Below are 57,671 nucleotides of genomic sequence, written 5' to 3'. Positions count from 1 at the left end.
GTGTGGATAGTTTGTTGTTGGTGTTCTTTATTTGCTTGGCTTTAGGCGCATTTGTCGGCTTTATGGCAGGATTATTAGGTATCGGTGGCGGCTTGATTGTGGTGCCTGCACTGCTTTATATTTTGCCATCGGTCGGTATTAGCTCTACTCAGCTCCCCCATATTGCAATTGCCACTTCGCTAGCAGCCATTATTCTCACCTCTATTTCGTCGGCACGTGCCCACCATAAGCGTGGTAATGTGCCTTGGAATTTATTCAAATCAATGTTACCGGGCCTGATTATAGGCGCGCTGGCTTCAGGTTTTATTGCTGAGCGTATTCCCGCTGATAAGTTACAACAAGGTTTTGCCATCTTTGTGATTTTAATGACAATTCAAATGGCTTACCCCGTTAAGGCCAAATCAAATCGTCAATTACCTAATTCAGTAGTGCTTTTTGTTGTATCGGCTTTTGTTGCGGTTTTGGCAGGTTTGACCGGGATAGGTGGCGGTATACTGATAGTGCCATTTTTGACTTTTTATGGTTTACAGATGCGTCAAGCCGTGGGGTTTTCTGCTGCGATGGGCTTCTTAATCTCTCTTTCTGGCAGTTTCGGCTACATTATTGCAGGTATGAATGCCCCTGAGTTGCCCTATGGTACCCTAGGCTATATCTATTTACCTGCATTGTTTGGTTTAGTGATCACTTCTGTCTTGATGGCGCCTGTGGGTGTAAAAGCGGCGAGCACTTGGCCAACACCTGTACTTAAAAAGATATTTGCATTGTTACTTCTATGTGTCGGCCTTAAGTTAATTCTGACCTAGTTTTTATGTTTATCTCAGTTTGAGGCTGCTAATGGATGTGTTATGGCGTTGAGTTTCCCCAATATCGATCCCGTGATCGTTTCATTTGGACCGTTTAATCTTTTTGGACAAACCTTTGAACCGGCACTGCGTTGGTATGGTTTTACCTATTTAGTCGGATTTGTTGCGGCCATGTGGTTGTTGAACCGCCAAGCCGACCGTTCAAAGGGGATATGGACGCGGGAGCAAGTTTCAGATTTACTCTTTTATGGTTTTCTTGGGGTGATTTTAGGTGGCCGTATCGGTTACGTGCTTTTTTATCATTTCGATTATTTCCTCGCCAGTCCCCTCTATTTATTTAAAATCTCTGAAGGTGGCATGTCCTTCCACGGCGGTTTGATGGGCGTGATTACGGCGATGCTCTATATCGCGTGGAAACAAAAACGTACTTTTTTTGCTGTCGCCGATATAGTGGCACCTGTTGTGCCTATTGGTTTAGGCGCTGGTCGTATTGGTAACTTTATCAACGGCGAGCTTTGGGGACGAACCACTGATCTGCCTTGGGCTATGGTGTTTCCTACCGGTGGACCTGACCCACGTCATCCATCCCAGTTGTATCAGTTCGCCCTTGAAGGCGTAGCATTATTCCTATTACTTTACTGGTTTAGCAAACGTACCGATAAAGTCGGTGCAGTCTCTGGTATGTTCTTAGTCGGTTACGGTATGTTCCGTATTATGGTTGAAACTGTGAGGCAACCCGACACACAGTTGGGACTTTACTGGGGATTTATGACTATGGGGCAGATACTCTCTGTGCCTATGGTGTTAATCGGTTTGTACTTGATTTTTCGTAAGCAAGGTAAGCAGCAATGAAACAGTATTTAGACTTAATGAAGCACATATTAGCCGAAGGCGTGGATAAATCGGATCGCACAGGTACTGGGACTCGCTCGGTATTTGGCTATCAAATGCGCTTCGATTTGAGTAAAGGTTTTCCTTTGGTGAGCACCAAAAAATGCCATATGCGCTCTATCATCCATGAATTGCTGTGGTTTCTGAAGGGTGAAACTAACGTTGCCTATTTACGCGAAAACAAGGTCAGCATTTGGGATGAATGGGCCGATGATAATGGCGATTTGGGCCCAGTTTATGGTGCCCAGTGGCGCAGCTGGCCAACCCAGAGTGGTGATGCTATCGATCAGATTTCGCAAGTTATCGCCCAGATAAAATCTCAGCCAGATTCTCGCCGTCTTATCGTTTCTGCGTGGAACGTGGGCGAACTGGATAAAATGGCTTTGGCACCGTGCCACGCGTTTTTTCAGTTCTATGTAGCCGATGGCAAATTATCTTGTCAACTGTATCAGCGTAGTTGTGATGTGTTTCTTGGTTTGCCGTTTAATATTGCCAGTTATGCTTTGTTGACTATGATGGTCGCCCAGCAATGTGACTTGGCCTTAGGTGATTTTGTGTGGACGGGTGGCGATACCCATTTATATTCTAATCATATGGAACAGACGGCACTGCAGTTAAGTCGTGATCCAAAACCGTTGCCGACCATGACTATTGTACGCAGACCTGAGTCGATTTTTGACTATCAATTTGATGATTTTGAATTAACAAACTACGCTCCACACCCTCATATCAAAGCCCCTGTTGCTGTGTGATGTATGTTTTTTAGCCTAACACTTCGGGATAACCGAGGTGTTAGGGAGAAACTTACGATTATATTTGTTATTACAATTCGTCTACACTCAATTCATTATAATTTTTAGGAGTGCAAGATGGAAAAAGCAATTAGAAATTTTCTAAGCCAAGAGTCGGCTGGCGGTATCCTGTTATTGGTTGCTGTTGCCTTAGCCATGCTGATGGCCAATTCCCCCTTATCTGGACTTTATCAAGGCTTTTTAGGCACTGACGTTCAAGTCAAAATTGGCGAGCTCAATATACACAAGCCACTCATCCTGTGGATAAACGATGGCTTGATGGCCATATTCTTTTTGCTGATTGGTTTAGAAGTGAAACGTGAGTTACTTGAAGGCGCCTTATCGAGCGTCGCTCAAGCTTCCCTGCCTACCTTTGCAGCCATTGGCGGCATGTTAGTCCCTGCTGGTGTGTACTTACTGTTTAACTACGGTGATCCTGTCACACAAGCGGGCTGGGCGATTCCTGCCGCGACCGATATTGCCTTTGCCTTAGGTATTATGGCACTGCTCGGAAGCCGCGTTCCTGTTTCACTGAAAGTCTTCTTACTTGCTTTAGCTATCATCGATGATTTAGGCGTCATAGTGATTATCGCGCTGTTTTACAGTACTGACTTATCAACCATCAGTTTAGTGATTGCCAGTTTAGCGATTGCGGGCTTGGTTGGGTTAAACCGCAAAGGGGTTACCTCACTTTTACCCTATGGCATCTTAGGGTTAATCCTTTGGGTTGCCGTACTTAAGTCTGGAGTGCATGCGACTCTGGCTGGCGTCATCATTGCTTTTTGTATTCCATTGCGGGCAAAGGATGGCAGTTCACCCTCAGAAGGCTTAGAGCATAGTTTGCATCCTTGGAGTACTTTCCTCATTTTGCCAGTGTTTGCTTTTGCCAATGCGGGCGTTTATGTCGGCAATATGAATTTGGAGACGTTAATTTCTCCTGTTCCTGTTGGTATTGCATTGGGCCTGATGTTAGGTAAGCCAATCGGTGTAATGTTATTTAGCTTTATTGCGGTGAAACTAAAATTAGCTCAATTGCCCGATGGCGTAGGTTGGAAGCAAATTGCCCCCGTCGCGGCCATGTGCGGTATTGGTTTTACTATGTCTATGTTTATTGCGTCGTTAGCCTTTGAACATGCAGACCCTATGTACGGTGACTTAGCACGCCTAGGGACCTTAATCGGTTCGATTATGGCAGCGTTAGTCGGGTATTTCTGGTTATCAAAAGTGTTACCTAATAAAGGAGTATAACTATGATAAAGTTGAAATTAATGGGAATAGCAACGCTCTTATGTTTATCGACAACCGCGACGGCATCGCAAATTTCGGCCTGTAATCAGGATGCAAACTCGCAGACTTGCCAAAGCTATCTTGAAGGAATAGTGGATGGCGCTTTGATGTTTAAATCTGATTCCTTAGGGGCGAGATTAGAAACTAATGGTTATGAATCGAGGGCACTTAAGTATCGCGGTGGTAAACGTTTCCAAGAAGCGAATCGAACCTATTGCGCCGAACGTATTCCTGAACGTAACGTTTTAGTTTCAGGAGTCACTGAAGCGGTAAGTCTGGGGAATGCTGCCGATTTGGAGCAGTTACAAGGCATAGTTACTAACTTACTCGACTGCCAGCGTTTAAAGTAACTTGACTGGGAATCATCAGGTTTTTAATCATCTGATTTTAAACTATCGAGTTTAAAATAACACAGTACCCCCTCAGCGCCTTGGCGTTTGAGGGAGCATTAACAGCGGGTTAGCATGCTGCACTTGAATTATAACCACTTGTATTATTTTTGGATGATTAAGAAAAAGGGCTCAGTCGCGAAGGCGGCCGAAGCCCTATGTTTAACGCCGCAAACGATAACAGGGCAAATTCGTGCCTTAGAAGATAGGTTAAACGGCAGTCTGTTCAAGCGAGTCGGGCGGACATTGGAGGCGACAGAGTTAGGTGAATTGGTGTTTCGCTACGCCGATAAGATGTTTAGCCTTAGCTATGAAATGCTCGATTTACTTAATTATCAAAAAGCGGATGCCATGTTATTCGAGGTGGGTATTGCCGATGCCTTATCTAAAGCTTTAGTCAGCCGAGTTTTATTATCCGTAGTGCCTAATGACAATTCTATGCACTTAGCCTGCTATGAGGCGACTCACGAGAGCCTAATGGCGCGTTTACGTGAGCATAAACTGGATATGATCCTTTCGGATTGTGCAGGTGAGTCACTGAAATACCCTGAAATTTTATCTAAAAAATTAGGCGAGTGTGGCGTGAGTTTTTTCTCCGCTGAGACTTATAGCGCTGATTTTCCTGCCTGTTTAGAACAAGGCCAGCTATTAATCCCCGGCCGTAGAACTTCACTCGGACAACAGCTATATCGCTGGTTTGACGAGCAAAATCTTAAAGTCAGTATCTTGGGCGAGTTCGATGATGCGGCCATGATGAAGGCCTTTGGTTACCTTAAACGAGGTATTTTTGTCACACCGTCGATTTATCGCCAAGAAGTGATTTCCCATGGTATGAATTTGCTCGGTGAAACCACCGATGTGAAAGAGGAATACCATGTGATGTTTGCGGAACGTATGATCCAACATCCTGCGGTAAAGCGATTATTGGATACAGATTTTAGCGATCTCTTTGAGGGGCTCGATACGCAAGTACAACAATGCTAATTTTGTGAGTCAATATGAAGGGTTAATCGACACTTTAGTCAGTGAACTGATAGACTAATGCCAAATCTGTGTTGGGAGAAATACCTTGGAATTAATGAACATCGCAAGGGTTCGCTGGGCATGTCGTCGTGGGATGCTGGAATTAGACGTCTTGCTTCAACCTTTTGTTGAAAACTTCTATCAAGAAATGTCCGATGAAGATAAAACCGTGTTTATCCGTTTGTTGGAATGTGAAGATCCAGAATTGTTTGCTTGGTTTATGGGCCATGAAGTGTGCCCTGACACTGAACTGGCTCGTATGATAGTAAAAGTCCGTGGAAGACCGGCACCATAGTTTCAGCGTAAAAGCCTCTTTCGACCAACGACTCTCGTTGGTCGTTTTTATTGGTGTCTGTTCTAGCTCATTTCTGCTTTGGCCCCAAAGCGACATTATCGCCTTATCTCTGCTTAAATATTTGTTTATCGTACTTGTTAGTATTTTTTTGCTGTCGCAGTTGTGGCGACTGCAGCATTGGCGTTTAGATTTTGTGCTGAGTGATAAAGGCGAGGGACGTTTGTCAACGGGGGAGCACTTTCAGGTACTAAAACGCACTTGGGTCACGCCCTTTGTTTGCTTGATTTATATCGAAGTGGATACTCAGCTGCGGCTCTTGCTGGTTTGGGCTGATATGTTAAATGATACTGACTATCGACATTTATGTCGGCTGTTGCTGCGGGCTAAAATGCAACAGACTAAACCTCATTCTGAGATTTAGTCTGTTTATGATGAAGTCACCTATGCGGTTACTTTTCAGGTAGTAAAATAGTCGGGCGAGGCGCGTCTAATTTCTCTGGATGATCGATATTAAAATGCAGTCCACGGCTTTCTTTACGCTCCATGGCACAGCGAATAATTAATTCGGCCACTTGCACTAAGTTACGTAATTCGAGCAAGTTATTGCTAACCCTGAAGTTACTGTAATATTCCTGAATTTCTTGCTGTAACATCAGGCAGCGGCGCAGTGCTCGCTCCAGACGTTTATCTGAGCGTACAATTCCAACGTAGTCCCACATGAATAACCGCAGTTCGTGCCAGTTATGGGCGATGACCACTTCCTCATCCGAGTTCGACACTTTACTTTCATCCCATGCTGGAATTTGTCCCGGGATTTGAATTTTATGCAGTTGGCTTTCTATGTCCTGTGACGCCGCACGGGCAAACACTAAACATTCAAGTAGCGAGTTACTCGCCAGACGATTGGCGCCATGTAAGCCCGTATAGGCGACTTCACCAATAGCATAGAGACCATTGAGATCCGTCTGACCGTGCATATCTGTCATTACACCACCGCAGGTATAGTGAGCAGCAGGCACGACAGGGATTGCATCCTTAGTGATATCAATTCCTAGATCTAAGCAACGGCTATAGATGGTCGGAAAATGCTTCATCACAAAGTCAGCATCTTTATGGCTGATATCCAGATATACACAGTCGGCACCCAGACGTTTCATCTCGTAGTCGATGGCGCGGGCAACGATGTCACGGGGAGCGAGTTCAGCGCGTTCATCAAAGTCCGGCATAAAGCGGCTGCCATCTGGACGACGCAGATAAGCCCCTTCACCACGCAGGGCTTCGGTGAGTAAGAAGTTGCGCGCATCTGCGTGGTACAAACACGTCGGATGGAATTGGTTGAACTCCATATTCGCCACGCGGCAACCTGCACGCCATGCCATGGCAATACCATCACCGCTAGCGACATCAGGGTTTGAGGTATATTGATAAACCTTTGAACTACCACCAGTCGCTAACGCGACAAACTTAGCTTTAACGGTTTCGACGTGTTCTTCATTGCGATTCCACACATAAGCGCCTAATACACGATTACCTGGGCGATTTAATTTACGGGTGGTGATGAGGTCGATGGCGTTATAGCGTTCTAAAACTTGAATATTGGGGTGGGCGAGTGCGCGTTCTTGCAGTGTGGTTTGCACTTCTTTGCCTGTGGCATCGGCAGCGTGCAGAATACGTCTGTGGCTATGGCCGCCTTCACGGGTTAAATGGTAAGGTGCATCTTTTGCGTTCCCGTCTGTGGTTTCTTCTTTATCGAAGGCGACGCCACATTCGATAAGCCATTGCATCGCACTCTTGGCATTTTCAGCCGTGAAAGTGACAACGTCTTTGTCACATAAACCCGCCCCTGCGATTAAGGTGTCTGCAACATGGGATTCGATAGTGTCACTTTCGTCGAAGACGGAGGCGATACCGCCTTGGGCGTAGTAAGTCGACCCTTCCGAGAGTGGGCCTTTTGAAAGCAGAATTACTTTTGCTTTTTCAGCAAGATGCAAAGCTAGTGTCAGACCTGCGGCACCGCTACCTATGACTAATATGTCAGATTGGTGTTCAACTACTTGTTTCATCGGGTATCATGATGTGACTGAAGAGTGCCAACTATGGTAAACCAACTCACCGATTATGGGTACTTTCCTTTTTACCTTACTTTTTTTGTATAATTTTTAGAACTTTTTCAAAGCCCGCGAGTCTACATAAGTGAATATGATTCGAGCGACTGAGAAATCAGCATTTTAGATTTAGGAGAAGTCGGCTCGGATGAGTGGACAATTAAGTGATCAACAATTAGTTGAGCGCGTACAACAAGGTGATAAAAACGCTTTTAACCTGTTAGTGCTTAAATATCAAAGTAAAGTCATTAGCTTGATATCCCGTTATGTACGGAACCAAGCGGACGTTGCTGATGTGGCACAGGAAGCGTTTATCAAAGCTTACAGAGCTTTGCCAAACTTTCGCGGTGAAAGTGCATTTTATACTTGGTTGTACCGCATCGCAGTAAACACTGCGAAGAATTATCTCGTATCACAGGGGCGTAGAACGCCTGCGAATGATGTTGATGCAGAAGATGCCGAATATTACGAAGGCAGTGACGCGCTGAAGGAGTTTGCCTCCCCAGAACGGCTAATGTTATCGGATGAAATCAAAAAAGTGATTTTCGATACATTAGAGACCTTGCCTGAAGAATTACGAATGGCCATCTCATTGCGTGAACTCGATGGTATGAGTTACGAAGATATTGCCATAGTCATGGATTGTCCTGTCGGGACCGTAAGATCGCGTATCTTCCGAGCTCGAGAGGCAATCGATAAAAAGCTCCAGCCGTTGCTGGAAGCCTAAATTCTTATTTTAAGAAACCCTTATATTTAGACAGGTGAAAAATGGATAAATTAGGTCAAGAATGGGTATCTGCCGCAGTCGATGGAGAGACTGATGCGCAGACCATGGCAGAGTTATCTGCTGATACACATTCACATGATAAATGGCATAACTATCATATGATAGGCGATGCCATGCGTGGCGAATTGCCGCAGACTATTGTGTTAGATCTCTCTGCTAGCATTGCTGCCGCCATTGAACTTGAGCCAGCGATAGTTGCGCCTAAGCATCATGCGTCTAAAGTTACTGCACCTGTAACGCCACAAATTGCCGCCAATTCGGAGCAAAGCCGCGTCGTACCTTTATTTAAGCAATTTGGTCAATATGCCATTGCTGCGACGGTTGCTATGTTTGCGATTGTGGGTGTGCAGAATTACAATCAAACCGCCGATGATGCCGCGTCACCATCGCCCGTGTTAATTACAAGGCCGCTTATTGGTAGCGCATCACCTGTGAGCCTACAAACCGGTCCTGTACAACAGAATCAAGGCTATACCAATGATCAGGTGAATGAGCAACGTCGCCGAATTAATACTTATATCCAAGATCATATGTTGCAACAACGATTGAATACTGGTGCGGTTGTAGAGGACAATACCGAGGTCGTACCCGTTCCGGTCAATCAATAACGAGGAGTTAGCTTGCGTCTAATCCTGTTGGCTTTATTAGCCTTGGTCTTTCCTGCAACCGCGCAGGAAGACATGCCTGCCAAAGCTTGGCTCGAGAAAATGAGTCAGGCTTTACGAGAGAAAGAGTTTAAAGCATCGATTATTCAACTTCAGGCCGATCATATTCGGCCTTTGGTTTACCTGCATGGTAAGGTGAATAATCAAGAAGTTGCCTTTCTAGAATACCTTAACGGTCCACCCAAAAATGCAGTGCGTGTCGGTAATCGTGTCACCTTTATTGAGCACGATGAGCCTGCGTATAGTATCGTTTCTAATCATATTCAAGGTGTCTGGCCTGCTGCTTTCTCTGCCAATATGGCGGACTTAGAAGTGGGTTATCAGTTTGTACTCGGTGGCCGTACCCGTATCGCTGGGCGTCCGGGGCAAATGATCCGCCTGTTGCCTAATGATGAATTCCGTTATGGCTTTCAAATTTGGCTTGATATGGAAACCTATCTGCCGCTGAGATACGACATGCTGACTCAAGATAAGCAATTACTTGAGCAGATCATGGTGATTGAACTCATTGAATTCAGCGAGCCGCCAGCCATTTTGCAAGAGGCCTATAAGCAAGAGTGGCCGGCAGTTATCGATCAAGCCGAGCGCCAAGACGGTCAAAACTGGCAATTTGCTTGGTTACCCGCAGGTTTTACTGTGGTAGTGCGCGACCACCATAGATTAATTGGCAGTCACGAAGCGGTGGAATACATAGCACTGACCGATGGACTGGCAAATATTTCTGTTTATGTGGCGCGTGCGGGCACAAGTCCATTGCCTGAAGAATTAATTACCCGTAATGGCTTGTCGTTAGTCTCAGAAAAAGTCGGTAATGCCGAAGTGGTTGCTGTGGGTAAAGTGCCGACAGAAACCTTAACGCGCATTGCTAAAAGTCTGACGCTAGAATAGGACGCCGATTATGATGGAAGAAATTGCCAGAGTCGTCTCCAGTGATAGTCAAGGCTGGTTGACGGTTGAAGTGGAACTTAAGAGTACCTGCAAGAGCTGCAGTAACAGTGAGTCTTGCGGGACCTCTGCTGTCGCTCAGGCTTTTTCCTCGAAAACCCAGCAATTTTCTATTCAGAGTGACCGCCGCTGTGAGGCTGGTGAATTACTCAAATTAGGCCTTCCCGAGAGCGTGATCCTCAAAGCCGCGGCATTAATCTATTTAATGCCGCTGTTTGGCCTGTTTGTCGGCGCAGCGTTAGGACAATTTTTAGGCCAGTTGCTTGAGTTTAATCCTAACCTAGGTGCCATGGGCTTTGCGGCCGTTGGTGCCTTGATTGCGTGGTCTTTTGGTAAGCAACAGGCTAAACGTTTAGAAGTTGATGCTCAGCCTGTGATTTTGGCCTATTTAGGTAGGAGCATCAATTTAAACGAATTAGCTCAATAATTTCAATGTGTTATTTTTTATCAAATAGCAGCTAACTGCGGTTTTGGGCGTTGTTTTATCGGCCTGTCTTAAGTAGGAGTGAATGTGATTGGTATTGAAACCGCAATCAGGTACAATTTCGCTCCTTTGAACCGTATCCATTTTCAGTATTAGTCATTGCAGCATAATGAAACAAATTAGAAACTTCTCAATTATTGCCCATATCGACCATGGTAAATCGACGCTATCAGATCGTCTTATTCAGGTTTGTGGCGGTTTAACCGACCGTGAAATGGATTCTCAAGTTTTAGATTCTATGGATCTAGAACGTGAGCGTGGTATTACGATTAAGGCACAAAGTGTCACTTTGGATTATAAAGCCAAAGATGGCCTTGTCTATCAACTCAACTTTATTGATACCCCAGGTCACGTTGACTTCTCCTACGAGGTCTCGCGCTCATTAGCTGCCTGTGAAGGTGCTTTGCTGGTGGTTGATGCGGGTCAGGGCGTTGAAGCTCAGACACTGGCAAACTGTTATACCGCGCTGGATATGAATCTAGATGTGGTACCCATTTTAAACAAGATTGACTTACCACAAGCCGATCCAGAACGTGTTGCTGCCGAGATTGAAGATATCGTTGGTATCGATGCGATGGATGCTGTGCGTTGTTCGGCTAAAACTGGTGTCGGTGTCGACGAGGTTTTAGAAGTCATTGTTGCCAAAATTCCACCGCCAGAAGGCGATCCTGACGCACCATTGCAAGCCTTGATCATCGATTCTTGGTTTGATAACTACTTAGGCGTAGTGTCGTTAGTGCGAATTAAACACGGTAGCCTGAAAAAAGGTGACAAGTTTAAGGTCATGTCTACAGGGCAAAACCACACTGCTGATCGCGTCGGTATTTTCACTCCAAAACAAACTGACAAAACCGAACTTAAAACCGGTGAAGTCGGCTTTGTGATTGCGGGTCTGAAAGAAATTCACGGCGCGCCCGTGGGCGATACGTTAACTTTAGCCAAAAATGGTGCTGAAAAGCCGTTACCTGGTTTTAAGAAAGTGAAGCCACAGGTATACGCTGGCGTATTCCCAATTTCGACCGACGAATATGAAAACTTCCGTGATGCGCTGAACAAACTCAGCCTGAACGATGCGTCATTATTCTTTGAACCTGAAAGTTCTTCGGCACTCGGTTTTGGTTTCCGCATTGGCTATTTAGGCCTGCTCCACATGGAAATCGTACAAGAGCGTTTAGAGCGTGAATACAACCTAGAGTTGATCACCACTGCGCCAACCGTAGTGTACGAAGTTGTCATGACCAGCGGTGAAACGATTTACGTTGATAACCCGTCTGATCTGCCTGCGATTAACAACATTGAAGAAATGCGTGAGCCGATTGTTGAGGCCAACATTTTAGTGCCAAAAGAATACTTAGGTAACGTGATTACCCTGTGTATTGAAAAACGTGGCACGCAAGTGAACATGGTTTACCACGGTAACCAAGTGGCTGTAACTTACCATCTGCCAATGGCGGAAGTGGTCATGGACTTCTTTGACCGTTTGAAGTCCACTAGCCGTGGCTATGCATCCCTCGAATATAACTTTATTCGTTTCGATCCTGCAGACATGGTGCGTTTAGATATTCTCATCAACGGCGACCGAGTCGACGCCTTGGCTATGGTTATCCATAGATCAAACATTCGTCACCGTGGTTTAGCTTTAGTGGATAAGATGAAAGAACTTATTCCACGTCAGATGTTTGATATTGCGATTCAAGCGGCGGTGGGCAGTCAAATTATTGCCCGTTCAACCGTGAAAGCCCTGCGTAAAGACGTAACGGCTAAGTGTTATGGCGGCGACGTTTCTCGTAAGAAAAAACTCTTAAATAAACAAAAAGAGGGTAAGAAACGGATGAAGCAAGTAGGTAACGTTGAGGTGCCACAAGAAGCATTCTTAGCGGTACTTAAGCTAAACGAGTAATCGTTAGCATAAGAAGTGACAATTTAGTTGACTATTGCGCCGCTGTTTGCGGCGCTTTAGTTAGGTTATCGCATTGGTTTATCACTTTGGTTTACCAAGGTCGAATACGGTAAGTTAACTAAAGTATGATATTCGCTGAGTTAGGCACCTTTAATTATTTTTAAGGCAGGAGTTCAATAAGCAATGGCAGCGTATTTTTCCATTATTCTAGTGCTAATCACCCTGATCTCAGGACTTATTTGGTTAGTCGATGTGCTCGTTTTCGCTCCAAAGCGTCGTGAGAGTTTAGCGTTAGCAAAGGCATCACAAGCGAATTTAACTGAAGAAGCTGAGTACCAAATCATTCGTGAGTCGACCATAGTCGAAACCGCGCATTCTATCTTCCCTGTTATTGCCTTTGTGTTGATCCTACGTTCATTCATTTATGAGCCATTTCAAATCCCATCGGGTTCTATGATGCCAACCCTCTTAGTGGGCGACTTCATTCTGGTGGAAAAATTTAGTTATGGGCTTAAAGATCCCGTATGGCGCACTAAACTGGTTGAAATTGGCGAGCCAAAACGCGGTGATGTAGTGGTATTTAAGTATCCTGAAAATCCCGCCATTGACTACATTAAACGTGTTGTCGGTTTACCGGGTGATAGAATTATTTACCGTAACAAGCAGTTGATGATCCAGAAGGCCTGTGGCGTTGAGCAAACAGCTTGTCCAGAACCGCAAGTTATCGCCCGCACTGAGATCAGTCGTGGTGATTACAGCCAAGATGGTGTGCCGTTACTGCGTTATAAAGAGGAATTGGGTGATGTCGCCCACGATATTTTGATCAACCCAAGTCGTCCTGACATGCTGGGGTATTTTAAGCGTGAAGGTAATTTACCTGCGGGTGAGTTTTTAGTGCCTGAAGGCCACTACTTTGCCATGGGTGATAACCGCGATAACAGTACCGACAGTCGTTTCTGGGGCTTTGTGCCAGAAGAGAACCTTGTTGGTAAAGCGGTAGCGATTTGGATTAGTTTTGAATTTGACCGTTCAAAAGCCGACTTCCTCCCAACTTGGGTGCCTAGCGGTGTGCGTTTTGAGCGTGTAGGTGGAATTAAATAGCATGGAACCGATTAAAAATTTGCCACGTTTGTGTCGTACCTTAGGTTATGAGTTCAAGAATATTGAGCTTTTGACTCAAGCGCTGACCCACAGAAGTGCGGCAAATAAGCATAATGAGCGCTTAGAGTTTTTAGGTGATTCAATTTTATCTATCGTGATTTCTGATGCTTTGTATCATCAGTTTCCGAAGGCAACCGAAGGCGATTTAAGCCGGATGCGTGCCACCTTAGTTCGCGGTGATACCTTAACTATCATCGCCCAAGAGTTTAAGCTCGGCGATTATTTATATCTCGGTCCTGGCGAGTTGAAAAGTGGCGGATTTAGACGCGAGTCGATTCTTGCCGATGCAGTTGAAGCCATTATTGGCGCCGTTTACCTTGATTCCGATCTCGAAGTTTGCCGTGCATTACTGTTGAAATGGTATGCCGAGCGTTTGGCTGAAATCCAACCTGGGATCAGCCAGAAAGACGCTAAGACATTACTGCAAGAACATTTACAAGGGTTTAAAAAGCCGCTGCCTGATTACCAAGTAATCAACATAGAAGGCGATGCCCACGATCAGACATTTACCGTTGAATGTCGTATTGAAGACTTGAGCCAAAGCGTCATTGGTGTGGCGAGTTCACGCCGTAAAGCCGAGCAAATCGCGGCCGCTCAAGTATTGGAGTTACTAAAGAAATGACCAAAAAAACAGACTTGTCAGGTATCGATGCTGCAAAAGCGGCAACTGAGCCGAGTTTAGATGAATTACTGGCAAGGATGAATGCGGCCGCGCCAACGCCGTCGGCCCAATACGATGTCACTTATTGCGGCATGGTGGCGATCATTGGTCGCCCTAACGTCGGTAAATCAACGTTAATCAACCGTTTGCTTGGTCAGAAGGTAAGTATTACTTCTAAAAAGCCACAAACCACGCGCCACCGTATCATGGGTATTCATACCGATGGTCCGAAGCAAATTGTGTTCATCGATACACCAGGTTTACACATAGAAGAGCAGCGGGCGATTAACCGCCTGATGAACCGCGCAGCTGCCAGTTCGCTTGCCGATGTAGCTATGGTGATTTTTGTGGTCGATGGCATGACGTGGACCGCCGATGATGAGATGGTGTTGAGTAAATTACGCCGTGGCGGTGAAGAGCGTCAGACAATTCTGGCGATCAACAAAGTCGACAATATCAAAGACAAAGAATCGCTATTCCCGTATTTGGAAGAAGTCGCCAAAAAATATCCTTTCGATGAAATTTTGCCGATTTCAGCCAGTAAAGGTACCAACGTTAAGCGCATTTTAGAGCTAGCGGCGGCGTCGATTCCTGAAGGACCTTTCTTCTTCCCTGAAGACTATGTTACCGACCGTTCGCAACGTTTTATGGCGTCGGAAATTGTGCGTGAAAAACTGATGCGTTTCCTAGGTGATGAATTACCCTATGATGCGACAGTTGAGATCGAACAGTTTAAGATGATGGAAAATGGCGTTTATCAAATCAATGCCCTGATCCTTGTTGAGCGTGAAGGTCAAAAACGTATGGTGATTGGTAGCAAGGGCGAACGTATTCGTACTATCGCAACTCAAGCTCGCTTAGACATGGAGACCTTGTTTGATAATAAAGTTTTCCTCGAAGTGTGGGTGAAAGTGAAATCCGGTTGGGCCGATGATGAACGCGCCCTACGTAGCTTAGGTTACGGCGACGATTAAGCATTAATTCCAGCGAGCGCGCTTACCGATGAAACGTGGTTACGTTTTACATCATCGCCCATATCGAGAGTCCAGTGTCTTAGTTAACCTCTTAGTTGACGGCATTGGACGGGTCGATGTGGTTGCCCGAACTGGCAGCGGTAAGCGCTCTATCAAGAGTATTCTCCAGCCCTTTCAACCGCTGATCTTCGAATTTAGCGGTAAGTCTGAATTAAAAACCTTAACTCAAGTCGAAGCCGCTGCGCCTGCTGTGCCTCTTTCTGGTCAAAGCTTGTTTGCTGGTATGTATATCAATGAGTTATTGGTTCGCACTTTGTCTGTACAGCACAATGCTGAAGAGTTGTTCCTCATTTATCATCAAGCCTTAGTCGGCCTTGCCGCGAAGTTTTGCCAATCCCAACTGCGTTATATTGAGCTCGCCTTGCTGCGGGAATTAGGTTTTATGCCTTCTCTTAGCCGCGATACTCAAGGTGAACCACTCGTACCTGATGATTATTACCAACTCTTGCCTGAGTTAGGTTTTCAATTTGTGCTCAACTCCCGTGCTCGCAACGCCTACCAAGGGGCAATGTTGACGGCGCTTAACGATAACCAGCTCACCGATGCACATTTTTTGAGCGCTAAGTTGTTGATGCGATCCCTGTTAACGCCATTACTCGGGACTAAACCTTTGTTGAGTCGACAATTGTTCGTCAGCACAGCCGTACCAACGAAGATTGATGGGAATAATTCGCCCTAGCTCCTGTTTTTTAGCGTGAGCCTAAGTACAATAGGCCGCAATATCAGCGTTAAACATTAAGGAGTTCCCGATGAGCCGTATCTTATTGGGCGTGAATATCGACCATATTGCTACTCTGCGCCAAGCCCGTGGCACCAGTTATCCTGATCCTGTGCATGCTGCTGCCGTTGCTGAACATGCTGGCGCCGATGGCATCACTATCCATTTGCGTGAAGACAGACGCCACATCATAGACCGCGATGTATATTTGTTGGCAAAAACCTTGAAAACCCGCATGAATTTTGAATGTGCGGTGACCGAAGAAATGCTTAACATCGCCTGTGAAATTAAACCGACCTATGTCTGTTTAGTGCCAGAAAAACGTCAAGAAGTCACCACTGAAGGCGGCTTAGATGTGGCGGGGCAGTTAGATAAAATCACTGCTGCAGTGACTCGTTTAGCTGCTGAGGGTATTCAAGTCTCCTTATTTATCGATGCCGATAAAACTCAAATTGATGCCGCTGTTGCCTCTGGCGCACCGCTTATTGAAATTCATACGGGCTGTTATGCCGATGCTAAAACGGAAGCAGAAGAAGCCACTGAGTTAGCGCGTATTAGCGAAATGGCAAAATACGCCCATGGCAAAGGTTTAGTGGTTAACGCGGGTCATGGTTTGCATTATCACAACGTGAAACCCATCGCGGCGATTCCTGAGTTATATGAACTCAATATCGGTCATGCGATTGTCGCACGTGCCGCCATTGACGGTTTAGCGACAGCAGTGAAAGACATGAAAGTGTTAATGCTTGAAGGTCGTCGAGGCGAATAATGGCGATTGTCGGCCTAGGCACAGATATCGTCGAGATTGAGCGTATTCAGGTCCATGTGGCACGCGCAGGTGACAAGCTCGCTAGACGTGTGCTGACCGAGGCTGAGTTAGCCATTTATACTGCCCATAGTCAGCCAAGTCGTTATCTTGCCAAGCGTTTTGCGGCAAAAGAAGCCGCAGCCAAAGCTCTCGGTACGGGTATTGGCCGCGGCGTGTCGTTTCAGCATATTCACATTGGTAACAATGAGGATGGTGCGCCGACGATTCACTTTACCGAGGGGGCGCTGACGCGCTTACAGCAGCTTAAAGCGACGGTTGGGCATATCTCTATTGCCGATGAAAAATCCTATGCGATTGCGACGGTAATCATAGAGTCTCAATAAACCCGAGTTTGCGTTTGTTGGCGGTAAAAAAGGAACCTTAGGGTTCCTTTTTTCATTTCTGGATGGGTCTCCAAATAAGTGCCAAATTACTGAATGTAACAATTTATTTACTTTTACTGTTCAGTTTAATTGTTTTACGTTAGTTTATGGTTTGCGCGTCGCTCAATTTGGCGCAGGTAAAGCAGGGGCAAATGAAGAGGAACCCGACATGAAATCCGCCGCAGAGCAGTTATCGACCTACAAAAGTGTGCATTTAAATCAGCGTAATATTCAGACCCATTTTATTGGCATCCCACTGATTATTTGGTCTGCGTTCCTGTTGCTGGCCACAGTGCGTATTCCGCTGGGCAGTATGGGAGAGACAAGTTTAGCAGTGATAGTCGGTATATTCGTGTTGGCCTATTATGTCCGTTTACACTTAAGGCTTTCAATGGGGCTCATATTATTCATGGTACCTGTGCTGCTCACGACCGAGTGGGCGGCGCATATCGCCGGTGCCACTTGGCTTGCCCTAGGGGTATTTGTGGTGGGCTGGGTGTTCCAGCTAATCGGCCATCAATATGAAAAAGCCAAGCCTGCCTTTGTGGATGACTTAAATCAGCTATTAATTGGGCCATTTTTCTTAATGGCGGAAGTGTATTTTATGTTGGGCTTAGAAAAGGCGCTGAACGCCCAGATAACGCCAATGGCGCTTGAGAAGCGTCGTATACTTGAGGCGAAAAAGTCTGCATAGCTTGGCTAGATAGTGAATTAGAGTCGATAGATTAGCACTAAAGGTATAGCTCGGGGGAGCATCATCGCTTGGAGGAAATCGTCGGCCGGACCACATCTTAACTTGTGTGGTTCGGCCAATTTTTATGCTCAAAATTGAGGATTAAACTCTGGGGGGATGATAATACAGCGGGATAATTCTCACTGTATTAATCATATTCTCTGACACATCAATTATCTCTAATGGATAACCTGCTAAACGTAAACTGGTATTCGCAGAAGGAATGTCCTCCAGATACTCCAGAATCAGACCATTGAGGGTTTTAGGGCCATCTGTGGGAAAGTTCCACTTCATTTCTTTATTCAAATCGCGGATCGTAATGCCCGCATCGACTAAGTAGCTGCCATCTTGCTGCACCTTAATGTCTTCACTCGGGGTGGTCAACATCGAAGTGGTAAAGTCACCGACAATCTCTTCGAGAATATCTTCGAGTGTTACTAGACCTTGAATATCACCATATTCATCAACGACTAAGCCGATGCGCTCTTTATTTTGTTGGAAGTTAGCTAGCTGCACATTGAGTGGTGTACCTTCTGGCACAAAGTAGAGTTCTTTCACTGCACGTAGCAAAGATGACTTGCTAAATTGCTCTTTAGATTGGAGGCGCAGGGCATCGCGTAGATGAATAAAGCCCACTGCATCGTCTATGGTGTCGCGATACACTAACACTCGGGTATGTGGACTTTGGATCACCTGACGATTGATAACCTTAAATTCGTCATTGACGTTAATTCCGTAGATATCTGAGCGTGGCACCATAATATCTTCAACGGTGACTTTCTCTAAATCCAAGATAGATAACAGCATTTCTTGGTGGCGTCGGGGGATGAGTGCCCCTGCCTCATGTACCACAGTACGCAGCTCTTCTTGGCTTAGCGCATCGCTACTATTAACGGTTTTTATCCCCATCAAACGTAAGATACCTGTGGTTATCAAATTAACGCTTGAGACAACATAGGCAAAGGTCGAGGAAAGTATAAGTAGCAGTATGCTAGAGGGAAAAGCAATACGCTCAGGATTTAGCGCGGCGATGGTTTTTGGCGTGACTTCAGCAAAAACGAGCACGACTAATGTAAGCACGCCAGTTGCAACAGCGACCCCTAAGTCGCCCCAAAGACGCATACCAATGATAGTCGCAATAGCCGATGCGGAAATATTGACTAAGTTATTGCCAATTAAGATCAATCCAATCAAACGGTCAGGACGCTCAAGTAACTTCAAGGCTCTAATCGCCCCTTTATGGCCATTGTTGGCTAAGTGGCGTAGACGGTAACGGTTGAGAGTCATCATTGCGGTTTCTGAGCCTGAAAAATAGGCAGAGAATAGGATAAGCACTAGTAAAACGATCAGGAGTGCGCTTGTCGATATAGCGTCCAAAAAAGGCTCCAATGTGGCCAGTAAACTTAAGTAAATACCGACATTTAAAAAAAGTGTCAAGTCGGCCGCAGCAATAACTGCCCCAGCCGACTTAAATGTTTAGTTGAGGATTAATTCTTTGACAATGCGCGCGCCAAAATATGCGAGCGAAAGTAAGGATGCGCCAGTAAGAGTATAAATGACTGCGGTACGAATTTTACAACCGACCCAATACTGTTGCCACAGCATAGTAATGTATACAAACCAAGCCATTATCGACAGAATTGCCTTATGACCTTTACCATCGGCGAACATATCTTCAAGGAAGATAAAACCAGTCGCGAGCGACAAACTGAGCAAGATAACGCCGATAATCACCAGGTGATAAAGTTGTTTTTCAACTGTCATCAGCGGCGGAATGCCAGGGCTCAGCATAAATTGTTTTTTCTTCAGTTTATTTTGGATCATCGCCAGTTGTATTGCATATAGGGCGGCAATCATCAGGGCGCTGTAGGCCATGAGTGACAATACGACGTGGGCTAATACTTCAGGATAAAGCTCAAAATGCGTGATGAATTTAGGCGGCAATAACCAGAGTAGGGCAACCGAAAGCACTGAGCAGGCGTAAACCACGGGCACGACGACGATGACTTTCAGCCTGAACATCAATATCGTAAAAGTAAAAGCGATAATCCAGTTCACTAAGGAAATCACATTCGTCAGGCTAAAGTTTTGGCCATCTGTGGTGAAAATCACTTGTGATAATGCTGCAGCATGCAAAATAACCGCAATAGCGGCAAAGCCTGCGACAGCACGGCGATTCGGACCGTCTGGGTGAAACAATCTACTCGTCACTAGTACCAATGCAATGCAATAAAAAAACATGGCTGAGGCAGAAAAGATGACCATGGGTAATTAACCTATTTGTGTAGTTAAAGGTGCCTTAAAAACGGGGCATACAGATCAATATTTTCCCTAGAATAACATGAGCTGTCGGCAAATGGGCAGTGACATGAGTTGCAAAATTTAGCAGATTCTTATTGTTAGGGTTAAATAGTGTGTCGACGACAATAAAACATGACTCAGCGCAAGTAAAACACTTAACCACAATCAAGATGGGTGCAGCAGTAGCATAATGCGCATGCATCGTTATAATACAGCCCATCAATCGAGATTCTTAAAGGTATAGAACAGGACGATGTTTGAGAACCTAACCGACAGACTGTCACGCACACTGAAAAATATCAGTGGCCGTGGTCGCTTAACTGAAGAAAACGTTAAGGAAACCCTGCGCGAAGTGCGTATGGCACTGCTGGAGGCCGATGTTGCCCTGCCTGTGGTGCGCGAATTCGTTAATAACGTAAAAGAACGTGCCGTTGGCCAAGAAGTCTCTAAAAGCTTAAGCCCAGGTCAAGCCTTTATTAAGATAGTTCAAAGTGAACTTGAAAAATCCATGGGCGAGGCGAATGAAGCCCTAGATTTAGCCACTCAGCCGCCAGCTGTGATTATGATGGCGGGTCTGCAAGGTGCGGGTAAAACCACCAGTGTGGCCAAACTGGGTAAATTTTTACGTGAACGCCATAAAAAATCGGTATTAGTCGTCAGTGCTGACGTTTATCGCCCTGCGGCGATTAAACAGCTTGAGACGTTAGCGCAAGAAGTGGCGGTGGAGTTTTTCCCATCGGACGTTAGCCAAAAGCCAATCGACATTGCGAAAGCGGCGATTGCCCACGCTAAATTAAAGTTTATCGATGTGGTGATCCTCGATACCGCGGGTCGTCTGCATGTCGACGAAGCCATGATGGACGAGATCAAAGGCTTACACGCAGCGGTTAAGCCTATCGAAACCTTGTTCGTTGTTGATGCTATGACAGGTCAAGATGCGGCAAACACCGCTAAGGCGTTTAACGAAGCTTTACCACTGACAGGGGTGATCTTAACCAAAGTCGATGGTGATGCGCGCGGTGGTGCGGCGTTATCGATTCGCCACATTACGGGCAAGCCGATTAAATTTCTCGGTGTGGGTGAAAAGACCGACGCGTTAGAGCCATTCCATCCAGACCGTATTGCCTCACGCATTTTGGGCATGGGCGATGTGTTATCGCTTATCGAAGAAGTTGAGCGCGGCGTCGATAAAGAAAAGGCCATGAAGCTGGCTTCGAAAGTGAAGCAAGGTGGCAGTTTCGATTTAGAAGATTTCCGTGAGCAGTTACAGCAAATGAAAAACATGGGCGGCATGATGAATATGCTGGAAAAACTGCCCGGTGTCGGTCAATTGCCCCCAGAAGCCTTAGCGCAAATCCAAGACGGCAAGATGACAGGTCAAATGGAAGCCATCATTAATTCGATGACTTCCAAGGAGCGTAAGAACCCTGATTTAATCAAGGGCTCACGCAAACGTCGCATCGCTGCCGGTTCTGGCACGCAAATTCAAGATGTAAACCGTTTATTGAAACAGTTTACTCAAATGCAAAAGATGATGAAAAAAATGTCTGCTAAGGGCGGCATGCAAAAAATGATGCGCGGAATGCGTGGCATGATGCCGCCAGGAATGAAATTTCCGGGACGTTAATCGGGCATTTTTAGTTAAACTTAGCACTTTATCAGTCGGTTGACTCTGGCAACAATGAACCGCTTACTGAGGGCGCAGGCGTAATAATCGCCATCTTTGGTTGCATTCGTTGGAAAGTCAGGTAAAATCTTCCGGCTTTCTATCTGGGACTCTTCGCGAACACGGGGTTCCAGTTTTTATTTTTGCTTCAAGCAAATCATTAGAGGATTGAAAACGCATGGTTACCATTCGTTTAGCTCGTGGCGGCGCAAAAAAGCGTCCATTTTACAACATCGTTGTTGCTGATAGCCGTAACGCTCGTGACGGTCGTTTCATCGAGCGTGTTGGTTTCTTCAACCCATTGGCCCGTGGCCAAGAAGAAACTTTACGTTTAGACCTAGCTCGCGTTGAGCACTGGGTTTCTAACGGTGCAGCTGCTACAGAACGTGTAGCAAAACTGATCAAAGACGCTCGTAAAGCAACAGCTTAATAGCGTTAAGGTATAGATTGATGAGCAGTAACCAACAGCCAGTCGTACTGGGGAAATTAGGCTCCTGTCATGGCATTAAAGGTTGGCTGAAAATCACCGCCTATACCGATTCTGTTGAAGGTATCTTTGACTATTCACCTTGGCTTATTAAAGAAAATGGTGAATGGCGCGAAATAAAGGTCACCCAGTGGCGTTATCAAGGTAAGGCCGTTGTTGCCTTACTTGATGGCGTAGAAACACGGGAGCAAGCGCAAATGCTCACAAATTGTGAGATTGCGATTTTGCCGGAACAGATGAACGATTTGCCAGCAGATGAATTCTACTGGCGTGATCTCATCGGTTGCGAAGTGGTCAATACAACAGGCTATAACATGGGGATTGTCGATCAGATCGTGGAAACAGGATCGAACGACGTATTACTCGTTAAAGCCAACGCTAAAGATAGTTTCGGCAAAGTGGAACGTATGATCCCCTTTGTCCCTGAGCAGTTCATCAAAACGGTGGACCTGCAAGGTAAACAGATTTTAGTGGATTGGGATCCTGACTTCTAAGTCGAGGTACAACAGATGTGGTTAGGGGTAATAACCCTGTTCCCAGAGATGTTCCGTGCCGTGACAGACTTTGGTGTTACGGGTCGAGCCGTGAAAAACGGCCTGCTCGAGTTGCACACGTGGAATCCCCGTGATTTCACCCATGATAGACATAATACGGTAGATGACAGGCCTTACGGCGGTGGTCCCGGAATGTTGATGATGGTGCAACCCTTGCGCGATGCCATCCATGCAGCGAAAGCCGCAGCGGGTGAAGGTGCGAAGGTGATTTACTTGTCACCTCAAGGACGCAAGCTGGATCAGCAAGGCGTCACTGAGTTGGCTCAATCATCACGTTTGATTTTGGTCTGTGGTCGATACGAAGGTATTGATGAACGCATCATTCAAACGGAAGTGGATGAAGAGTGGTCGATAGGGGATTACGTGCTTTCGGGCGGCGAATTACCGGCGATGACTCTGATAGATTCAGTATCGAGATTGGTTCCTGGCGTGCTAGGAAAACAAGCTTCGGCGGAGCAAGATTCTTTCTCCGACGGTTTACTGGATTGTCCACATTATACTCGCCCTGAAAGCCTTGATGGTCTTGACGTACCGGCAGTGCTGCTAAGTGGCAACCACGAACAAATTAGACTCTGGCGTTTACAGCAAAGCCTTGGTAGGACTTTACTTAGACGGCCAGAATTATTGCAAAATCTAGCTCTGACTGACGAACAAACGACTCTATTAGCGCAGTTCGTTGAAGCAATGAACAAGCATGCTTAGTCGTAGCTCAGTTAATTCTAGAACGGAGTAAGTTATGAACAACATCATTAAAATGCTCAACGATGAGCAAATGAAACAAGACGTACCTGCGTTTGGTGCTGGTGATACAGTAGTCGTTCAGGTTCGTGTTAAAGAAGGCGATAAAGAGCGTTTACAGGCTTTTGAAGGCGTTGTAATTGCTAAGCGTAACCGTGGTCTGCACTCTGCATTCACAGTACGTAAAATCTCTAATGGCGAAGGTGTTGAGCGTGCTTTCCAAACGCACAGCCCACTGATCGCTAGCATTGAAGTTAAGCGTCGTGGTCGCGTTCGTCGCGCCAAACTGTACTATCTGCGTGATCGTTCAGGTAAATCTGCACGTATCCGTGAGAAGCTGGCAACTAAGTAATAGTTACCGCTACAGAAAACAAGACGTAGTGTTCGCACAGAAAACCGCCCTAGTGGCGGTTTTTTGTTGCTGTTTTTTGAGTATTTATACTTGATCTAAAGAGAATGAACAGGCATAGTGGTCGCCTAATTGTAATGGTGTAGCATTACAAAAGTACATTGCGATGGATTTACGCTATTTTATATCCGAAATGAATACCCAAGCTGACTTGAAGTCCTGCTTCGACAACTGGGTTAAACACTAAGTCTTAGGTGGTAAGCATGCAACAAGATACGATTAACAACGTACATATCAGTTCAGAGAAAGTCTTAATCACACCGCAAGAGCTTAAAAATGCCTTGCCACTCTCTGAGCATGCTTATCGCTATATCCTCAATGCCCGCAAAACCGTGGCTGATATTGTTCATAAGCGTGACAATCGAGTATTGATCGTCACCGGGCCATGCTCCATCCATGATATCGCCGCCGCAAAAGAATACGCTTTAAAGCTTAAAACTCTGCACGATGAACTCAGTGATGAGTTTTATATCTTAATGCGAGTCTACTTTGAAAAGCCGCGTACCACGGTAGGTTGGAAGGGCATGATCAACGATCCCGATATGGATGAATCCTTCGATGTCGAAAAAGGCCTGAAAATGGCCCGTGAGCTGATGATTTGGTTGGCCGAGTTAGGACTGCCTGTTGCTACCGAAGCACTCGATCCTATCAGTCCTCAGTACATTTCTGAGCTTGTCACTTGGTCTGCCATTGGTGCTCGCACCACTGAATCGCAGACTCATAGGGAAATGGCATCGGGTCTTTCTATGCCGGTGGGCTTTAAAAATGGCACCGATGGTAAGCTCGATGTAGCGATTAATGCGCTAAAATCGGCGGCCAGTAGCCACAGATTTATGGGCATAAACCAACAGGGCCAAGTCGCATTATTGCAAACTGCAGGTAATCCCGATGGCCATGTGATTTTACGCGGTGGTGCAACGCCCAACTATGATGCGGCGAGTGTGGCAGAGTGTGAAACGCAGCTCCATAAAGCCAAACTCAATGCACGTTTGATCATCGATTGCAGCCATGGCAATTCATCCAAAGACTACAGCCGCCAAAAGCCTGTCTGTGAAGATGTGTTCGAACAGATTTTTAACGGCAATAAGTCGATTATTGGTGTCATGCTAGAAAGTCATTTAAATGAAGGCAATCAAAGTTGTGATAGGCCATTAAGCGAGCTAGCTTACGGTGTTTCTGTAACAGATTCTTGTATTAATTGGGAAAAAACAGAAACCATTTTACGGGAAGGCGCAGCGAAGTTATCTTCAATACTTCCAACGCGTTTCGATATGCTTAAAGTAGCTAACGCTTAAATTAGTTACAGCTTAATGGACTCAGGTATGAATGAAAAAACAACGGCCGAATTAGAACACCTTCGCGGCCTGATTGATGGTGTTGATCAGCAATTACTGCACTTACTGCGTAAGCGCTTGGATCTCGTGGCGCAAGTAGGCACGGTGAAACACGGCGCCGGTTTACCTATTTATGCGCCTCAGCGTGAAGCCGCCATGCTGGCTAAACGCCGTGAAGAAGCGAAAAACATGGGGATTGCGCCGCAATTAATTGAGGATATTTTACGTCGTTTGATGCGCGAGTCTTATCTCAATGAAAAAGATGTTGGTTTTAAGCAAGTTAAAAGAGATCTCGGCTCAGTGGTGATTGTCGGCGGTAAAGGGCAACTCGGTGGATTGTTTTCACAAATGCTGACCTTATCTGGCTACCAAGTGAATCTGCTCGATAAAGATGATTGGCAGCAAGCTGATAACCTATTTGCCGATGCGGGCATGGTGTTAGTGACTGTGCCGATTGCGATTACTTGCGAGCTTATTCGCGAAAAGCTGACCCAATTACCAGCCGACTGCATTTTGGCGGATTTGACCTCCATCAAGACAGAGCCGGTTAAAGCCATGCTTGAGGCGCATTCTGGTCCTGTCGTCGGTTTCCATCCTATGTTTGGTCCCGATGTGGGCAGTTTGGCGAAACAAGTTGTGGTGGTGTGTCATGGCCGCTCGCCGGAAAAATACCAGTGGTTGCTTGAGCAGATCGCCATTTGGGGAGCGCGGATTGTCGAAGCAGAACCAGAGCGTCATGACAATGCGATGCAGCTAGTGCAGGCAATGCGTCACTTCTCGACCTTTGTGTATGGTTTGAATTTGTGTAAGGAAGAGGCAGATATCGATACTTTACTGCAATTTAGCTCGCCGATTTACCGATTAGAATTGGCTATGGTAGGGCGCTTATTCGCCCAAAGCCCAGAGCTTTATGCCGATATTATTTTTGCCCAGCAAGATAGCCAGCATGCTATTGGTGATTATTTAGATAACTACCGTGAAGCGTTAGAGTTACTAAAACGGGGTGACAGGAACGAGTTTATTAAGCAGTTCCAAAGTGTTGCCAAATGGTTTGGGGATTTTGCCCCTCAATTCCAGCGCGAAAGCCGCATTATGCTGCAATCGGTTAATGATATGAAAACCAATTAATAAATAAGCAGTTACTCTTTAAAACGCCCATCATTGATGGGCGTTTTTTTATGGATTTTTAACAGGTCACATTGTATTTATTAGCAATTGCTTAAGGTGATCTTTCTCTAACATTTAGCATCTCACTTTAGAAATGACTGTCGCTTATGGCACGTTTAGGTAGACTAGTTTTAAACATGCAAAAATAAAGCATGAATTTAAATTAGGAGTCTATCCATGTTCTGTATTCAGTGTGAGCAAACCATTCGTACACCCGCTGGCAATGGGTGTAGTTATTCCCAAGGTATGTGTGGCAAGTTGGCGGCAACGTCCGATCTGCAAGACTTGCTGATTTACATGCTACAAGGCGTGTCTGTATATGCGCTTAAAGCTCGCGAGCTGGGCATTATCGATGCTGAAATTGATAGTTTTGTGCCTAAAGCCTTTTTCGCGACCCTCACCAACGTCAACTTTGATGATGAGCGCATTATGGCCTATACCCAGCAGGCGGCTAAGTATCGTGCTCAGTTAAAAGCTTGTTACGAAGCGGCTTGTGAACAAGCCGGTATTGCTGCTGAGCAAGTGCCGCAAGTCGCTCAGTTAGTGCTGGGGGCAAGTAAGGTTGAAATGCTAGCGCAGGCACCGATTGCACTGCTGAATAAAGATAAGCATGAAGTTCATGAAGACATCATGGGATTGAGGTTATTGTGTTTATATGGCCTTAAGGGCGCAGCTGCTTATATGGAGCATGCTCGCGTGTTGGGTCAGACTGATGCTGATGTGGCAGGGCGCTTCCATGAAATCATGTCTTTCTTAGGTGAGCCGAGTGTAGATGGCGATAAGCTGTTTACTACGGCTATGGACATAGGTCAGTTGAACTACCGCATAATGGCAATGCTGGATGCGGGGGAAACTCAGGCCTTTGGTCATCCTGAGCCAACTGTGGTCAACACTAAGTCAGTTAAGGGCAAAGCCATACTAGTCTCTGGCCATGACATGAAGGATTTAGAGCTTATTCTCGAGCAGACTGTAGGTAAGGGTATCAATGTGTTTACCCACGGTGAAATGCTTCCTGCACTGGCGTATCCAGCCTTTAAAAAATATGCACATCTTGTCGGAAATTACGGCAGTGCTTGGCAGAATCAACAGCAAGAATTTGCCAATTTTCCTGGTGCTGTGGTGATGACATCTAACTGTATTATCGATCCAAATGTGGGTAGTTATAGTGATCGTATCTTTACTCGCAGCATAGTGGGTTGGCCTGGTGTGGTGCATATCGAAGGAGATGATTTCTCGGCTGTCATTGATAAAGCGTCAGCCTTAGAAGGCTTTATCTATGATGAAATCCCACACACTATCACTATTGGTTTTGCCCGTAATGCCTTGATGGCCGCAGCGCCCGCCGTGGTTGAAAATGTGAAGAGTGGTGCGATTAAGCATTTCTTCCTTGTTGGCGGTTGCGATGGCGACAAAGCCGACAGAAGCTACTTCACTGAACTTGCTAAATCCACACCTAAGGATTCAATAATCCTGACGCTAGGCTGTGGTAAGTACAAATTCAATAAGCTCGAATTTGGTGACATAAACGGTATTCCACGTTTGCTCGATGTGGGCCAATGTAACGATGCCTATTCAGCGATTCAGTTAGCGATTGCATTAGCTGAAGTGTTTGAATGTGATATCAATGAATTACCTCTGAGCTTAGTGCTTTCTTGGTTTGAGCAAAAAGCCATTGTAGTACTGCTGACGCTGTTGTCACTTGGCGTTAAAAATATTCGAACAGGCCCGACGCCACCTGCGTTCCTGACGGCCAATTTAGCCAAAATTTTGGAAGATAAGTTTGGCTTGCGTAATACCACGACAGTCGAAGCCGATTTAAAAAATATGTTAAACGTGGCTTAAATCAACCAAGAATTGTTGCTGAACTGCGGTTTTGGCTTGTTTACTGAGGCCGCAGTGTTTTGTGGGTAAATGCTATGAACATGAGTGTGATAGCGGGAGCGCGGGCATTATCGGTTTCGCCCCATAAACCTGGAAGTGTTAATCAATTAGTGTGCGTCGAACGCTGGAATGAAACCTCGGATGTCGTGAGTTTTCGTTTTCAAGCGGGCGAGCCGATGAAGTTTGACTATAAACCCGGTCAGTTTATGACCTTTGTGCTTGAGATTAATGGCGAGCAAGTGTGCCGCAGTTATACCTTGTCATCATCGCCATCTAGGCCCTATTCCTTGATGGTGACGATTAAGCGTGTTGCGGGTGGACTCGTATCTAATTATCTTATCGACAATCTATTACTCGGCCAGAGTGTACGAGTGCTGCCGCCCGCGGGACAATTTAATCTGTTTGATATTGCTCGGCTAAGCCATAAACAGCCAGAGACTGAAAAGTTAGATGCTAATCTATTAGCTATAACGGCGCAGAAATACCTTTTTTTGAGTGCTGGTTGCGGTATTACCCCCATGTACTCTATGTCGCGTTATCTGACTGATACACAAATTGATGCCGATATTGCCTTTGTGCACAGTGCGCGATCAGAGAATGATATTATTTTTAAGTCATCATTGGCGACTATGGCCAACCGTTTTAATGCATTTAAGCTCAGCTACGTACTTGAGACTGTCACTGAAACACTGGGGTGTTCACCAAAGATAGCATTCGATTTTGGGCGGTTAAGTGCACAGATGCTACAAACCTTAGTACCTGATTTTGCAGAGCGTACTATCTACCTTTGTGGGCCAGAACCTTATATGCAAGCGGTAAAAACCTTATTGGTCGAACTCAATTTTGATATGAGTCGGTTATACCATGAGAGTTTTGCCACGGCCGAGAAAGTTGCTCGCAGTCAGCTTATGCAAGCAAACTCGTCAGATGGAACGAGTGAAAACCCACCAGAAGTGGCTTTCGCCTTGTCTATTGGCGATCGAAGCACGACGCTAAATCAAGGACAAAGTCTGCTGGAGGGAATTGAGGCCGAAGGGTTGCCGATTATTGCGGCCTGTCGTTCGGGCGTTTGCGGCGCGTGTAAGTGTCAAGTCTTGGAGGGAGAAACGGTATCGACAAGCGTGATGACACTGACTGCTGCAGAAATTGAGGCCGGTTTTGTACTCGCTTGCTCCACAACATTAGCATCCGACGTGACGCTTAAACTTTAACGCGCTGCTAATTAGCGTCATTTACTTGTGACTTATTTTTAAATGGATGGAAATATTTCTAATCCTTAGTTGCGCTTATCTCAGTGAGAACGTAAGGTTAATGACAAGGGCGTATGATGTTTGCGCCCAGTCTATTAGTCTGGCTGGAGTCTCTCAATGACAATGACAACCACTTATGCCGCAAAAATTGAAGACCGTACTCTGGGACATTTGTTGTACGCCTTGATGTCGGGTTTTCCCTTATTATTACTTCCTGTGCTGCTAAGTTTGTTCATTAATGTTTCCCAACGCCAATTCCATGGTAATCCATTATTGGCGTCGCATTTACGTTGGCAACGGCATTCTAATCTCGCCTTTCTTGGCTTGCTAGTGCTCGGCTATTGCGTTCCACTGACTTGGCTCAGTCTTTCGATTTATCTCTTTGGGATCATTTGGTTTTGCCACAGGATCATTAAAGGGTGGTTAAGTCTATTGGATGGTTTAGAAATCTAAACTTGTGCTAGAGTCTCTAAATTGATGATTTTTAGAGGCTATTATGTCCAGCTACCAAATTCTGTGTGTCCTCTGCGCGTTGGCGCTAGTGACTTCGGTTATCTCCTCTCGCGTCCATAAACTGCAGGAAACTGTGGCCATTACTGCTATTGCCCTAGGAATGAGTTTGTTGTTGCTCCTTGGGGGAAAGGCTTTAGGTGGGGACATTTATGTGTATTTTGTCTCTGGCTTAGAGAAACTCGATTTTCAAGCTTTACTGCTCAATGGCATGCTCGGTTTTTTACTCTTTGCCGGCGCATTACAAATCCGCTTAAAAATACTGAGGCATCAAAAGTGGGAGATCCTAATCCTTGCTTTTATAAGCACCTTATTGTCGACATTTATTATAGGTGGGCTGTTATTTTGGTTCGCGCCTATGCTAGGTCTCCCGCTAGAATTCAGCCACTGCTTACTGTTCGGTGCCTTGATTTCGCCCACCGATCCTATCGCTGTTTTGGCTATTTTAAAGAAAATGGGTGCGCCGGAAGATATTGCGATTCAAGTAGAAGGAGAATCTTTATTTAACGATGGCATAGGGTTAGTTATTTTTGTGGCAATATCGCAATTGGCTTTCTCCACCGAGCCACTGACGTTTATCCATATCTCTGAGTTATTTATTCGTGAGGCAGTAGGTGGGATTATTTACGGTGGTGTGCTTGGTTTTCTGCTGCATCATTTTTTCCGCTACTGCGAGGAAGAAACGCAATTAATGCTGGTTACCCTGCTGATCCCAACCGCGGGATATGTCATGGCGGATGTGCTTGGTGTTTCAGGTCCTTTAGCTATGGTGAGTGCGGGGATGATCATAGGAAATTTCAGCGTGCCTAAGTTTTTTGCTCGTAACGAGCGAGTGAAACTATTTACTTTTTGGTCGCTGATTGAATCCTTCTTTAATGCCTTACTCTTCCTATTGCTTGGTTTATTGCTTTTGTTAGTCACTTTCAAAGCACCATTATGGTGGTTTATGTTTGTGGCTATACCAATAGTCTTGTTGGCGCGTGCAATGAGTGTGTTATTACCTTATTTGGGCTTTCGATTGTTTAAGTCATACAACCCCTATGCAGAGACGATTTTGATTTGGGGTGGTTTAAGGGGAGGATTAGCCCTCGCTATGGCGATGAGTTTGCCTGAGGGTATCGTCATAGATGCTATTGGTGGTGTAGAGCTGCGGGAGTTGTTGTTAGTGATGACCTATGCCGTCGTCGTATTTTCGATTTTAGTACAGGGCTCTACTATGACAGGGCTTATCCGTAGGAGTAATGCCGTTACTAAACCATCGAGTGCTGTTGGCTCTTCTTAAAATGCATAAAGGATCACTGCGCTGCAATACTAAACAATATTAAGCCTGCTAGTCATCACACTGGCTAGCAAGCTTGTCTGAGTCAATTAGGGATAAAAGAAGCCTCATTTATCCCTTAACACACTTCGAACTAACCACATTTCACTTTAAATTAAATCACTCAAGATCAAAGCTTTAATTTGCCCGATATAATTCCCTTACCACAGCGCTTATTAAGTTAAGCGACTCATGGTCATCACTGCTAGATAGTGGACAATTGAGTATCAATCCATCCACTTTAAGCTGTTTAATTCCTTGTGTTTGAACCAATAGGGCATCATCTGATACGGCATAACTTGGGTTGATCAAAATCGGCAAATGGCTCGTGGCTTTAATCTGGATCAGACTCGCTAAATCGAGTGAAGGTAGATTGGCGTTATTTAAGGTTCTAATGCCTGAGTCACACAGAACCAGTTGCTGATTGCCTTGGCTTAAAATGACTTCTGTTGCCGTGAGTAATTCTTCAAAACTTGCCATATCGTTACGCTCAAGTATTAAAGGTATCGGTAGGGTTCCTGCTTGAGTCAGTAAAGTTTGGTTAAACATCTGCTTGCCTGCGAGGAATAACATATCGGCGTGCTGGACTGCTAATGGCATATCGGCTTCTTGCGCTATGGCAATAATGCACACTAGGCCATATTGATGCAGGATTTGGCGTAGTTTAGCGAGAGTAACTTCTGCCATAGTCAGTTGATTAACAGCGCTGAGCAAAACGGCTTGGAATCCCGCTTCTTTAAGCTGCTTCACTTGCTGCTCGAAAGCCGATAATGCTAAATGTGAAATGTCATTATTCAGTGTGATTTGGGCTATGGCACCGACATGCCCTGCACCGATTGTCATTGCGCCACAGTTGATTTCACTGGCTTGCTCTTTATAGGCTTTGCTATATCGAACTGGACTGGCATTAGCACCATTTTCGCTGATGACTTGATCCTTAGAGGTGCTGGGCTCAATCAGTAGCTGGCTGTTGCTCAGCTGTGTGGGCTTGACTGTTTCACAAGGATAACAGCCTAATACTTTGATAAAACGGGTGATCCGCTCGAGTTGCTTTAAACCCGCCTGCATAGATTCACTGGAGATATTCGCGTCGATATCCAAATAGAACATTTCTTCCCAAGGAGTCCCTGGAATCGGGCGTGACTCTAATTTGCTCATGTTTAACTGATGCGCTTTTAGAACCAGTAAGGCTTCCACTAAAGCACCGGCTTTTTGGCCTGTTGCCATGATCAATGTAGTCTTAGCGGGTAACTGCTCTGGTACGGCAACGGCTTTGCGAGCAACAACAATAAAGCGACTTTGGTTGATCTTCTGATTAGCTAAACCTGCTTCTATGGACTCAAGTTGATAGAGTGCACCACCTTCGGCGCTGCCAATCGCTGCTGCACTGTTATCTGGACTTTGGTTTACCTTTTCCATTGCTTCTGCGCTGCTTGAGCAGTATTCCAGTCTCAAGTCTTTGTGTTGAGTTAAATATCTGCTGCATTGGCTAATAGGTTGAGGGTGGGCATAGACAGTTTTGATATCAGCTAATTTACTGCCAGCTTTTCCTAGTAGGCAATGGCTGACTTCAATCGTCGTTTCGCCAACAATCGACAGACTGGTGTGCTGTAGCACGTCGTAGACTTCGTTGATTGAACCTGAAGATGTGTTCTCAATCGGCAGGAAACCATAATCAGCATGTCCAGACTCAACGGCTTGCACTATTTCATCGAAACTTTGGCAACCTAAGTCCAGCATTTCAACTTGGCGACGTTGGCAATAGCGTGTAGCTGCGAGATAAGAGTATGAACCTCTAGCACCGAGGTAAGCGATACAATACTGTTGTTTTTGTGTCTCTGGATTGGCGCGGCCGTGAAGGTAAGCTTGTTGATTCAATACTGAATCTTCAATGATGCTCTGGTAAAGGGAGATAACATAGTGGGCATCTAATCCTTTCTCTCTGCCTTCTTTCACGAGTCGAGCGAGCAGTTCTTTTTCCCTTTGAGTATCTCTGATGGGTCTGACATCCACTTCTTTGCTACGGGCTACTTCTAAACTTAAGCGACGGCGCTCAGCGAGTAATGCCAGCAGTTCATTATCCAGATTGGTGATCTGCTCTCGGGTTTGATTTAAAGGCTGTGGTGTATGCATTCTGACCTCAATTGCCGCCATGTATTTTATCAATCGTTTAAGACAAAAAAGCCTCCCAGTTGGGAGGCTTTGGATTTTTACTTTCGTTTTTACACAGTAAATCCGCCTCCTAGAGTGGGGGTGTAAAAAAGAAAGTAAAAAAAGCTGCTGTTATCATTTTCATGGTCTTAAAACTAAAGGGCTAGGGCTTAGCTGTCAATCAAAACTTTCTTAAAGGTAATCTAAAAAGAAAGCGCACCCGAGGGTGCGCTGGTTTGGTTCAAGTATGTATATATGGTCAAGCGAGTTTATCCTCCTTATGGTCAGTGTGGGACAAGGTAACACATTCGTTTATCTTACATTTACGTGTAACAGTAAAACGTTGACAACTCACTAGATAACGACTTGCATTTACAATGAACATTAACAAGTACTTTATGCGGCATAGCGTATAACCTTGAAACTATGCAGTTTGCAGTACCAGCGAACTTACGTTGACATGTCTTGCACTTATATTTTAACAATTAACACTTGCATGGAGCTATAACATTAAAAACTAACACTAACAAAACGAACATTTAAAAATAAACGATTTACGGCTCATTGGTTGTACTAGGTACATTTTGCTGTAAGAACAGCTTAGCCTTGTCACGCGTTTAGGTCTTGCTACTTACATTATTACTTTTTACTTTAAAACCTAACATGTTAATACATGGAGCGTATAAAAACTTTCATTTACTGTTATTACAATTTTCATCAAGTCTAGATTCCCTCCTTTTTAGTTGATAATTAAACATTATTTAAGGTGTCTATAAATATCAAAGCTCAACTAATGGTAAACGTTAACACATTACATAAATAAACATTTATACGTTTTACAGTTTTCACTATACAAATAACACTAAGTAAACTAATGACTTTTAATCAAATCAACGTATTGCACTTATATTAAATCACACGCTAAAAACGCTAACTAACATATCAGTGTAAATATGACTCTCTTCATATAACTAATCTACATCTAACTAAACGTGACAGTTGTTACCTCATTTATCTCAGTGTTTAGCACGTATTGGTGCTGACCCGTTTTACAATAAACGCTTTTATTCATGTAGCTTTTGTTAATGTGACTTTTGTTTATGTTTACCTGGGCCTCCATTGTGGATATAAAAAATTTGATAGTTAAAGGTTTTGCTAATGTACTCGTTGTACTGTACTCGGCTCCTTATGTTAACTCTGGTATTCAGCAATGCCGCCTGTTTCTGTGGTCATCCTGATATTGGGTCAAAATTGAGTACTGCTTTTAGTGAATGCCAACATACTTGATTGTTTCTAAAATCAAATTGTTCGCTCTTGTGTTGCCTCCTTTCCAAACTTGCTATTGAAAGTGGAACCTAGTTGAAAATAAAAATTGAACTTTTAAACGTAGAAATTATAAGTAAAATTAATCATTAACAGTAAACCTTAGTACTTAAAACTATATAGCTTAGATTAGTAGTGCTCCTTAGTTATATCCAGTAACGTTACTTAGAACTTAAGATCTGTTAATCAATATTTGTAAATCAAAATTTAAAGTAAATCAACATTTGAAACGATTTAAATCCGCACCACTTCGATTCTTGCTGTCACTTTGTAAAGTGTAGTAGGTATTTAGTCAAAAGAACTGTTTTTTTCATCATTAAAATGATTGCACTAAGCTTTTGTAAAAACTGTGATCTGATTAAATATTTCTACTTTATTGCTCTCAAAGTGATGCGTTTCTCGCACTCACTAGATTTAAATTATGCCGCATCTTCCTCCTCGTACTCGTCGTCAATTTCAACAACATTATTAGTCGGTGTTAGTGATGTGGAGCGTTGAGCTTCAGGTTTGTGTGTTATGCGATTGAGCTGCTTCTCTAATTTTTGGCCCATAGCGTTAATCGCAGTATATAAATTTTCATGTTTTGCTTGAGCGAAGAGTTCTCCATTTGGGATGCCAACCGATGCTTCAATTTTGAAACCAGGTTTCTCCTCCGTAATGATTACATGGGGATTTATCATTTGCACATCATGCCTTGAAAGTTTTTCAAAACGGCTTTCAATGCGTTCGCGAATAGGAGATGTGACTTCAAGTTGCTTGCTAGTAATCTTTAGCATATTTCGAACCTTCTGTTGTTTCCTTGGATTTCAGATTACCAAGGTTCGCACTATAAAACGAGATGTAGATCACGTTTTTGTGCCCATTAGATACTGTTCGTTGGATATTTGATCACTTAGACAAATATCAATAATTCTTGGCCCAAAAGCCTTGTATTGCCAGCTAAATGGGGTCATATTCGATGGGATAACTCCGCAGTCTTTGCCCTTATTTACTTATATTTACTTTAAGTTTCATCCCGAATCCCGATAAAATACCTCTACTTATTCCATTCGGTCACTTTGAGTTTGCCCATTTTATGAATACTGAACATGTTAAAATTAAGGTCTGGGATTTACCCACGCGAATTTTCCATTGGGGCATGGTGTGTCTGTTGGCACTTTTATGGTGGAGTGCCGATGCGGGCGAAATGCAGTGGCATCAAATTTTTGCTTATAGTTTGCTGATCCTTATTGGATTTAGGATCCTCTGGGGGCTCATTGGTAGCGATACGGCAAGGTTTAGCCACTTTGTTCATCACCCCAAAGTTGTACTCGACTACTTGAGATCGATTCGAACTAAAGGGATGTCTGTGGTACTTGGACACAATCCTATCGGTGGCTATATGGTCATCGCGTTGATTGGGATCATTAGCCTTCAATTAGTTACAGGCCTTTTTGCGACTGATGATATTTTTACCGAAGGTCCGCTATATAGCTACGTCAGTTCAGATATCAGTGGATTTTTGACTTGGTTACACAAAACGAACTTTAACCTTATTCTCTTGCTGAGTGCCATTCATGTACTGGCTGTGATTATTCATGCCATGAAAGGGGATAAGTTAGTTGGTGCTATGGTCAGTGGTTACAAGAAAGTCTCGAAGGTTGCTTTTTCATCAAGTGCGAAGAGCGAGCTTCGATTCAAGTCTGAGTGGCTTGCTTTAGTGCTGTTCACAGTATGCGCTGCTGTGGTCTTTGGCTATTTAATGTGGCCAATAGTGCAAGTTCTGTAGATTTATACTTAGTTTTGGAACAACAAAAAGCCTGCTATTTAGCAGGTTTTTTGATGGGAAAAACAACGTCAAACTAATCTTTCTTATAAATGTCGTGACAACTTTTACAGCTTTTTCCAGTGTCCATAAAGGCTTGTTTGATTTCAGCTTGATTACCTTTTTGAGCTACAGTAGCCAGAATGGCAGCATTCTCTTGGAAGGTTTTCATTTTTGCATCAAAATCAGCTCTGTCTTGCCAAACTTTGGCTAGGGCTTCGGTATCACCTTTGTCTGAGCCATCAATAAAACCTTCGAAAGGAATTTTGGATAATGCAGCAACATTCGTTGCGTGCATTGCGAAGGTTTCTGCTTCGAAAGGTTTTTTGCCTTTCATCATGGCAGCCATATCGCCGAAGTTATAAGCAATAAGACCAAATGCAGATTGGCGGTATTCAATTGCATCTTTAGAGTCTTCGAAATTGTGTGCTTGAGCAGTTGAAGCCAATAAGGTACTGGCAACGAGAGTAAGTAGTAATTTTTTCATCGTATTCTCACAAATTAGCGTCGAAGTGTGACATTGCACTCCTATTGTACACAAATTAACTTGATGTACTAGAAGCAATTTTGTCAGTTTTTGTCTGGATAAGACGGCTAAACGTAACAATTTATTTGTAAGTAGGCTAAATCTGTTAGACTGCTAATGTAATGCTTGAACAGTACTTATGAGGGTGATTATGCGAGCTAACTGGGATCTAGTATTAGAAAAAATTTTGAGCCACAGCAATTATGAAGATCTTTCTGTGTTGTTTTATTTACTGTTAACCGAAGAAGAACGTAGTGCCGTTGCCGGACGTTTGAAGGTCTTTCAATTGCTGTTAGACGGGGAAATGAGTCAAAGGCATATCGCTGCGGAATATGAAGTCAGTATTGCAACGATTACACGTTGTTCTAATTATTTGAAGAATATGTCTTCTGAGCATAGGGCGAAAGTTCAAAAATTAATTGGTTAGTGTTCACCTGGATACAACTCTTGTGATGCTCTTATTGTGGTGAATAGAACTAAGTCTTAAGGCGTGATGGGAAGCTTATGACGACGATAGAGGGAACGACGAACCAGAATGTATAAGCCGTAGCTGAGTAAACAGATAGCCAGAATTGGGTAAAGATCCTTGGGAAGGAATTTAAAGATAGCCAGCGCCGCTAAGAGATAGATAAAAGGTAGAAAGTTATAAATTATCTCGGGAAGATAACCCGATTTACGCCGCTTAGCCGAGTCTGTTCGACGGTTTTGAGAACGCATAACGTAGATCCTCGCACCTAATACAAATACCACAGTTGCCGCTATCAAGGCATAGCTGATGTCGAGTGCAATAAAACTCGAACTACCGAGCGCCATGTAGCCAAAAGGCAAAATTTCGTAAAGTGGTTTGGTTAACATAAGCACTCCGTCGCTTAACTTAGGTTGATATCAATATCTAATTGAAAATATTCATATAAAATTTGAATACTTCAATTTACCAGTCAGTTATTTATCTATTACGAATATTATAAACGCTTGTGTATAAAAAATGCACGACCTTAAATTAAGGGCGTGCATCTTAAAAGGTTAAACCATGGCAGTTTAATCACTTACGGATAAACAACTTCTCGTTTAACTTCTGGTATCAGGCTTTGTTTAGCCGCGGCAACCACAGCCGCCATTACCGTCACAACCTGTTTTAGGTGTGTCACAGGCTTCGTGCTCTTCATGGTGGTGTCCATGATCGTGGTCTGAACCACCACAACATCCGCCCGCTTCTTGTTTGCCTGAACCGCCACAGCATCCACCGCCGTGGTCGTGATCATGTCCATGGCTTCCACAACCACCTTGGGCATGAATGTGGCCATGAGCGATTTCTTCGGCTGAGGCTTCACGAACGTCAAGGATTTCGACGCTGAAATTGAGCGATTGGCCCGCTAAAGGATGGTTGCCATCGACGATAACCACATCGTCTTTCACTTCCATGACTTGAACTGGGCGCTGACCCATTTCAGTTTCAGCGATGAAGCGCATACCTGGGACGATATCTTCGATATCACCAAAGGCTTCTAATGGCACTGCTTGACGTAGGCCATCGTGATAAGGCCCATAGGCTTCTTCGGCACTAATAGTGACATCGAGTTTTTCGCCTTTGCTTTTACCGTCTAATGCGGCTTCTAAACCTGGGATCAGGTTTTCAGTGCCGTGTAGATATAGCATAGGTTCAGAGTCGAAAGAGTCTTCTAATAGTCTGCCTTCTTGATCTGATAAACGGTAATGAATGGTTACCGCGCTGTGTTGAGTGATCTTCATATCGCCTCCAATTCGTAATGTGCGCGCATAATAACGTGCTTTTTTAGTGCTGGCGATAATTTGAAGTGGCTTATGTTAGATATCGCACAGGTTTTTTTTAGGCAAATTTGTCGGTGCTTTACGGTAGAAAGGATGAGTAATGTGATTTTTGCTCGTTAGCCTGTCAATTTAACCTGAGTGATGAGGTAGAACAAATAACGCATTATTTTAACGTGCACTATAAATAATTAGATTGAAAACAAGTGATTATCTAATGGTTTCGTGCCGTGTTACGTTGACGTCAACAGTTATCTATTGCGTAAATCGCATTTTTACCCCTAGAAAACTTCATATTAACGAATCTTGATACAGTATTTTATCGAGCGTTAATATTTGCCTATAAATAATCCATTTTAGGGGTTGACAAGCGCGGGTAAAAAAAGCAATTCTGTTTATCAAGAAATTAACATGGATTAGCCCAAACACATGCATAGCCTAGGTTTCGTAGTAACTACCATTATTACAACCACCACTACAACAACAGTGGGGGCGGGCTGATACACCCTAAAGAATTTTAACGATGAGCCCGCTTCCCACAAAGAAGCGGGCTTTTTTGTTTCTAGCTCTTATTTCTAAGTCGGGCGCGGTACAGGAGAACAAGATGAAAGTAATGAAATTTGGTGGTACCTCGCTTGCAAATTGGCAGCGATTCTCGATGGCGGCGGATATCGTTGCTAAGTCATCTAAGTTTGAACCCATAGCCACTGTGCTATCGGCCCCAGCGACTGTGACAAATGCGTTACTAGAAATGGTTGATGTAGCAGTCAAAGGTGAAGATTATTCGCCTGTGCTGCAGCATGTTGAGCGGGTATTTACATCGCTATACCAAGATGCTGTTACTTCAATGTTGTCGAGTGAGCAGAGTGAACAACTCTTTTCTGGGCTTAATGCGCAGCTGGTAATTTGGCAGGATAGATTACGTGGCATTAGCTTACTGCAAGAGTGTCCTGATGGCATACGTGCTGAAATCGTGGTGGCAGGTGAGCGTTTATCTGCAGCTTTGATGGAACAAGTGATGCTATCTAAGGGGATCACGTCTGCTCAACTCGATCCGCGCGCCTTGTTTCTAGGCCGTGGTCGGCCGTTAGAATCCGTGGTCGATATCGCTGTGAGTAAGCCAAGGTTTCGTGCGTTGGCATTAGGTGAAAAGCGCGTATGGGTAATGCCGGGATTCACCGCCGCCGATGAACAGGGCAAAGTGGTGACGTTAGGCCGTAATGGTTCTGACTATTCTGCTGCTGTGCTCGCTGCCTGTTTAGATGCGTCAAGTTGTGAAATCTGGACCGATGTTGACGGTGTTTATAATACCGATCCCCGTGTGGTTGCCGATGCTAAGCTGTTATCACAACTCAGCTATCAAGAGGCGATGGAACTCTCCTATTTTGGCGCTAAGGTGCTGCATCCTAAGACGATTGCGCCTATCGCCCAGTTCCATATTCCCTGTTATATCAAAAACAGTTTTAACCCCGATGCGCCCGGCACTCTGGTATCAAACCAAGCCGATGAAACGGGCTTACAGGTTAAAGCTATCTCCAATTTAGATAACCAGACCATGTTTGATATATCAGGCCCAGGCATGAAAGGCATGGTTGGCATGGCGAGCCGTACTCTCGCGGCGATTTCCCGCAGCGGCGTGTCAGTCTCTTTAATCACCCAAAGCTCCTCTGAATACAGTATTAGCTTCTGTGTGGCGACGTCTGACTCGGCCAAAGTGAAATGGGCCTTAGAGCAAGAGTTTGAATTAGAAATAAAAAGTGACTTGCTTGAACCTATCGCTATGCGTCATGAACTCGCCATCGTTTCTTTGATTGGTGATGGCATGCGCACCCATAAAGGTGTGGCGGCGCGTTTCTTCCAAGCGTTAGCACAGGCAAGCGTGAACATTATCGCCATCGCCCAAGGTTCGTCCGAGCGCTCGATTTCGACTGTGATCGAGCAGCGTAAGACTAAGCATGCGGTGGCGGCTTGTCATCAAGGCTTTTTCGATGTGCAGCAGTATTTAGATGTGTTTTTAGTGGGTTGCGGCAATGTGGGGGCAGGCCTGCTCGAGCAGATAAAACAACAGTCTGCCATGCTCAAAGAGCAGCACATCAGTATCCGTGTTTGCGGCATAGTGAATTCGAACAAGATGCTACTCGACAGTGCGGGTATCGACTTAAGCAACTGGTCTAGCTTGCTTGCCGATAGTCAGCAAGCCTGCGATATCCCAGCGTTACTTGCATGGGTGAAAGAGCAACAATTGCTTAATCCTGTGCTGGTGGATTGCACTTCGAGCGAGCAAGTGTCAAACCTGTATTTGGATGTGATGAACTCAGGTTTGCATGTGGTCACGCCGAACAAAAAGTCGAACACTCGCGATTATGCTTATTATCAAGCATTGCGCCAAACGGCATTAAAACAGCGTCGCCAATTCTTATACGAAACCACAGTCGGTGCGGGTTTGCCTGTGATCGATAACCTGAAAAAATTGTTATTTGCGGGTGACAAACTGCATAAGTTTAACGGTATTTTATCGGGTTCTTTATCCTTTATCTTCGGCATGCTGGATGAAGGCATGACACTTTCTGAAGCGACAGGTCTTGCGCGGGAAAAATGTTTTACTGAGCCCGATCCCCGTGATGATTTGAGTGGTATGGATGTGGCGCGTAAAGTGCTCATTCTTGCCCGTGAAGTGGGACTAAAGTTAGAGCTCAGTGATGTGCAGGTTGAATCTGTATTGCCAGCCGAGTTTGATGATTCAGGTGATGTTGAAAGCTTTATGGCACGATTACCGCAAGTTGATGCTGCAATTGCCGCAAAAGTGGCGCAGGCCAAAGCCCAAGGTAAAGTGCTGCGTTATGTTGGGCAAATTGAGGATGGTGTGTGCCGTGTGCGTATCGCCGAAGTGGATGCACAGGATCCGCTTTATAGCGTTAAAGGCGGTGAAAATGCCTTGGCGTTCTATAGCCGCTATTATCAGCCCATTCCCTTTGTGCTACGCGGCTATGGCGCAGGGACTGAAGTGACCGCCGCTGGCGCCTTTGCCGATGTATTAAGAACCTTGAATTGGACTCGTGAGGTGAGTGTATGAGTTTGACTGTTTACGCTCCAGCCTCTATGGGTAACGTGGGCGTCGGATTTGATTTACTCGGTGCTGCATTAGCGCCGATTGATGGTAGTTTACTGGGCGACAGAGTGACTATCGCCGCGGCAGCGTCGGGTGTGAGTCTTATGCAAACCGGCGCTTGGGCCCATAAACTGCCTGATAATCCGCAAGACAATATTGTGTACCAATGTGCCGAATTCTTCTTAACAGCCCTGAGTAAGGAGTTTTTAACTGCGCAGGGTAAAGCAGATGAAGGCGTGGCACTCACACTGGAAAAGAACCTGCCCGTCGGTAGTGGGTTAGGGTCGAGTGCCAGCTCTGTCGTGGCGGCGTTATATGCCCTGAATGAACATTTTGACAGACCCTATAACGAGCAAGCACTGCTTGAACTGATGGGCGAGTTTGAAGGGAAGATCAGCGGTAGTGTGCACTATGACAACGTTGCCCCCTGTTATTTGGGCGGCATGCAATTGATGCTCAATGTGCCGGGCACAGTTTGCGAAGCGATACCGAGTTTTAAAGAATGGTATTGGGTTGTGGCCTATCCAGGGATTTCACTCTCAACGGCAATGATGCGTAAACTCATGCCTGATCAATATGATAAAAGTGTCACTATCGATTTTGGCCGTTATTTAAGCGCCTTTGTTCATGCGTCTTACCAGCAGAATGCCAAGCTTGCGATCAGCGTATTAAAGGATGTGTTAGCCGAGCCCTATCGCGCCGCCGCGATTCCGGGTTACGACAAGGCCAGAGCCGCTTTAGCCGATTTAGGCATGTTGACTACGGGGATTTCGGGCAGCGGCCCAACGCTGTTTTCGATTACCGATGATTTAGCCACGGCAAATACCGCTAAAGCTTGGTTAGAGGCGCATTATCTCACCGAGGAGGGTGGCTTTGCCCACGTGTGTCGCCTCGATGAGCAAGGCACGCGTAGAGTCGATTAATAGTTAATTTAGCTAAGACTAAGTACCCCAAATTAGCATTTAAGGTTTAGCATCAAAAGGTTGAGTTGAGCATGGAACTATATAATTTAAAACACCCTTCGCAGAAAGTAAGCTTTAAAGAAGCGGTACAACTGGGGTTAGGTAAAGACAGAGGTTTGTTTTTTCCTAGTCAAATACCCGTACTAGACGATATTGAAGGGCTGCTGGCGTTGCCATTCGTTGAGCGCAGTAAAAAAGTACTCGGCGCATGGCTTGCCTCTGAGTTAGGCCAAGATGCGGTCGATGAATTAGTTGAGCGTGCCTTTAACTTTGATTTACCTTTGGTTGCCGTCGATGAGCAGCGTGCCTGCCTTGAATTATTCCACGGTCCAACACTGGCGTTTAAAGATTTTGGGGCGCGTTTTATGGCGCAATGCGTCAATGCCTTTGTCGGCGACACACGCTTAACCATTCTGACTGCTACTTCGGGTGACACTGGCGCCGCGGTTGCCGATGCTTTTTATGGGCTTGAGAAAGTCAATGTGGTGGTGCTCTATCCTAAGGGCAAGATCAGTGAACTACAGGAAAAGATGTTCACTACGTTGGGCAAGAATATCCATACAGTTGCCGTCTCGTCCGATTTCGATGCCTGCCAAGATCTCGTTAAGCACGCCTTTGATGATCCCGAAGTCCGCGATGGGCTGAGCTTAAACTCGGCAAATTCTATCAACATCAGCCGCTTACTCGCGCAAATTTGCTATTACTTTGAAGCGGTTGCCCAGTCTAAACAACGGCATGAAGCCGATCCTGTGATTTCGGTGCCAAGTGGTAACTTTGGTAACTTGACCGCAGGTTTATTCGCTAAAGCGATGGGATTACCGGTTAAACGCTTTATCGCCGCAACCAATGCCAACGATACTGTGCCGCGCTATTTAGACAATGGCCAATGGCAGCCAAATCCGACTCAAGCGACTATGTCTAATGCTATGGATGTGAGTGAGCCCAGTAACTGGCCGCGTGTGGAAGCCATTTGTGAGAAATTAGGCTGGCCACTGAGTAGCTTAGTGGGTATTCGTTTATCGGAGGAACAAACGTCACAGGCATTAGCCGAGTTACACGCTCAAGGTTATGTGTCTGAGCCCCACGCGGCGATTGCGGCTAAGGCCTTATCTTTAACCTTAGTGCCCGATGAAGTGGGCATATTTTTGGGGACGGCGCATCCCGCTAAATTTAAGGATGTTGTGGATAGAGAGTTAACGCTTAACTTATCCTTGCCGCCTGAGCTTGAAGCTGTTGCGAGTAAGCCCATCTTATCCGCGGAATTAGCGGCAGATTTTGCTGCATTAAAAGTGCATTTATTCAAAATATTAGCTTAAGGGCTTTAGCCCTACTGATGTCTGCCTAGCAGTGGAATAACATGGCGTAAAAGCAGGAAGGGAGCTTGGCTCCCTTTTTTTACAAGTGTGAGTTTTATGGTGAGGAATTGATGAGCTTGTGTTACCAGTGAACATAAAACAACCCTTAGTTAACTACATGATATTTAATTAATATTTGTAACTTCCTGTATTATCCTTGGTTTCTTATATGTGACATTGTTCACAATTTTATCGGTTGCAATTAGTTATGTTCACCCGCGTGTTTAATCTGTGGGTTAATTGATTTGTCTAAATTTTTTCTGTTAAGTACATGTTTTTGCGTTTTAATATCTGGATGTGCGACCAAGCAGCATGAACTATATCGTCGCATTAACGTGGCCTACGATTTTGAAGTCACCCACTGCGATAGTTTTGCTTTAGTCACTGGGGTGAGCCGCCATGAAAACCAGCTTGATGAAGCTAAAGAGTCCGCCACGGCTCAGGGTAAGGAATTGGGGGGGGACACACATAGTTTGGTTACAAGTCGATATGGGGGATCCCACTAAAGTTGTTGCTATTATTTATAAGTGTCTGATTTAAATTTATAAAACTTTATTTTATCTCCTGCGTTCAGGCTTAGTCTTTATTGCAGTATAGTGAGTCGTTTAGATCTCACTCTTGGCTGTTGTGCTTTTTTGTTATTATTCCTCGCCCTTTTTTAGGCTAATTGACTGTGATCTCGTCGGTGTTTATGGCGCGCTATCTAAGTGACAACTACGCTTACTGAGGTAGAACCCCCTCGCGGAAGTCTGACACTGAATCGTTATACTTCATCTTAATCAAGAGAGGATCGTCAACTTAAGAGGCAAGTAACTTAGCCTATGCCATGGTTTAAATACGTTCCTGTCTTATTTATGCTTTTTTTAGTCTTGCCCGCTGTAAGTGCGTCGCAGGTCAATAGCCCTTTACCTTGTAAGAACACGATTAAAGTCGGTTACAACGATTGGCCTCCCTATGCTTGGCAAGATCCTCAAGGAGAAGCCCAAGGCTTAGATGTGGATCTGATGCGGGCATTTGCAGTGTACCTTGGTTGTGAAGTTCATTTTATTAATGTGCCCGCTAAGCGCTCGCATCAGATGTTGCGAACAGGACAGTTAGATGTGTTGATGGGAGCGACTATGACGGATGAACGTCAAAACTATGCTATTTTTTCAACCTATTACCGGGATGAAGAGCTGCGCTTATTTGTACTTTATGAGCAAAAAGATCAGATTAATATCGATAAATGGGAGGACATTTTTACCCAAAAATTGCGTCTACTTGTCCCTTCTAGCGGTTGGTATGGTGCAGATTATCAAGAATCTCAATATCGATTAGAGCAGGAGCACTTGTTAGTATTAAGTCCAGACTCAGATAAGTCTGTGCAAATGCTTATCTACGGTAGGGGAGATATGATCGTCGGAGATACCTTAGCCATGCCCTATATCGCCAGCCAGCATCAACGCATCAAGCTAGTGCCACTTAAGTTAGTGTTAGATCAAAACCATATTCATTTAATGTTCAGCAAAGCGAGTATCAAGACAAGCCAGTTAGAGCAGTTTAATCATGCGATTAAGGCATTGATGGATAACGGTGAAATTGCACGAGTGATCAATAAATGGCAACAAATGACACTGGCGAAACAGTCTAATATGAGCCGCCTAAACAGTCCGCTAAAGACGCTGTATGTCAGCCCTTAACATTAGCCCTTCACGTTAGCCACTCATGTCCGACTCTGGTATATTTTTATCCTGGTGCAATATGGTAACGCTATGATCTTTGATGTTTTCCTCTAAAGAATCTTGTCTTTTATTCAGTTGCTCTTCCGCGATTTAAGATGTGACACATTTGCTAAAACTTCTCTGACTTGAAGTTACTGAACTCTCTATCAAATTCTGCTAGCTTGTTGGGCTCAATTGTCATGCTTTGGACTTGATTGTGGTTTTTTATAAAAGCCCATGGCAAGAATTTCTTCGCTAAATCTGCTAGCAAAATCTCGTAGTAAAGAGTCTATTGCTAAAAAATAACAATAGGATAGAGGTCATACATGAAACTTCGCCATTCTGTCGCCTGCTGTATGCTTGCCCTAGGCACATTAACAGCGTTCCAAACCATCGCTGCCGATGCGGTGAGCAATCAAGGGTATTACCGTGCGCCAGCGTTGCACGATCAAACCTTAGTCTTTACTGCAGAAGGGGATTTATGGACTCAGACCTTAGATCAAAAAGCGGCGACTCGCTTAACGAGTTTACCTGCGGAAGAGCTAGGGGCGACTATTTCGGCCGACGGTAAGTGGGTTGCTTATGTTGCCAACTATGAAGGCGCGAGCGAAGTGTATGTGATCCCCATTACGGGCGGTGTGGCTAAACGGGTGAGTTTTGAGAATAGCCGTGTACGAGTTCAGGGCTGGACTGCCAAAGGCGAGATTTTATATTCCACCGACACTGGTTTTGGTCCTGCTAATAATTGGATACTGCGCAGCGTCGATCCTCAAACCCTCACCACCACAGATTTACCCTTAGCCGATGCAGTTGAAGGTGTGATTGATGATCGCAACGAATACGTGTACTTCACCCGCTTTGGTCTGCAAGTGACTGGCGATAATGCCAAAGTGTACCGTGGCGGCGCAAAAGGTGAATTATGGCGCTTTAAACTTGGCAGCAAAACCGAAGCACAGTTGCTTAGCGGCCAACACGACGGCTCAGTGCGCCAACCTATGCTATGGCAGGACAGACTCTATTTTATCAGCGACAGCGATGGCAACGACAACCTCTGGTCGATGGCGCTCGATGGTTCAGATGCAAAACAGTTGACTCAATTTAAAGATTGGCAAGTCCGCGGTGCGCGGATGGACCAAGGCAAAGTGGTATTCCAGTTAGGTGCGGATATCCATGTGTTTGATATTGCGGCCGCTAAAGACTCGTTACTCAATATTGAACTCATTTCCGATTTTGCCGAGCGCCGTGAGCATTGGGTGACAGATCCTATGGATTACGCTTCTTCAACTAATTTGGCCCCCGCTGGCGATAAAGTGGTGATCACCGCCCGCAGCCACGTGGCGATCGCGGGTATTGATGGCTCGCGTTTAGTTCAAGTTGCACTGCCGGGGACTTATCGCGTAAGGGAAGCTGTGTTGAGCCAAGATGGCAAGTCGGTTTATGCGATTAGCGACATGGCAGGTCAGCAGGAAATTTGGCAATTCCCTGCTGATGGCAGCAGTGGCGCTAAACAGTTAACCAAAGACAGTCATACTTTAAGAATGAGTCTTAATTTGTCCAGTGACGGTCGATTTATCGCCCATGACGATAACGATGGTAACGTTTGGCTGCTCGACTTAAAGAAAAATACCAATCAAAAAATCATCACTAACGGCGAGGGACTTGGGCCTTACGCCGATATCCGCTGGTCCGGTGACAGCCGTTTTATTGCATTAACTAAGTCGGAAATCGGTAAACAACGTCCGCAAATCGTTCTGTATTCTGTGGATGAAAATAAGGCCGAGACGCTCACCAGCGACAAATTCGAGTCCTATTCGCCAAGCTTTAGCAGTGACGGCCAGTGGCTATATTTCCTGTCAAACCGCCAATTCAGCGCAACACCAAGTTCACCTTGGGGCGATAGAAACATGGGCCCTGTGTTTGATAAACGCAGCCAAATTTTTGCCATCGCACTGGTCAAAAATGCCAAATTCCCCTTTAGTAAACCCAATGAACTCGAATCGAATCAAGTTGAAAAAACCGATGCTAAGGATAAACCGAGTCCAGTAAAAATCGATTGGGCAGGGATCTCCCAGCGTTTATGGCAAGTGCCTGTCGATTCAGGTAATTACAGTAAGCTGCGCGTCATCGATGATAGACTTTATCTGTTAGATCAAGCTATTGGTGACGATGTCGCACCTAATTTAATGACCATCAAATTTGACCGATTAAGCCTCAAAGCCGAGGTTTTTGCCGAGGACATTGGCCAATATGAGGTTTCTGCCGATGGTAAAAAGCTGATGCTACGTAAGCACAGTAATGAAAAATCACTCCTGATTGTTGATGGCGGCGATAAATTAGGCGATACGGATAATGCCAAAGTGCAAACGGAACAATGGCAGCTAGCGATTTCTCCGCAGCTCGAATGGCAGCAAATGTTTGAAGATGCATGGTTGATGCACCGAGAATCTTTCTTCGACAAGAAGATGCGCGGCCTCGATTGGCAAGCGACCAAAGCTAAGTATCAGCCTTTGCTCGACCGCCTGACCGATCGTAACGAACTGAACGACATCTTCATGCAAATGATGGGCGAGTTAGATTCTTTGCACTCACAGGTGCGCGGTGGTGACATACCTCAAGATCCCGATGCGGCTAAAGCGGCAAGCCTTGGCGCGCGCCTACAACAAACTGCAGATGGCGTTAAAATCGCGCACATTTACAGTAACGATCCTGAGTTACCGGCTAATGCTTCACCGTTAAATCGTATCGAAGTCGATGCTAAAGAAGGCGATATGCTGTTGGCTATTAATGGCACGCCAGTAGTGAATGTGGCCGACGTCACGCGTCTTTTACGCAATCAACAGGATAAGCAAGTATTACTACAGCTTAAGCGTGGTAGCCAAACCCATAAAACCATCGTCATGCCCGTTAGCGCTGTGGTAGACAGTCAATTACGTTACTTAGATTGGGTGAGCCATAACGCGGCAGTGGTCGAGGATGCAAGTCAGGGCAAGATGGGTTATTTGCACTTATATGCCATGGGCGGTGGTGATATTGAAAGTTTCGCCCGTGAGTTTTATGCCAACTACGATAAAGAGGGTTTGATTATCGATGTTCGCCGTAACCGCGGTGGCAATATTGACAGTTGGATTATTGAGAAGTTACTACGCCGCGCTTGGGCGTTTTGGCAACCGACCCACGGCACGCCAAACACCAATATGCAACAAACTTTCCGTGGTCATTTAGTGGTGTTAACCGATGAACTGACCTATTCCGACGGCGAAACCTTCTCCGCAGGGATTAAAGCACTCGGTATTGCGCCCTTAATTGGTAAGCAAACGGCAGGTGCGGGTGTGTGGTTATCTGGGCGAAATGCGTTGACCGATAAAGGGATGGCGCGGGTGGCCGAGTATCCACAGTATGCAATGGATGGCCGCTGGGTGCTTGAAGGCCATGGCGTAACGCCGGATATTGAAGTCGATAACTTACCTTTTGCTACCTTTAATGGAAAAGATGCGCAGCTTGAAACTGCAATAAGTTATTTAAAGGATGAGTTGGTTAAACAGCCAATCCCAGCCTTAAAAGTGCAATCTTTGCCTGTAAAAGGTATGGCACAGGATATTAAAGCTAAGTAATTGATATTTAAATTCAGTATTTAACCGAAATTTAAGGTATCTCGGCTAGCATGTCCGCGTACAAAGTTAGGGTGTTGTCTCTTGGTTCCCGAGACAACACCCATTTTTATGCCCATTCATTAATACTTCTATTCCCATTTTTACTTGTTTCCGCATAGGTTTGCATAGTGTTCACTTGCTGTTGTTGGGCAAGGTGATTCACTGTCATTGCTCTCGCGTCTTCGTTATGGCTTAGATAATAGGCCGTTGGTGCTGAAATCCCTTGGCTCGTTCCTGTCGCTAAATTGGTCATGTCGGCGATCACTTGATACTTCATCTTCGCGTGTTTCAATTCGACTAAGGTTTCTATGTTATCCCTCAGTGCTGGCATTTCTGCTGGTTTTTGCGTATTCGCCGCCAATTGTTTTGCATCGCTAGAAAGCGTTACTGTATCAGTTGACGCTGGTGCGCTGGTTTGAACGGCATTGTTAACTTGTGCAAATTCAGCAGTGGAGACATTTTTTTGTGGGCTTACAGACGGGGAATTTCGCAGTGGTTGAATGTGCATCTTTTAATTCCAACAGATGATACCAAGCTAAGATTGGCTTCTATCGTACTGTTTAAAAGCTGGACCTGAGCTGAATAATGGTGAAAAGTTAGACTCTGTGGATGGTTAGGTGGCGCGGATAATTCGATGATAGCAATGATTCAGACAGCTATTAATTTACGGTGCGGCAATAAAAAAGCCCGCTTAAGAAAACCATCAGCGGGCCATAAAGATCTGCTCAAATCCTAAAACTTGATTTGAATATCTGTTGCTAAACTATTAGCGATAAAGCAATTTGCATGTGCTTTCTCGTGAATTTTCTCAAGGGTTTCTTGGCTGACTTCGACCCCTTCAGCGAAAATGACCTTAGGATTGAGCACCATCTTTGTCACGGCCAACTTGCCCGCCTCGTTTTTACCCAGCTCTGCAGTGGCATTATCCACATAAGAGGTTACAGGTAAGCGCTTAAGATGCGCAATCGCTAGAAAGGTCAACATATGGCATGAGGATAATGCAGCCAACAGGCTTTCCTCTGGATTGACATTTTGCCCATTGCCTTTGTATTCCGGTGCCGACGAGGCTTGAATCGTCTGGCCGCTGCCAAAGGTAATACTGTGATCTCGACAAAATTCGCCTTCTTCGGCGGGCGAGGTTTGCCAGTTAACCGTTAAGTTAAAGCCCATTATTTTCTCCTATCTGAAGGACATCAGGGCACTATAGCCTAGCGGTGCTCACTTAGCCATGATCGCCATGCCAGTGTTAGCTGGACATTAGATCCCAGCACTCAGTAATAGAGTGCCAGTGAGCACGCTGCCAGTGACGATTCCTATCGATAAATGGCGCGGGCTGTAGCTTAACGTTAGGATGACCAGCATTGCCGCGAGGGAAATTATTCCCATAAACAAAATGCTCCCGTAGGCCCAGCCCTGATCGCTCGCGCAGGCACTTAAGCTAAATGCTAGTAGTAACCAAGCAAACAAGGTTAGCAAACGACTTTGCCATTGTGCTGGTGGACGATTGAACACATCCTTGAAGTGACCAAATTTAGCTAAGGCAAACAGGGCGAGGGAAAGATAACTCAAACCTAAGATCCCAAGTAGGGGAATAAATTCTGGCATCATGATTTGGCTTCCTCCAATGAAGATGACGAACTAAGGTCGCTGGCAAGGGATGTTTGGGATTCGCTTCTACGTGCATTTTTTGCTTTTGCTGGGCGTTTAGTGGGGGCCTTAGCAATCAAAGTCACTCTTTTACTGGCAAATAGCATAGCGCCACCAAGTAGCACTGCGAGCACGTCAAATCCGACTAAAGCCCATTGATGGGATTGGATATTGTCGATGATATTGCTTGGTGATGTGAAGGCATTGAGCACGGGCAGCGCACAGCACAAAGTCCCTGTGAGTCGTAATGCGGTTTGCCACTGGCGACGTGAACGACCCAAGAAAGCCCAAACTCCCATTGCCGCTAACGCGATAAAGAAACTGTGAACTTCCCATTCAGAGCGGCTTGCAAAACTTGTCGATAAGAGACGATTGGCGTAAAAGAAGGCTACAGTGCCTAAGGGTAATCCTAAGATAAACATGAAGTTTAACCCTTCAACTAAACGTAATCCAAAGCTTGGTTTCTCGCCTTTATCGATCAATTTTTGCTGTTTTTGACGTAGACGAATGGCCCACATCAAAGTGCCTGTCGCGATCATAGCGCAGCCTAATAAACCGCAGAAAAAGAATAAAAATCTTAGCAGCGGGGCGGCAAAACGTGCCGTGTGCAGCGACATCATAGTATCGTAAGTCGCGGAGGCTCCTGAGGCTTCGTGCGGGCTGGCATATTTAAGCTCACCATTTACCCCGTTGAATATCAAAATATTGGCTTCATCGGTCACATCTTTACCTGTGTTTTGGTAAAAGGTCACTTGGCTATTTTGATCTTTAGGGTATGACACTATCACTTGCTTAATTGGCGCATCGCCCCATGCGGCTTTCACTTGAGGTAGTAATTGGCTCAGTTGCACCTGTGGCGCACTAATCCCCGCGGCTTTCTCGGTTTGTCTGGCGGGATTAAGTTCTTTTAAAAAAGTTTGGTTATCACCCGAATAGGCGGTATTAACCGTCCATGGGATATAGATAAGCATTAGGGTAATAAGCCCTGTATAAGTGATCATCAAATGGTAGGGCAGGGCGATGACAGAGCTCACATTGTGCGCGTCTAGCCAAGAGCGAGCGCCTTTATCCCGTCTAAAACTGAACAAATCTTTGAAGATCCGTTTGTGGATCACTATGCCACTGATAAGGGCGATCAGCATAAACATAGTGCAAACGCCGACGATATAGCGGGCTGTAATAGCAGACATATAGTGCAAGTCAAAGTGCAGACGATAGAAGAAATCACCGCCGCGACTCTCACGCACTTCTGAGATCATGCCGCTGCCATCTGCTAAGGCTACATGTTCTTCAGTCTTGCCACGACGCTGACCTTTTTCTGGTGGCAGTTGCCAGCTAACGCTTTGAAAGGGGGTTCGTTCAGTTGGAAAACCTATCATCCAGCGCTGCGCTGTTGCCGGCGAATGCGCTTCTATGTAACTTTGACCTTTATCTAATTGGTTTTCGAGGGTATCGGCTCGGTAGTCTTGATAAACCCCTTTGTGTAATTCGGGTTCATTCCAAAGGCTGATCTCATGGCGAAAATAACTCAAGCTACCCGCAAAAAAGATCAATAATAATACCCAACATACGAGCAAGCCTGCCCAGGTATGTAGCCAAGATAAAGTTCTAAAAAATGTCTCTTTCATCTTATTGCCCACATACCTTGATCAATCCAAAACATAACAAACTCACTAAGCCTAAATCTCGCCACGCATGCCAGGTTTTACGCACACAAAAGGCATAAATAATAGCAATGGCATAAAACAGGAAAGCTAACATATTGGCCGTTATCGTGCTTTCAAAGCGCGGCATAGGTAGCACTAATGTCAGCAGGCAAGCCAAGGTTGCTGCCGCAACATAACCCGCCACTAGAGCGGCACTCGCACGCGCAAAGACTTTGAAGGCAAACTGCGATTGCTCTTGCTTAAACCATTGCACAATTCCCCGCGAAATCAGCGAGATCGAGCGCATTTGAGTTGTAGAAGATTGCGTTGAGGTTTCAAACGCGGGTGTATTAGACATAAGTGCCACTTCTCATTTCGAGCCAATATGGGTCTGTTATGGCTATCCGCTACTGTTGATTCTGCAAAGTGTGCTTGAGCTTTTTGGCTTAACGACGAATGCATTTCTATAGCAGTAGATAGCTAACCGCGAGAAGTATAACTTAGTTAATTCAAATGATAAACGATATCATTTAGATTCGAATGTGAATTTGTGATCTTAAGCTGATCTGCTTTAGCGAGTGTAGGTGACGAGTTTAACGTATGTAGCGTAACGAGCGCCCTGTCACAATTGTTTGTTTTTATTTGTTGATATGTGTTTAGTGGTTACTGCTTGTTTAGCGTTAGGTTAATTTTTATGCTGCCAATGTGAGCTTTATCAATTTTGATAGACGACGGTTTTGGCAGAATGCGTTATCTTTTTTACCGAGACCTAGCCTGATAACCCTATGCATAAAAATTCTACAAATGGTGAAACACACCTGTCAGATAATGCGATTTTACTATCAACGACGGATCTGAAGGGAAACATTAAATATGTGAATCAGACCTTTTCGCAGATCAGTGGGTTTAGTGTTGCTGAGTTGCAAGGGAATCCACATAACATAGTGCGCCATCAAGATATGCCTGCGGCTGCATTTAAGATCCTCTGGGAGCGAATTAAGCAGGGCAAGCCTTGGATGGGGATAGTTAAAAATCGCACCAAAACGGGCGGCTATTATTGGGTGAATGCCTACGTCGCGCCAGTGTATGAAGATGGTAAAGTTCATGAGTATCAATCTGTTCGTCGCCAAGCCACCCCTGAGCAGATTAAAGCCGCTGAGAGTATTTACAGTGATATTAATCAGGGCAAGCAACCTAAAGTATTGCGTAAAGATAGGTTAGGTTTCAGTGGTAAAATACTGCTGGCCATGTTGGTTTCGATTACGGCTACGGCGATGATTGCCAGTTATTCCCCCATAGTTGCCGCGATGGTGGGAATGAGTCTCGCGTGCCTAGCATGGTATTACCTGATGCAGCCGCTGCAAAAGCTTGTGTCTATGGCAACCAACATTATTGACGATCCCGTCGCTACGGGCGTCTACACCGGCCGTCAAGATGAGATCGGTAAATTAGACCTCGCCCTACGTTTTTTGATCACTGAAATTGGTGGCGTTGTTGGCCGTATGGCTGATTCTGCCAGTGAGATCCAAGCACAAAGTGTCAGCCTTAAACAAACCATTACAAACACTTGGGAGCACGCAGATAGTCAGAGTGAACAAACCACGCAAGCTGCGACTGCGATGGAGCAGATGAGTGCCAGTTTTGCTGAAGTAACGGGAAACATTCATCGTACTGCCTCGGAAATGGTGTCGAGCCATGAGGCGGCTCAACGCGGGCATTCTCGTTTAGAAACGGTTATTGATGCGATACATCAGTTAAGTGTGCAAGTGAGCCACTTTTCCGATGTTGTACAAGCTATTGAACAAGATAGCAGTGCGATTCACCAAGTGCTCGAAGTCATACGTGCCATTGCCGACCAAACTAACTTATTAGCCTTAAATGCGGCAATTGAAGCGGCGCGGGCTGGGGAGAGTGGTCGTGGTTTTGCCGTGGTGGCCGATGAGGTCAGGCAGTTATCGAGCCGTACTAGCCAATCCACCTCGCAAATTGAGTTAATTGTTAGCCGTTTTAGGGAAAGCACTCAAAGGGCGACCTCGACCATGATGGCGGGGCAGGAACAGGTAAAACGTTCGGTTAGCTTAGCGCAAGATGCGAGTGTGGCTTTTGGCGAGTTGCTTTCATCTATTTCGCGAATTAATTCTTTGAGTGATGATAATGCGGCGGCGATGACGCAGCAGACTTCGGTGGCCGCAGAAATTAGCCGAGCCATCCATGTGATCAGCGACTTGGCTCAGCAGAGTTTAGAGCAGACGCTCGATGCGGCAGCGCGGGGTGATCAAGTGTCGCGTTTATCGACCAAGACGCATCATTTGTCCCAACAGTTTTGGCAGCAGAGTGTGCAACGTAAATATTAAGCGTATTTACCTTATGTCGTATTGCATTTTCTGATTGATTTATTATTAATGCCTGTTTATAAATCAATCACTTAATCATGTTTTTCTCGCTGTTTTATTTTTGACTTCTTGATGGAGGTCACATTTAGGAGATGCTAATACCTGAGTTGACCGAAATATTTGCCAATAACCCTTGTGTTTTATCCTGCATGCCCCAAGCTCTATTAGTGAAGCAAAAATAAAAGTAATGACACTAAAAGGGACAACCTATGAAAATAAATATTTCTGGTCACCACGTCGATGTTACTGATTCTATTAGAGAAGATGTTAACGAAAAATTTGCAAAAATCGCCACCCATTTCCCCTCTCTGATCGCACTGGACATTATTATTGCGAAAGAGCATGGCGAGTATCAGGTTGAGCTTCGTACGAATTATGAAGGAAGCCGTATTTCTGCTTCAGGTACCGATGAGGTTATGTACCCAGCAATCAAAGCCGCATCGAAAAAATTAGATGCAGCACTTAAGCACCGTAAAGGTCAGTTAAAAGCGGATTTGCATGAAACCCCGAGCTGTACAACGCCCGCTATTGCCCATGAAATTATCCAAGAGATGGATCTTCGTTAGGTTTTAGCCATAACTCATCGCTTTAGATGAGCACAAAAAGGGCCTTAAATGGCCCTTTTTGTTGGCAATAGGGTTTGGTTTAATGCTAATGGGTTAAATCAATGCCAGTTGCAATCCCTTGAGCACAGCTTGGGTACGGTCTCGGCAATCGAGTTTAGTGAGTATGTTAGAGACATGATTCTTCACTGTGCCCTCGGCTAAAAATACCGCATTGGCGATTTCTTTATTGGAGAAGCCGCCTGCCATAAAACTGAGAATTTCCCGCTCCCGTTCCGACAATAATTCATTTCTAGTTACCCCAATGCTAGGTGCAGGTTTAGGCTCACTCATCTGTTTGAGCACCGAAGGCTCTATCAAGTAGCCGCCTTTGGCGACGGTTTCGATGGCGTGCAGTAACTTGTCGAGTGACACGTCCTTGAGCAAAAAGCCGTTGGCTCCCGCCTGTAAACTATTGAGGAATAACTCACTGTCGTCGAAGGTGGTTAACATGATGACAGGTAAGCGATTGGCACTTTGCCGTATCTGTTTGAGCATGGCGATACCATCAAGATTTGGCATACGGATATCACTGAGCAGCACATCGACGGGATTGCTGGCAAGCTTTTTGAGTGCATCTTGACCGTCTTCGGCTTGCCATAACACGCGAATGTTGTCGGAAATAGCGAGCAGGCTGGCGATCCCTTGGCGAACCAATTGCTGATCTTCCACTAAACCGACACTGATGATGTTGTTTTGCGTATCCATAGTGATCCCAAAGCGTTTTTAATAAAAAGTTAAGCGAGTGCAGGGAGTGTGAGGGTGAGTTGGCAACCGGACGCCGAGTCATTTGCCCTTAACTCCAAGGTGCCATTAAAGGGTTGTAGCCTTTCCTGCATGCCGCCGAGCCCAGTACCGAACTGCCCTGTACCGAACTGTCCTGTACCGAACGGTCCTGTACCGTTTAGCCCTGTGCCGCTTTTAACTGATGTGTTTCGCGCGGCTCCCCGTGTTAGCCCCACGCCGTTGTCGCTTAGTTGCAATACCAGTGCGCTTTGGGAGTCTTGCATGCTCAATTGCAGTTGATTCGCCTTGCCGTGACGAACGGCGTTGCTGATGCCTTCCTGCAGCACTAACAGTAGCGCCTGAGTCAGTTCGGCTGATTGCAGTGGCTTCATCCCTTTGCAGTTAAGAGTCACGTTGGGTAAGCGGGTCATCAGTGCCTCTAAAGGTGGGACTAAATCCAATCCCACTTGCACTCTTTGAGCCCTGACGACGGCGCGAATACTTTCAAGTAACTCTTTAGCTAAGGATTTACTTTGGTTAACTTGAGGTTTGAGCTCCTCGGGCGCTTTATGGCTCAGTACTTCTAATTGCAGAGAGAGTGCTGTGAGCTGGTGGCCAAGAATGTCGTGTAAATCGCGGGAGATCCTTAATCTTTCTTGCTGTTCGCTGGCTTGGCTCAGCAGGGCGCGAGTGGCAATAAGCTGTTGGTTTAGCTGTTCTTGTATCAAACGTGATTTACGTTCAGAAAGCCTTGCTTGGCTACTGCTGTAGGCAAAGAATTGAAAACCAAGATAAATCAAAATATTGAACACAT

At 45.2% G+C, this 57,671-nt stretch carries 55 protein-coding genes, 1 pseudogene and 1 other annotated feature (1 of these 57 only partly in view); of the genes and pseudogenes, 41 read left to right on the top strand and 15 right to left on the bottom strand.

Going from position 1 to position 57,671, the window contains the following annotated elements:
• The first annotated feature begins 2 nt into the window (after positions 1-2).
• From CKQ84_RS01645 to CKQ84_RS01610, 8 genes are all read left to right on the top strand, one after another.
• A complete protein-coding gene (locus CKQ84_RS01645; RefSeq protein WP_105249863.1) occupies positions 3-803 on the top strand; it encodes a sulfite exporter TauE/SafE family protein in 801 nt (266 codons plus the stop codon).
• Positions 804-845: 42 nt separating this feature from the next.
• Entirely contained in the window at positions 846-1,655 is an 810-nt protein-coding gene (gene lgt / locus CKQ84_RS01640; RefSeq protein ID WP_105249862.1) for a prolipoprotein diacylglyceryl transferase, read from the top strand.
• Entirely contained in the window at positions 1,652-2,446 is a 795-nt protein-coding gene (gene thyA / locus CKQ84_RS01635) for a thymidylate synthase (RefSeq protein ID WP_105249861.1), read from the top strand. The genes lgt and thyA overlap by 4 nt, the downstream gene beginning before the upstream one ends.
• A 117-nt stretch (positions 2,447-2,563) precedes the next feature.
• Positions 2,564-3,733 carry a Na+/H+ antiporter NhaA gene (gene nhaA / locus CKQ84_RS01630; RefSeq protein ID WP_028760832.1) on the top strand — a complete coding sequence of 390 codons (1,170 nt, stop codon included), beginning with the start codon at positions 2,564-2,566 and terminating at the stop codon, positions 3,731-3,733.
• A 2-nt stretch (positions 3,734-3,735) separates the two neighbouring features.
• On the top strand, positions 3,736-4,122 hold the full coding sequence (locus tag CKQ84_RS01625; protein WP_105249860.1) for a hypothetical protein: 387 nt from the start codon (positions 3,736-3,738) through the stop codon (positions 4,120-4,122).
• Positions 4,123-4,236: 114 nt separating this feature from the next.
• Entirely contained in the window at positions 4,237-5,145 is a 909-nt protein-coding gene (nhaR, locus tag CKQ84_RS01620; protein WP_028760830.1) for a transcriptional activator NhaR, read from the top strand.
• Between the two features lie 85 nt (positions 5,146-5,230).
• Positions 5,231-5,479, top strand: coding sequence for a succinate dehydrogenase assembly factor 2 (locus tag CKQ84_RS01615; protein WP_028760829.1), 249 nt, complete (start codon positions 5,231-5,233; stop codon positions 5,477-5,479).
• The gene (locus CKQ84_RS01610; RefSeq protein ID WP_105249859.1) at positions 5,460-5,900 is read left to right on the top strand and encodes a protein YgfX; all 441 of its coding nucleotides are present in this window, start codon (positions 5,460-5,462) and stop codon (positions 5,898-5,900) included. Before CKQ84_RS01615 ends, CKQ84_RS01610 begins: the two co-directional genes overlap by 20 nt.
• A 28-nt stretch (positions 5,901-5,928) precedes the next feature.
• Here CKQ84_RS01610 and nadB read toward each other — a convergent pair whose 3' ends face one another.
• Positions 5,929-7,542, bottom strand: a complete 1,614-nt coding sequence (nadB, locus tag CKQ84_RS01605; RefSeq protein ID WP_028760827.1) for an L-aspartate oxidase — start codon at positions 7,540-7,542, stop codon at positions 5,929-5,931.
• Between the two features lie 190 nt (positions 7,543-7,732).
• Here nadB and rpoE point away from each other — a divergent pair, with 190 nt between their 5' ends.
• The 12 genes from rpoE (at position 7,733) to CKQ84_RS01545 (ending at position 17,824) form a co-directional block, all read left to right on the top strand.
• Complete coding sequence (gene rpoE, locus CKQ84_RS01600) at positions 7,733-8,311, top strand: RNA polymerase sigma factor RpoE (protein ID WP_028760826.1); 579 nt, start codon at positions 7,733-7,735, stop codon at positions 8,309-8,311.
• 41 nt (positions 8,312-8,352) lie between these two features.
• Entirely contained in the window at positions 8,353-8,979 is a 627-nt protein-coding gene (locus CKQ84_RS01595) for a sigma-E factor negative regulatory protein (protein WP_028760825.1), read from the top strand.
• Between the two features lie 12 nt (positions 8,980-8,991).
• Positions 8,992-9,924: a MucB/RseB C-terminal domain-containing protein gene (locus tag CKQ84_RS01590; RefSeq protein WP_028760824.1), complete on the top strand. Its 933-nt coding sequence runs from the start codon at positions 8,992-8,994 to the stop codon at positions 9,922-9,924.
• 10 nt (positions 9,925-9,934) lie between these two features.
• Positions 9,935-10,408 (top strand): SoxR reducing system RseC family protein, encoded by a 474-nt coding sequence (locus tag CKQ84_RS01585; protein WP_105249858.1) that lies wholly within the window; start codon positions 9,935-9,937, stop codon positions 10,406-10,408.
• Positions 10,409-10,574: 166 nt separating this feature from the next.
• A complete protein-coding gene (lepA, locus tag CKQ84_RS01580; protein ID WP_028760822.1) occupies positions 10,575-12,365 on the top strand; it encodes a translation elongation factor 4 in 1,791 nt (596 codons plus the stop codon).
• A gap of 183 nt (positions 12,366-12,548) precedes the next feature.
• A complete protein-coding gene (lepB, locus tag CKQ84_RS01575) occupies positions 12,549-13,466 on the top strand; it encodes a signal peptidase I (RefSeq protein WP_105249857.1) in 918 nt (305 codons plus the stop codon).
• 1 nt (position 13,467) lies between these two features.
• A complete protein-coding gene (gene rnc, locus CKQ84_RS01570) occupies positions 13,468-14,148 on the top strand; it encodes a ribonuclease III (RefSeq protein WP_012088603.1) in 681 nt (226 codons plus the stop codon).
• Positions 14,145-15,161, top strand: a complete 1,017-nt coding sequence (gene era, locus CKQ84_RS01565; RefSeq protein ID WP_028760819.1) for a GTPase Era — start codon at positions 14,145-14,147, stop codon at positions 15,159-15,161. The genes rnc and era overlap by 4 nt, the downstream gene beginning before the upstream one ends.
• 28 nt (positions 15,162-15,189) lie before the next feature.
• Entirely contained in the window at positions 15,190-15,900 is a 711-nt protein-coding gene (gene recO / locus CKQ84_RS01560; RefSeq protein ID WP_105249856.1) for a DNA repair protein RecO, read from the top strand.
• 70 nt (positions 15,901-15,970) lie between these two features.
• Positions 15,971-16,708, top strand: coding sequence for a pyridoxine 5'-phosphate synthase (pdxJ, locus tag CKQ84_RS01555; protein WP_006080782.1), 738 nt, complete (start codon positions 15,971-15,973; stop codon positions 16,706-16,708).
• A complete protein-coding gene (gene acpS / locus CKQ84_RS01550; protein ID WP_105249855.1) occupies positions 16,708-17,091 on the top strand; it encodes a holo-ACP synthase in 384 nt (127 codons plus the stop codon). Before pdxJ ends, acpS begins: the two co-directional genes overlap by 1 nt.
• Positions 17,092-17,299: 208 nt before the next feature.
• Positions 17,300-17,824 (top strand): DUF962 domain-containing protein, encoded by a 525-nt coding sequence (locus CKQ84_RS01545; RefSeq protein WP_105249854.1) that lies wholly within the window; start codon positions 17,300-17,302, stop codon positions 17,822-17,824.
• 141 nt (positions 17,825-17,965) lie between these two features.
• On the opposite strand, the gene CKQ84_RS01540 is transcribed toward CKQ84_RS01545, so the two are convergent.
• Both CKQ84_RS01540 and ccsA read right to left on the bottom strand, forming a co-directional pair.
• On the bottom strand, positions 17,966-19,240 hold the full coding sequence (locus CKQ84_RS01540; protein ID WP_028760814.1) for an HlyC/CorC family transporter: 1,275 nt from the start codon (positions 19,238-19,240) through the stop codon (positions 17,966-17,968).
• Positions 19,241-19,339: 99 nt separating this feature from the next.
• Positions 19,340-20,128, bottom strand: coding sequence for an inner membrane protein YpjD (gene ccsA, locus CKQ84_RS01535; RefSeq protein ID WP_028760813.1), 789 nt, complete (start codon positions 20,126-20,128; stop codon positions 19,340-19,342).
• Between the two features lie 289 nt (positions 20,129-20,417).
• On the opposite strand from ccsA, the gene ffh reads away from it, so the two are divergent.
• The 11 genes from ffh (at position 20,418) to CKQ84_RS01480 (ending at position 31,442) form a co-directional block, all read left to right on the top strand.
• Complete coding sequence (gene ffh, locus CKQ84_RS01530) at positions 20,418-21,791, top strand: signal recognition particle protein (RefSeq protein ID WP_006080787.1); 1,374 nt, start codon at positions 20,418-20,420, stop codon at positions 21,789-21,791.
• Between the two features lie 217 nt (positions 21,792-22,008).
• Positions 22,009-22,260, top strand: coding sequence for a 30S ribosomal protein S16 (gene rpsP, locus CKQ84_RS01525; protein ID WP_006080788.1), 252 nt, complete (start codon positions 22,009-22,011; stop codon positions 22,258-22,260).
• A 20-nt stretch (positions 22,261-22,280) separates the two neighbouring features.
• Entirely contained in the window at positions 22,281-22,811 is a 531-nt protein-coding gene (gene rimM, locus CKQ84_RS01520) for a ribosome maturation factor RimM (RefSeq protein ID WP_006080789.1), read from the top strand.
• 15 nt (positions 22,812-22,826) lie between these two features.
• A complete protein-coding gene (trmD, locus tag CKQ84_RS01515) occupies positions 22,827-23,573 on the top strand; it encodes a tRNA (guanosine(37)-N1)-methyltransferase TrmD (RefSeq protein ID WP_028760810.1) in 747 nt (248 codons plus the stop codon).
• A 34-nt stretch (positions 23,574-23,607) separates the two neighbouring features.
• Positions 23,608-23,961, top strand: a complete 354-nt coding sequence (gene rplS, locus CKQ84_RS01510; RefSeq protein ID WP_006080791.1) for a 50S ribosomal protein L19 — start codon at positions 23,608-23,610, stop codon at positions 23,959-23,961.
• Positions 23,962-24,221: 260 nt separating this feature from the next.
• Positions 24,222-25,313 (top strand): 3-deoxy-7-phosphoheptulonate synthase, encoded by a 1,092-nt coding sequence (locus CKQ84_RS01505; protein WP_105249853.1) that lies wholly within the window; start codon positions 24,222-24,224, stop codon positions 25,311-25,313.
• A 27-nt stretch (positions 25,314-25,340) separates the two neighbouring features.
• Positions 25,341-26,480: a bifunctional chorismate mutase/prephenate dehydrogenase gene (gene tyrA, locus CKQ84_RS01500; RefSeq protein ID WP_105249852.1), complete on the top strand. Its 1,140-nt coding sequence runs from the start codon at positions 25,341-25,343 to the stop codon at positions 26,478-26,480.
• A gap of 216 nt (positions 26,481-26,696) precedes the next feature.
• Complete coding sequence (gene hcp, locus CKQ84_RS01495; protein WP_105249851.1) at positions 26,697-28,361, top strand: hydroxylamine reductase; 1,665 nt, start codon at positions 26,697-26,699, stop codon at positions 28,359-28,361.
• A 74-nt stretch (positions 28,362-28,435) separates the two neighbouring features.
• The gene (locus tag CKQ84_RS01490) at positions 28,436-29,611 is read left to right on the top strand and encodes a hybrid-cluster NAD(P)-dependent oxidoreductase (RefSeq protein ID WP_105249850.1); all 1,176 of its coding nucleotides are present in this window, start codon (positions 28,436-28,438) and stop codon (positions 29,609-29,611) included.
• A 156-nt stretch (positions 29,612-29,767) separates the two neighbouring features.
• Positions 29,768-30,103 (top strand): hypothetical protein, encoded by a 336-nt coding sequence (locus CKQ84_RS01485; RefSeq protein WP_105249849.1) that lies wholly within the window; start codon positions 29,768-29,770, stop codon positions 30,101-30,103.
• Between the two features lie 43 nt (positions 30,104-30,146).
• A complete protein-coding gene (locus CKQ84_RS01480; RefSeq protein ID WP_105249848.1) occupies positions 30,147-31,442 on the top strand; it encodes a sodium:proton antiporter in 1,296 nt (431 codons plus the stop codon).
• A gap of 174 nt (positions 31,443-31,616) precedes the next feature.
• Here CKQ84_RS01480 and CKQ84_RS01475 read toward each other — a convergent pair whose 3' ends face one another.
• Together CKQ84_RS01475 and raiA (CKQ84_RS01470) are read right to left on the bottom strand one after the other, a co-directional pair.
• Positions 31,617-33,611 carry a chorismate mutase gene (locus CKQ84_RS01475; protein WP_105252974.1) on the bottom strand — a complete coding sequence of 665 codons (1,995 nt, stop codon included), beginning with the start codon at positions 33,609-33,611 and terminating at the stop codon, positions 31,617-31,619.
• Positions 33,612-33,652: 41 nt separating this feature from the next.
• Positions 33,653-33,769: a sequence feature (Phe leader region), on the bottom strand.
• A gap of 1,602 nt (positions 33,770-35,371) precedes the next feature.
• Entirely contained in the window at positions 35,372-35,728 is a 357-nt protein-coding gene (gene raiA / locus CKQ84_RS01470) for a ribosome-associated translation inhibitor RaiA (protein WP_105249847.1), read from the bottom strand.
• Between the two features lie 299 nt (positions 35,729-36,027).
• Here raiA (CKQ84_RS01470) and CKQ84_RS01465 point away from each other — a divergent pair, with 299 nt between their 5' ends.
• Positions 36,028-36,720: a cytochrome b/b6 domain-containing protein gene (locus CKQ84_RS01465; RefSeq protein WP_105249846.1), complete on the top strand. Its 693-nt coding sequence runs from the start codon at positions 36,028-36,030 to the stop codon at positions 36,718-36,720.
• A gap of 73 nt (positions 36,721-36,793) precedes the next feature.
• Here the strand turns inward: CKQ84_RS01465 and CKQ84_RS01460 are convergent, their stop codons facing one another.
• A complete protein-coding gene (locus CKQ84_RS01460; RefSeq protein WP_105249845.1) occupies positions 36,794-37,243 on the bottom strand; it encodes a cytochrome c in 450 nt (149 codons plus the stop codon).
• Positions 37,244-37,433: 190 nt separating this feature from the next.
• Between CKQ84_RS01460 and trpR the strand changes: the two genes are divergently transcribed.
• A complete protein-coding gene (gene trpR, locus CKQ84_RS01455; protein ID WP_105249844.1) occupies positions 37,434-37,709 on the top strand; it encodes a trp operon repressor in 276 nt (91 codons plus the stop codon).
• A gap of 56 nt (positions 37,710-37,765) precedes the next feature.
• Here trpR and CKQ84_RS01450 read toward each other — a convergent pair whose 3' ends face one another.
• Positions 37,766-38,137, bottom strand: a complete 372-nt coding sequence (locus tag CKQ84_RS01450) for a hypothetical protein (RefSeq protein WP_105249843.1) — start codon at positions 38,135-38,137, stop codon at positions 37,766-37,768.
• A gap of 237 nt (positions 38,138-38,374) precedes the next feature.
• Entirely contained in the window at positions 38,375-39,031 is a 657-nt protein-coding gene (slyD, locus tag CKQ84_RS01445) for a peptidylprolyl isomerase (protein WP_105249842.1), read from the bottom strand.
• 640 nt (positions 39,032-39,671) lie between these two features.
• Between slyD and thrA the strand changes: the two genes are divergently transcribed.
• The 6 genes and pseudogenes from thrA (at position 39,672) to CKQ84_RS01410 (ending at position 49,804) form a co-directional block, all read left to right on the top strand.
• Positions 39,672-42,140 carry a bifunctional aspartate kinase/homoserine dehydrogenase I gene (gene thrA, locus CKQ84_RS01435; RefSeq protein WP_105249841.1) on the top strand — a complete coding sequence of 823 codons (2,469 nt, stop codon included), beginning with the start codon at positions 39,672-39,674 and terminating at the stop codon, positions 42,138-42,140.
• Positions 42,137-43,099: a homoserine kinase gene (gene thrB, locus CKQ84_RS01430; RefSeq protein ID WP_105249840.1), complete on the top strand. Its 963-nt coding sequence runs from the start codon at positions 42,137-42,139 to the stop codon at positions 43,097-43,099. The genes thrA and thrB overlap by 4 nt, the downstream gene beginning before the upstream one ends.
• A gap of 71 nt (positions 43,100-43,170) precedes the next feature.
• Positions 43,171-44,454: a threonine synthase gene (thrC, locus tag CKQ84_RS01425; protein WP_105249839.1), complete on the top strand. Its 1,284-nt coding sequence runs from the start codon at positions 43,171-43,173 to the stop codon at positions 44,452-44,454.
• A gap of 284 nt (positions 44,455-44,738) precedes the next feature.
• Positions 44,739-45,033, top strand: a pseudogene (locus CKQ84_RS23960) (hypothetical protein).
• A gap of 281 nt (positions 45,034-45,314) precedes the next feature.
• Entirely contained in the window at positions 45,315-46,172 is an 858-nt protein-coding gene (locus tag CKQ84_RS01415; protein WP_105249838.1) for an ABC transporter substrate-binding protein, read from the top strand.
• 347 nt (positions 46,173-46,519) lie between these two features.
• Positions 46,520-49,804 carry a S41 family peptidase gene (locus CKQ84_RS01410; protein ID WP_105249837.1) on the top strand — a complete coding sequence of 1,095 codons (3,285 nt, stop codon included), beginning with the start codon at positions 46,520-46,522 and terminating at the stop codon, positions 49,802-49,804.
• Between the two features lie 106 nt (positions 49,805-49,910).
• Here the strand turns inward: CKQ84_RS01410 and CKQ84_RS01405 are convergent, their stop codons facing one another.
• The 5 genes from CKQ84_RS01405 to CKQ84_RS01385 all read right to left on the bottom strand — a co-directional run bounded on the left by CKQ84_RS01405 (position 49,911) and on the right by CKQ84_RS01385 (position 53,494).
• On the bottom strand, positions 49,911-50,351 hold the full coding sequence (locus tag CKQ84_RS01405) for a hypothetical protein (protein ID WP_105249836.1): 441 nt from the start codon (positions 50,349-50,351) through the stop codon (positions 49,911-49,913).
• Positions 50,352-50,575: 224 nt separating this feature from the next.
• Positions 50,576-51,013, bottom strand: coding sequence for an OsmC family protein (locus CKQ84_RS01400; RefSeq protein WP_028760789.1), 438 nt, complete (start codon positions 51,011-51,013; stop codon positions 50,576-50,578).
• Between the two features lie 87 nt (positions 51,014-51,100).
• Complete coding sequence (locus tag CKQ84_RS01395) at positions 51,101-51,451, bottom strand: DUF3325 domain-containing protein (protein WP_105249835.1); 351 nt, start codon at positions 51,449-51,451, stop codon at positions 51,101-51,103.
• On the bottom strand, positions 51,448-53,118 hold the full coding sequence (locus CKQ84_RS01390; RefSeq protein WP_105249834.1) for a PepSY domain-containing protein: 1,671 nt from the start codon (positions 53,116-53,118) through the stop codon (positions 51,448-51,450). Before CKQ84_RS01390 ends, CKQ84_RS01395 begins: the two co-directional genes overlap by 4 nt.
• 1 nt (position 53,119) lies before the next feature.
• A complete protein-coding gene (locus CKQ84_RS01385) occupies positions 53,120-53,494 on the bottom strand; it encodes a DUF3649 domain-containing protein (protein WP_105249833.1) in 375 nt (124 codons plus the stop codon).
• Positions 53,495-53,921: 427 nt separating this feature from the next.
• On the opposite strand from CKQ84_RS01385, the gene CKQ84_RS01380 reads away from it, so the two are divergent.
• On the top strand, positions 53,922-55,490 hold the full coding sequence (locus tag CKQ84_RS01380; RefSeq protein WP_105249832.1) for a PAS domain-containing methyl-accepting chemotaxis protein: 1,569 nt from the start codon (positions 53,922-53,924) through the stop codon (positions 55,488-55,490).
• A 248-nt stretch (positions 55,491-55,738) separates the two neighbouring features.
• Entirely contained in the window at positions 55,739-56,095 is a 357-nt protein-coding gene (raiA, locus tag CKQ84_RS01375) for a ribosome-associated translation inhibitor RaiA (protein ID WP_028760784.1), read from the top strand.
• 93 nt (positions 56,096-56,188) lie between these two features.
• On the opposite strand, the gene CKQ84_RS01370 is transcribed toward raiA (CKQ84_RS01375), so the two are convergent.
• Positions 56,189-56,839 carry a response regulator transcription factor gene (locus tag CKQ84_RS01370; RefSeq protein WP_105249831.1) on the bottom strand — a complete coding sequence of 217 codons (651 nt, stop codon included), beginning with the start codon at positions 56,837-56,839 and terminating at the stop codon, positions 56,189-56,191.
• Positions 56,840-56,868: 29 nt separating this feature from the next.
• Positions 56,869-57,671: the 3' portion of a sensor histidine kinase gene (locus tag CKQ84_RS01365; protein WP_105249830.1), read on the bottom strand. It continues 406 nt past the right edge of the window; only the last 803 of its 1,209 coding nucleotides appear in the window; its start codon lies beyond the right edge, outside the window; its stop codon occupies positions 56,869-56,871.

Origin of the sequence: Shewanella sp. WE21 (assembly GCF_002966515.1) — a bacterium.
Taxonomy (GTDB): Bacteria; Pseudomonadota; Gammaproteobacteria; order Enterobacterales; family Shewanellaceae; genus Shewanella; species Shewanella oncorhynchi.
The sequence above is the reverse complement of the archived record's forward strand: the minus strand, read 5'-3'. Positions and strand labels throughout refer to the sequence as shown.

Excerpts from the sequence above, each read along its gene's own strand:
- nadB (WP_028760827.1), bottom strand. The coding sequence starts at position 7,542 with ATGAAACAAGTAGTTGAACACCAATCTGACATATTAGTCATAGGTAGC.
- thrB (WP_105249840.1), top strand. The coding sequence starts at position 42,137 with ATGAGTTTGACTGTTTACGCTCCAGCCTCTATGGGTAACGTGGGCGTC.
- lepA (WP_028760822.1), top strand. The coding sequence starts at position 10,575 with ATGAAACAAATTAGAAACTTCTCAATTATTGCCCATATCGACCATGGT.
- nhaA (WP_028760832.1), top strand. The coding sequence starts at position 2,564 with ATGGAAAAAGCAATTAGAAATTTTCTAAGCCAAGAGTCGGCTGGCGGT.
- CKQ84_RS01415 (WP_105249838.1), top strand. The coding sequence starts at position 45,315 with ATGCCATGGTTTAAATACGTTCCTGTCTTATTTATGCTTTTTTTAGTC.
- rpsP (WP_006080788.1), top strand. The coding sequence starts at position 22,009 with ATGGTTACCATTCGTTTAGCTCGTGGCGGCGCAAAAAAGCGTCCATTT.
- lgt (WP_105249862.1), top strand. The coding sequence starts at position 846 with ATGGCGTTGAGTTTCCCCAATATCGATCCCGTGATCGTTTCATTTGGA.
- lepB (WP_105249857.1), top strand. The coding sequence starts at position 12,549 with ATGGCAGCGTATTTTTCCATTATTCTAGTGCTAATCACCCTGATCTCA.
- slyD (WP_105249842.1), bottom strand. The coding sequence starts at position 39,031 with ATGAAGATCACTCAACACAGCGCGGTAACCATTCATTACCGTTTATCA.
- CKQ84_RS01385 (WP_105249833.1), bottom strand. The coding sequence starts at position 53,494 with ATGTCTAATACACCCGCGTTTGAAACCTCAACGCAATCTTCTACAACT.
- CKQ84_RS01410 (WP_105249837.1), top strand. The coding sequence starts at position 46,520 with ATGAAACTTCGCCATTCTGTCGCCTGCTGTATGCTTGCCCTAGGCACA.
- ccsA (WP_028760813.1), bottom strand. The coding sequence starts at position 20,128 with ATGGTCATCTTTTCTGCCTCAGCCATGTTTTTTTATTGCATTGCATTG.
- rpoE (WP_028760826.1), top strand. The coding sequence starts at position 7,733 with ATGAGTGGACAATTAAGTGATCAACAATTAGTTGAGCGCGTACAACAA.
- CKQ84_RS01380 (WP_105249832.1), top strand. The coding sequence starts at position 53,922 with ATGCATAAAAATTCTACAAATGGTGAAACACACCTGTCAGATAATGCG.
- CKQ84_RS01625 (WP_105249860.1), top strand. The coding sequence starts at position 3,736 with ATGATAAAGTTGAAATTAATGGGAATAGCAACGCTCTTATGTTTATCG.
- rnc (WP_012088603.1), top strand. The coding sequence starts at position 13,468 with ATGGAACCGATTAAAAATTTGCCACGTTTGTGTCGTACCTTAGGTTAT.
- CKQ84_RS01400 (WP_028760789.1), bottom strand. The coding sequence starts at position 51,013 with ATGGGCTTTAACTTAACGGTTAACTGGCAAACCTCGCCCGCCGAAGAA.
- CKQ84_RS01370 (WP_105249831.1), bottom strand. The coding sequence starts at position 56,839 with ATGGATACGCAAAACAACATCATCAGTGTCGGTTTAGTGGAAGATCAG.
- CKQ84_RS01450 (WP_105249843.1), bottom strand. The coding sequence starts at position 38,137 with ATGTTAACCAAACCACTTTACGAAATTTTGCCTTTTGGCTACATGGCG.
- rimM (WP_006080789.1), top strand. The coding sequence starts at position 22,281 with ATGAGCAGTAACCAACAGCCAGTCGTACTGGGGAAATTAGGCTCCTGT.
- CKQ84_RS01545 (WP_105249854.1), top strand. The coding sequence starts at position 17,300 with ATGAAATCCGCCGCAGAGCAGTTATCGACCTACAAAAGTGTGCATTTA.
- CKQ84_RS01480 (WP_105249848.1), top strand. The coding sequence starts at position 30,147 with ATGTCCAGCTACCAAATTCTGTGTGTCCTCTGCGCGTTGGCGCTAGTG.
- CKQ84_RS01505 (WP_105249853.1), top strand. The coding sequence starts at position 24,222 with ATGCAACAAGATACGATTAACAACGTACATATCAGTTCAGAGAAAGTC.
- CKQ84_RS01475 (WP_105252974.1), bottom strand. The coding sequence starts at position 33,611 with ATGCATACACCACAGCCTTTAAATCAAACCCGAGAGCAGATCACCAAT.
- tyrA (WP_105249852.1), top strand. The coding sequence starts at position 25,341 with ATGAATGAAAAAACAACGGCCGAATTAGAACACCTTCGCGGCCTGATT.
- rplS (WP_006080791.1), top strand. The coding sequence starts at position 23,608 with ATGAACAACATCATTAAAATGCTCAACGATGAGCAAATGAAACAAGAC.
- trpR (WP_105249844.1), top strand. The coding sequence starts at position 37,434 with ATGCGAGCTAACTGGGATCTAGTATTAGAAAAAATTTTGAGCCACAGC.
- hcp (WP_105249851.1), top strand. The coding sequence starts at position 26,697 with ATGTTCTGTATTCAGTGTGAGCAAACCATTCGTACACCCGCTGGCAAT.
- CKQ84_RS01395 (WP_105249835.1), bottom strand. The coding sequence starts at position 51,451 with ATGATGCCAGAATTTATTCCCCTACTTGGGATCTTAGGTTTGAGTTAT.
- thrA (WP_105249841.1), top strand. The coding sequence starts at position 39,672 with ATGAAAGTAATGAAATTTGGTGGTACCTCGCTTGCAAATTGGCAGCGA.
- raiA (WP_028760784.1), top strand. The coding sequence starts at position 55,739 with ATGAAAATAAATATTTCTGGTCACCACGTCGATGTTACTGATTCTATT.
- CKQ84_RS01490 (WP_105249850.1), top strand. The coding sequence starts at position 28,436 with ATGAACATGAGTGTGATAGCGGGAGCGCGGGCATTATCGGTTTCGCCC.
- CKQ84_RS01485 (WP_105249849.1), top strand. The coding sequence starts at position 29,768 with ATGACAATGACAACCACTTATGCCGCAAAAATTGAAGACCGTACTCTG.
- trmD (WP_028760810.1), top strand. The coding sequence starts at position 22,827 with ATGTGGTTAGGGGTAATAACCCTGTTCCCAGAGATGTTCCGTGCCGTG.
- ffh (WP_006080787.1), top strand. The coding sequence starts at position 20,418 with ATGTTTGAGAACCTAACCGACAGACTGTCACGCACACTGAAAAATATC.
- CKQ84_RS01585 (WP_105249858.1), top strand. The coding sequence starts at position 9,935 with ATGATGGAAGAAATTGCCAGAGTCGTCTCCAGTGATAGTCAAGGCTGG.
- pdxJ (WP_006080782.1), top strand. The coding sequence starts at position 15,971 with ATGAGCCGTATCTTATTGGGCGTGAATATCGACCATATTGCTACTCTG.
- CKQ84_RS01460 (WP_105249845.1), bottom strand. The coding sequence starts at position 37,243 with ATGAAAAAATTACTACTTACTCTCGTTGCCAGTACCTTATTGGCTTCA.
- acpS (WP_105249855.1), top strand. The coding sequence starts at position 16,708 with ATGGCGATTGTCGGCCTAGGCACAGATATCGTCGAGATTGAGCGTATT.
- thrC (WP_105249839.1), top strand. The coding sequence starts at position 43,171 with ATGGAACTATATAATTTAAAACACCCTTCGCAGAAAGTAAGCTTTAAA.
- recO (WP_105249856.1), top strand. The coding sequence starts at position 15,190 with ATGAAACGTGGTTACGTTTTACATCATCGCCCATATCGAGAGTCCAGT.
- CKQ84_RS01595 (WP_028760825.1), top strand. The coding sequence starts at position 8,353 with ATGGATAAATTAGGTCAAGAATGGGTATCTGCCGCAGTCGATGGAGAG.
- era (WP_028760819.1), top strand. The coding sequence starts at position 14,145 with ATGACCAAAAAAACAGACTTGTCAGGTATCGATGCTGCAAAAGCGGCA.
- CKQ84_RS01405 (WP_105249836.1), bottom strand. The coding sequence starts at position 50,351 with ATGCACATTCAACCACTGCGAAATTCCCCGTCTGTAAGCCCACAAAAA.
- thyA (WP_105249861.1), top strand. The coding sequence starts at position 1,652 with ATGAAACAGTATTTAGACTTAATGAAGCACATATTAGCCGAAGGCGTG.
- CKQ84_RS01465 (WP_105249846.1), top strand. The coding sequence starts at position 36,028 with ATGAATACTGAACATGTTAAAATTAAGGTCTGGGATTTACCCACGCGA.
- raiA (WP_105249847.1), bottom strand. The coding sequence starts at position 35,728 with ATGCTAAAGATTACTAGCAAGCAACTTGAAGTCACATCTCCTATTCGC.
- nhaR (WP_028760830.1), top strand. The coding sequence starts at position 4,237 with ATGCTGCACTTGAATTATAACCACTTGTATTATTTTTGGATGATTAAG.
- CKQ84_RS01390 (WP_105249834.1), bottom strand. The coding sequence starts at position 53,118 with ATGAAAGAGACATTTTTTAGAACTTTATCTTGGCTACATACCTGGGCA.